Raw genomic sequence first — 57,671 nt, 5'->3', positions numbered from 1 at the left:
GGGATGCCATCGAAGACCGATTGACCACCCTCGCCCGGGTGTGCGGGCTCGACGTGACCGGCGCCTCGGATGCCGAGGCCGCGGATACGTTCCTCGCCTGGCTCGACGGGCTCCTCGCCGACATCGGCATCCCCACCACCTTGGCGGACATCGGCGTGGCACGCGCCGACCTCCCGCGCTTCGCGGAGATGGCCGGTGGCGTCACCCGCTTGATCCAGAATCATCCAGGCCCGACCGACACCGCCAGCCTGACCGCGATCCTCGAAGCGGCCTGGATCGGAGACCGGACCCGGCACGTCCTGACTCCGGAGCAGCGATAGCGACGGGAGACGCTGGAGCTCATCCAGTTCCTCAGAGACGAGACCCGCGCCATGAGGCGCCGCCGGCCCGAGCGCAAAGCGGCACCGCGCACACCGCCGGTGTGAGACATGGGCTCAGGTGCCGGCCGGGTCGCGCAGCGCGCGGACGACGGCCACAGAACGGGTGCTGTCGCCCAGCACCTGCACGCTGTCGCAGACCTGGTCCACCGACCCGTCGGCGCGCGAGGCCCGCAGCGCGGGGTCCACCGTGCCCAGCAGCGCGTCGGCGAAGCGGCCGGCGCCGATCACCCGGAACGGCCGGTCGTGGAACTCCCGCACCGACGCCTGCAACGGTTCGGTCAGCCCGAGACGGTTGTGCAGCGCGGCCACCCGTTCGTAGGCGCGGCACAGGTGCTCCTCGCGCTCCCGCCAACCGCGCGCCGCCAGCGCGGCGGCGAACATCTCCCCCAGCTCCGCCGACCCGCCCAGACGGGCGAACGCGCTGCCCAGCCACTTGGCGTAGGGCGGGTAGCGGCGGCGCATCAGCAGGCACAGCCGCATCAGCTCCTCGACCAGGCGGGCGGTGACCAGCAGCGACCCCAGGTCGTCGCCGACCTCGCCGCACCGCCCGGGGAAGCTCTCCAGCTCTGCGACCCGCCGCCACTGACAGGCCAGCACGTACCGCCACACCTGCTGGGGGTACCAGCGCAGGTTGGCCCGGGCGGCCTCCAGCTCACCCAGCCCGTCGTGGAACACCTCGCCGCTGGTCATCTCGGCCAGCCGCTGCCAGGACACCCCGAGCCAGTCGGCCGTGCCGATCGGGCCGCGCGGGTCGAACCCGAGCCGCGAGCGCGCCCATTGCTCGAACACGGTGACCACCACCCCGTGCCGGGGCGGGTTGCGGTCGGACCCGAAGACGGTCGGGTAGCCGCGGAACCGCTCGGGCAGCGCGGCGCCGAGCCGCTCCGCCAGTCCGGCCTCGAACCCGGGCCGGACGAACACCAGCACTCGCGGCCCCCAGTCGTGGTCGGCCGAGCGTTCGGTGTCGAAGGCCAGCACCTCCGAGCCCGGGCCGATCAGCGCGGCGCCGTGCGGCACCTGGCCGATCAGGGGGTGGACGACTTCTGTATAGAACGCGCGTGACAGGGGCAGACCCGGCACGAAACCAGCAGCGTAATCGGACATCACTCAACAACTGTGCCTCGCGGACCGCTCCGCTTCACCTGGTTTTCCTCGCACACCTCTGCCCCGGCTCTGTTGCCTGGTCGAGAGGTTTTGGGAGTCGATCTATGTGGATTTGTTCCATCCGTACCCCCTTACAAAGTAAGCCAAAACGGACATCAGGCCAGTGGCACTCACGCTGTCCACGGAACCACGACAGGCACCGCCCAGTGGTCCCGCATCGAGCCAGCCGGGCATGGCGCGACCGCTCCCGGGCACCCGCAACCCCGGCGGCCGAACCCGCCACTCCCCCGCCCCCGTCTCCGCGCCCCACTACAGCACTTTCCCAAACAATTTTTGCATAAATACTTTGGGAAAGATGGTCGGTGGATCTACTCTTCAGCCATGGCAGGCGAACAGCACAAGCGCGTTCTGGACCCTGAGCAGGATGCCGCAGCGCTGAAGGCGCTCACGCACCCCTTGCGCATCCGGCTGCTGGGGTTGCTGCGGCAAGACGGGCCCGCCACAGCGAGCGAACTCGCCATCAGGACCGGGCAGACCTCCGCCTCCACCAGCTACCACCTGCGGGTTCTGGCGAGATACGCGTTCGTCGCCGAAGCCGAGCACCGCGACAGGCGAGAGCGCCGCTGGCGGGCGGTGCACTCGGTGACGTCGTGGAGCAACACCGCGATGGACACCGCCCCGCAAAGCCGCGCCTTCGTCGGCTTCGCGCGCAGGCGGCAGATCGAACACCTGCAAGCGTCCCTCGCCCGGCATGAGGCCGACATCGCCGCCGGGCGACTCGGCCAGGAGTGGCTGGAACCATCGGACATGACAGACCTGCTGCTCCGGCTGACCCCCGAGTCTCTCACCGAGCTGCGGCAGGTGGTCGATCGGAAGGTGGCGGAACTGACCGGCCGCGACGCCGACGACCCACGCGCCGCGCAGATCGTCTTCCTCATCGCCGGACTGCCTCTCGCGCCCTACGATCCCGCCGCCGATCCCGGCACCCCCCTCCCGTCGTGCCCGCAGGACGACGCGTCATGACCGAGCCGCTGGACATGCGCGCCGCCCGCCGCCGCTACGTCACAGCCTGTGCGCTCTTCTGGCTCGCGGCCGGTCTGACCATCGCGCCTTTGATCCTGCTGTTCACCGAACGCGGTCTGTCCCTGGCGGCCATCGCGGGCCTGTTCGCCGCGCACTCCTTCACCGCCGCCGGGCTGGAGCTGCCCACAGGAGGGCTGTCCGACGTCCTTGGCCGCCGCACCGTCCTGGCCGCCGCCGGGCTGCTGAATCTGGCCGCTCTCATGGTCTTGGGCCTGGGCGTCGCACCCTGGGTCCTCACCTGTGGCATGGTGCTCATGGGCGCCGGCCGCGCCCTGTCCAGCGGGCCCGCCGAGGCCTGGTACGTGGACCTCGCGCAGGCGCATTCCGGCCCCGGCGCCGACCTGCACACCGGTCTGGCCCGGGGGAAGACCGCGACCTCGGCCGCGCTCGCCACCGGCACCCTGCTCGGCGGCGCCCTGCCCTGGCTGCTGACGGCCGGCCCGCAGGTGGGGAGGTGGCTCACAGAGGCGACCTCGGGCCTGGTCGTTCCTCTGTCCATCCCGCTGCTGCTGGCCGCCGCCATCGAGATCGTCTTTGTGCTGTACGTCCTGACGGCCCTGCGCGAGCAGCCTCGGCCGGCGGCCACGGTGCGCGGCGTACTGCGCGGCATCCCCGTCACCATCGCGGGTGGACTGCGCCTGGGCGCACGTGACGGGCTGGTGCGCCGCGTCCTACTCAGCGCGGGAGCCGCCGGCGGCACCCTGGCCGCCGTCGAGCTGCTCTCGCCGGGACGTGTCGCGGCCCTGACCGGCGCGTCGGAGTCGGGTGCGGTGGTCTTCGCCTCGCTCGCCTGCGCCGGGTTCCTGTGCTCGGGCCTCGGCAGCCACCTCGCACCGCTCGCCGCGCGCCTCACCGGCGGCGGCGAACGCGCCGTCCTGGCAGGTCTTGGGACCAGCGCCTGCGGCCTGCTCCTGCTCGGCGTCACCGCGGCATCCACCACCGCGCCCGCGACGATCCTCGCGGTCACCGGCTACGCCCTGGTGTACCTGGGGCGCGGCTGCGCCGGACCGAGCGAGAACGACCTGCTGCACCGCCGTGTCACCCGTGCGGGCCGCGCGACCGCCCTGTCGGTCCAGTCTCTGGCCTTGCAACTGGCCGGCGCCCTCACCGGCCTGCTCATCGGTGTCCTGCCGCCCGGCCCGGATCCCTGGCTGCTCGCAGGCACCATGTCGGCCACAGGAGCGCTGCTGTGGAGTCACCGCGGCACATCGTCTCCCGCGACCGCCACGGTCACATCCCCGCACACCACCACGGTGCCGCCCGGTCACAGCACGGACGCCCCCTCCCCCACCTGACCGACCGATCTCCAGGCACGCGCGTCCGCACCTCCACCGTCCTCTCCGCCGTCCTCTCCGCCGCCGACGACGCCGCGAGGCCTTCCGCGTCGTATGCCGGCGGCCCGGCCGAAGCGCCGTCCGGCTGGAGGCGGGCTCTCCGACCACCAGGTCATGAGCTGCGGAAACGCCGGGTGGCTGACGCGGCGCGCAAGAACAAGACTGGTCTTCGACGCCTCTCATCCCGCACCCTGGGCTGACCCCGGCGGCCCCTCACAGGCACGCCCCAGGGACAGCGGACGAACAGGGCGGACCCGGTGACCCACGACGACGACAGCATGCGCGCGCAGATCGACGGCGAACAACGCCACCTGCGCACACTGTACGAACGACTCGACGCGCTGCGCGGCCAGGCGGCGGCGCGCCTGGCCGCCGCGCTACGGGAGGGCGGCGGCACCCCCCAGGCCCACGCCGAACGCGACGCCGCCGTCCAGCGCCACGCCGCGCGGCTGGCCCGGCTGGAGGCCGCCGAGAACGGCCTGTGCTTCGGACGGCTGGACCTCGACGACGGCGAGCACCGCTACATCGGCCGCATCGGACTGCGCCAGGAGCACGACGACTCCGGCGACACCGACGACACCGGCCGGACCGGACCGCCGCTGATCGACTGGCGCGCCCCGGCCGCACGCCCTTTCTACACCGCCACCGCCGCCGCCCCCCACGGAGTGCGGCGACGCCGCCACATCGCCACCCGCGGCCGGCAGGTGGTCGGCCTGGACGACGAGATCCTCGGCCGGCCGCCCGCCGACGGCCACGACCTGCCCGTGGTGGGCCAGGCCGCGCTGCTGGCCGCCCTCGGCGCCGAACGGACCGGCCGCATGCACGACATCGTGGCCACCCTGCAAGCCGAACAGGACGCCGTCATCCGCGCCCCCCACCGCGGCGTGCTGGTCGTCCAGGGCGGCCCGGGCACCGGCAAGACCGCCGTCGCCCTGCACCGCGCCGCCTACCTGCTCTACACCCAGCCCCGCCTGGCCGCCGGCGGCGTGCTAGTCATCGGCCCCAGCGCCGCCTTCCTCACCTACATCGAACAGGTGCTCCCCGGCCTCGGCGAGACCGGCGCGGTACCGGCCACCGTGGCGGACCTGTTCCCCGGCGTGAGCGCCGACCGCATGGAGGACCCCGCCGTGGCCGCGCTGAAAGGCAGAGCCGAGATGGCCGCCGTGGTGGCCGCCGCCGTGCGCGAGCACCAGACCCCGCCCGCCGAAGGCCTGACCGTCGAGGCCGCAGGCGAACCGCTGCACCTGGACGGCGCGACCTGCGGGCGGGCCGCCGAACGCGCCCGCGCCACCGGCCTGCCGCACAACCAGGCCCGGCGGGTCCTGGCCCGCGAGATCACCGCCCACCTCGCCCGCGAATTGGCCGAGACCACCCGCCGCCTGGCCGACCGCCTGGAAGCCGACATCGCCGACGTACTGGCCGAGTCCGGCGTCGGCGCCGCCATCGACGCCGACCTCGCGGCCATGGACGGCGTCTTCGACCCCACCACCGGCCCCGCCGGCCCCGGAGACCTGCTCGGCCCCCGCGACGCGCCGGCCCTAGAACGGGAACTGCGCGAAGACCCCGGCGTCCAGGCCGCGGTGCAGGTCCTGTGGCCCGCGCTGACCCCCCAGCGGCTGCTGGCCCGGCTGTACGCCGACCCCGACCGGCTGCGCCGCGCCGCCCCCGGCCTCACCGCCGCCGAACGCTCCCTGCTCGCCCGGGCACCCGGCGGCGGCTGGAGCCCCGCCGATGTGCCGCTCCTGGACGAGGCGGCCGACCTGCTCGGCGAAGACGACCAGGCCACGCAGGCCCGGGCGGCCCGCGAACACGCCCGGCACATCGCCTACGCCCAAGGCGTGCTCGACATCACCGCCGGCGCCGACCAGCCCACCAGGAACAGCGGGGACGGCGGGGTCGGCGGCGATGACAGCGGGGACCACGGGCTGAGCGCCGCCGACCTGATCGACGCCGGCGCGCTGGCCGAGCGCCACCGCCACGCCACGACCTCCACGCTCGCCGAACGCGCACGCGCCGACCGCACCTGGGCCTTCGGCCACCTCATCGTGGACGAGGCGCAGGAACTGTCCCCGATGGCCTGGCGGACGGTGATGCGACGCTGCCCCGGACGATCGATGACCGTGGTCGGCGACCTGGCCCAGACCGGCGACCCGGCCGGCGCCTCAAGCTGGGAGCAGGTCCTCGCCCCGCACGTCGGCGACCGGTTCCGTCTGGCACGGCTGTCGGTCAACTACCGCACCCCCGCCGAGATCATGGCGGCCGCCGAAGATCTGCTGGCCGCCATCAGCCCCGCCACACCCCCGCCCCGGTCGGTGCGCAGCACCGGCATGCCGCCCTGGCGGATGGGCACCACCCCGGCCGAACTGCCCCGGGTGCTGGCCGAACTCGCCGCCGCCGAGACGGCCGCGGGCGGACGGCTGGCGGTGATCGTCCCCCCGCAGCGCATCGCCGAACTGGGCGCCGCGATCTCCCAGACGGTACCCGCCGTCTGCTACGGCCCCCGTCCCGACCTGACCCGCCCGGCGGTCGTGCTCAGCGCCCGGCAGGCCAAGGGGCTGGAGTTCGACGCCGTGCTCATCGCCGACCCGGCCGCCATCGCGACCGGATCGGCGCGGGGCCGCAACGACCTGTACGTGGCGCTGACCCGCGCCACCGCCCGCCTGGGCGTCGTCCACACCGGGCCCCCGCCCGCCGAACTCGCCCGCATCACCCCCCTGCGTCGCGGCCATCGGACGGCCGCGGCCCAGCCCGGCGGTGACGCGCACGTGAAACCGGCCGGACGGCCGGACACGGCTGATCGGCCGGCTCGCCCATGACGCGGCCCCACCCGGCCCCCGGCCCGTCCCCGTACTCCTCGGCCCGCCCCTCAGCCGTGTGATCGCGTGCGACCTGCCTCCCGCGCCTTCCCACAGCCGCTGGAGCACGCCGAGCGGCCGCCTACGGCTTGACCGCGACCCCGCAGAACGCGGTGACCTCCTCCGGCAACCCCCACGCGCTGGGCTCCGGCCGCCAGCGCGACACCGACACCACCCCCGGCTCCAGCAGCCGCAACCCCTCGAAGAACGCCGCGATCTGCCGCGGCGTGCGCAGCTTGTACGGATCCCCCGCCTCGGCGCGGGTCTTCTCCGCCTGGGCCGCCGCCTCGGGGTCCACCGCGTCGGTGCCGTCCTCCAGGACCAGATGACTGCCCGGCGGCAGCGCCGCCACCAGCCGGTCGCGGACGGCGGTCGCCTCCGCGTCGTCCCACACGTTGCCCAAGATGCCCAGCATCATCAACCCGATCGGCCGGGTGAAGTCCAGCGTGCGGGCCGCCTCGGCCAAGATCCGATCCGGATCGCGGACATCGGCGTTCACGTAGTCGCACACGCCCTCCGGCGTGCCGGCGAGCAGAGCCCGCGCGTGCACCAGCACCAGCGGGTCGTTGTCGACGTAGACGACGCGGCTGGCCGGGTTCACCCGCTGGGCCACCTCGTGGGTGTTGTCCACCGTCGGCAACCCCGTCCCGATGTCCAGGAACTGCGTGATGCCCGCCTCACCCGCCAGATGACGCACCGCCCGGCCCAGAAACGCCCGCGAATGCCGGGCGACCTCCACGATGCCCGGATACACCTGGCGAACCTGGTCACCCACCTGCCGGTCGATGGGGTAGTTGTCCTTGCCGCCCAGCCAGTAGTTCCACACCCTCGCCGAATGCGGCGTCGTGGTGTCGATCGGCCCTAACCTCTGCTCCTCGGTCATGGCAGCACCCTCGTCGTGAAGTCGGAACGCCACCGGCGGCGGGCGCCGGCGGCACGCGGTCGGCCACGATCATCGCAGCACCCGCCGCCCCCGGCACGCCCCTCAGCGCAACTCACCCTCCAGCAGACCCATCACGACCTTGTCGTGCCACACCCCGTCCCGCCGGAACGCCTCGCGCATCCGCCCCTCCTCCACGAACCCCACCTTCTCGTAGACCCGGCGCGCGGCGGTGTTCTCTGCGACCGCCGTCAGCGTGATCCGGTGCAGCCGCATCTGCCCGAACCCGTACCGGCAGATCAGCCGCATCGCCTCGGTCGCATACCCCTTACCCCAGGTGTCCTTCTCCCCCAGATAGATGTCCAGCCTGGCGTCACCGACCTCCGGCTCGGCCTCCCGCAGCGCCACGATGCCGATCGTCCGCCCCTCCAGGGTCTCGATGATCAGCGTGAGGTCCCCGAAGGTGTCGGCCGCGCGCTCGCTCAGCTCCTTGGTCAGGTGAGCCAGCGAGGGCGGGTAGCCGTCGCTCATCCATCGCATGACCTCGGGGTCGTTGTGCCAGCGCCACAGCGTCTCGGCGTCCGACGGTTCCAGGGCGCGCATCCGCACGCGTTCTCCAGTGATCACGCCTGCGTTCCTAGCAGACGCTCCGCCACCGCCGGTACCGGTTATCCCCCCTTACCGGCCGCCGCGCGGAGCCCACGGCGAGCGACACGCGGCGGGGCCTTCCGACCGGTGAGAAGGGTGTGATGGCGGTGGGGTGGTTTTTGTCCACGCCAGACGGCTTTACAAAGTAAGTCATCTGGTATGGCTAGTAGCGGCCAGAGCCGGGTTCGCCTGTTACAGGATGGCGCCGGGGCGGTAGGCGGCGGCCTCCGGGTGGCGGGCGGTGACCTCTCCGGCCCGCGCCACCACCTGCGCGACCTGGGCCGCCGCGGCGCCGGTGAACGGCGCCGGATCGGCCAGCAGGGCCTCCAGCGCGGCGCGGTCCAGCGGGAACCGCTCGTCGACGGCGAGCCGGTCGAGCAGCGGGTTGGCCGAGCCGGTCTCGCGCATCGCCAGCGCCGCGGCCACCGCGTGCTCCTTGATGACCTCGTGGGCGCTCTCGCGGCCCACCCCGGCCCGCACCGCGGCCATCAGCATCTTGGTCGTCGCCAGGAACGGCAGGTAGCGCTCCAGCTCGGCGCCGATCACCGCCGGGAACGCGCCGAACTCCGCCAGCACGGTCAGCATGGTCTCCACCAGCCCGTCGAAGGCGAAGAACGCGTCGGGCAGCGCCACCCGGCGCACCACCGAGCACGAGACGTCGCCCTCGTTCCACTGGTCGCCGGCCAGCTCCCCCGCCATCGAGGCGTACCCGCGCAGCACGACGGTCAGCCCGTTGACCCGCTCGCACGAGCGGGTGTTCATCTTGTGCGGCATGGCGCTGGACCCGACCTGGCCCTTCTTGAACCCCTCGGTGACCAGCTCGTGCCCGGCCATCAGCCGGATCGTCTTGGCCAGGCTGGAGGGCGCCGCCGCCAGCTGCACCAGCGCCGTCAGAACCTCGTAGTCCAGCGAGCGCGGATAGACCTGGCCGACGCTGGTGAACCCGGCGGTGAACCCCAGATGCCCGGCCACCCGCTCCTCGAGGGCCGTCAGCTTGGCCGCGTCCCCGCCCAGCAGGTCCAGCATGTCCTGCGCGGTGCCGACCGGGCCCTTGATGCCGCGCAGCGGGTAGCGGGCGATGAGCTCCTCCAGCCGGGTCAGGGACACCAGCAGCTCGTCGGCCGCCGTGGCGAACCGCTTGCCCAGCGTGGTGGCCTGCGCGGCCACATTGTGGGAGCGTCCGGCCATCACCAGGCCGGAGTGCTGGGCGGCCAGCTCGGCCAGGCGGGCCAGCAGCGCCACGCAGCGGTCGCGCACCAGCAGCAGGCTGTCGCGGATCTGCAGCTGCTCGACGTTCTCGGTCAGGTCGCGGGAGGTCATGCCCTTGTGCACGTGCTCGTGCCCGGCCAGGGCGTTGAACTCCTCGATGCGGGCCTTGACGTCGTGGCGGGTCAGCCGCTCGCGTTCGGCGATGGAGTCCAGGTCGACCTTCCCGGCCACCGCCTCGTAGTCCTCGGCCACCCCCGCCGGCACCGGGACGCCGAGCTCGGCCTGGGCGCGCAGCACGGCCAGCCACAGGCGGCGCTCGGCCACCACCTTGTGCTCGGGCGACCACAGGCGGGCCAGGTCGGGCGAGGCGTAGCGGGCGGCCAGGACATTGGGAATACGCGGCTTGGTCACGTCGCCCCAGTGTAGAGGGCCCGGGGACGGCCACCGGTGGGCGAGGCCCCGCTCGCCGCTGACCCCTCACCTCCCGGGGCGCCACCCGGCCGCCGCGGCGCCCGAAACGCCCCTTGAGCAGGCGACGATCGGGTACCGCGCCGGCACTCCGAACCCCGGAACATGCGACAACGGCGCGACCTGCCATGGCATGGCCCGGCCCATCCCGCACGCGGCGCCACGCTCCAGCCGCCCGCGCCACACCGGGACCCGGGGCCGACGCCGTAGGTGGCGCCGGGCGAGCAGAGGGGCCCTGGCCATGGAAGTTTCAGCACTCGGCCCGTCCCGCCGGACAGCGGCCGGTGGGTTCGCCCGCCGCGACGCCCGGACGCGGCGGGCGCCTTGACGCCCCCGCGCCGCTTGGGAGACTACCTCCAGCCGGTCCGTACGACCTCTGGAGGCGCCGTGCCGATCCTCCGCACGCTGACCGCGCTCGCCTCGGCCCTCGTGCTGCTCGCCGGCGCCACATCCGCGCACGCGGCCGAGGCGCGGGAGGGCGGCGGGGAGTGGCGGGGCACCCCGGTGCGGCTGGAGCCGCTGCCCGAGCCATCGCGGCTCGCCGGCGCCGGGCCGTCGTGGTCGCTGCGGTACCTGTCCACCTCCTGGAACGGCGGGCCCGCGGTCGTCGGCGGCACCCTGTCTCTGCCGTCGGGCCGCCCGCCGTCCGGCGGCTGGCCGGTGGTGTCCTTCGGGCACGGGTTCGACGGCCTGGGCGACGCGTGCGCGCCGTCCCGTACCGGGCCGAGCCCGTGGGAACGGGCGGTGCAGGAGGCGCTGGTCGCCGCCGGGTACGCGGTCGCGGTCACCGACGGCGAGGGCCTGGGCACCCCGGCGGAAAGCCCCGGAGTCGACGGCGCGTCCGAGGCGTACAACATGATCGACATCGTGCGGGCCGCCCGGAACATCGCCCCGGTCTCCCGGTCGTGGGTCGCGGCCGGGTACTCGCTGGGCGGGCACGCCGCGCTGTTCGCCGCGGCGCTGGCCCACCGGTACGCGCCCACGCTGCGGCACGCCGGCACCATCGCCCTGGCCCCGATCACCCAGTGGGGCGTCCAACTGGCGAGCCCGGCCTTCCGCGACCCCGCCGCGCAACTCCCCTTCACCGTGCCCTACACCGGGCACACCCTCGCGCTCACCGAGCCCGGTTTCCGGCCCTCCGACTGGTTCACCCCCGCCGGGCTGGAGCTGGTGCGCCTGGCCGGGCGGGCGTGCGTCCAGGAGATGCTCGGGGCCGCCGCCGGGCGCACCAACGGCGAGGTGGTCAAGGACCCCGCGGCGCTGGCGGAGGTGATGACCCGCGCCCTCGCCGACGACGAGGTCATCGCGGCCCGCTACCCGAAGCCGGTGTACATCGCGCACGGCACCGCCGACGCCGGGGTGCCGCTCGCCCTCACCGAGCTGACCGTGCGGCAGCTGTCCGCCGCCGGCACCGACGTCACCTTCCTGCCGGTGCCCGGCGCCGACCACATCACCCTGCTGCCCGCGATCGCCCGGCTGGTGACCGGGTGGACGGACTCACTCCTGCGGTAGGCCCCTCACCCCACGCCGCGGCGTCCCCGGTAGGAGTGTGAGGTCCACTCGTTCGACGCGCCCACCACGACCGCCCACCACGACCGCCCACAGTGGACGGCCGCCCGGGCCGGGACCGTCCGTCAGCGGCCGGCCAGCGCCTCGGCGTCGTAGACCTTGACCTCGGGCGCGCCGTGGGCGCCTCGGCCGCCGCGACGCGAGAAACGCTCCTTGGTGCGCTCGACGATCGTGTACAGCGTCGGCACCAGGACCAGGGTGAGCAGGGTGGAGGACACCAGGCCGCCGATCACGACGATGGCCAGGGGCTGGGAGATGAACCCTCCCGACCCGGTCAGGCCCACCGCCATCGGGGTCAGCGCGCAGATCGTGGCGATCGCGGTCATCAGGATCGGCCGCAGTCGCCGCCGGCCGCCCTCCACGACCGCCTCCACCACGCCCAGCCCCTGCTCGCGGTACTGGTTGATCAGGTCGATCAGCACGATCGCGTTGGTCACCACGATGCCGATCAGCATGAGCATGCCGATCAGCGCCGGCACGCCGAGCGGGGTGCCGGTGAGGCGCAGCAGGCCGATGGCGCCGGTCGCCGCGAACGGGATGGACACCAGCAGGATCAGCGGCTGGGCGAAGCTGCGGAAGGTCGCCACCATGATCATGAAGACGATGGCGATGGCGGCCAGCATCGCCAGGCCGAGCTGGGAGAACGCCTCGTTCTGGTCCGCGCTCACCCCGCCGATGCTGTAGGCGACCCCGGCGGGCAGGGTCAGCGACCGCATCCGCTCGGTGATCTTGGCGGTGACGGCGCCCAGGTCGCTGGCCTCGGCCGCGGCCGACACCGAAGCGGTGCGGTCGCCGTCCTTGCGCGTGATCTGCGTCGGCCCGGCGACCTGGCGCACCTGCGCCACGCTGGACAGCTTCACCATCCCCGCGGCCGTGGGCAGGCGGAGCCCCCGCACCGCGGCCAGATCGTCGGGCGCCCCGGTGCCGGCGCGCAGGATGACGTCGCTGGTGCGGCCGTCCAAGGTGAGCCGGCCGATGGTGGCGCCGCGGAACGCCTGCGCGACGCTCTGCCCGATGCCCGCCTCGGTGAGGCCCGCGGCCGCCGCCTTGCGCCGGTCGACCTTGACCTCCACCCGCGGCGCGCTGTCCTCCAGGTTGGAGGACACATCGCGCAGCCCGTCGATGCCGCGCATCGCCGAGGCCACCGCGTCGGCGCCCGACCGCAGCGCCGCCAGGTCGGGGCCCTGCAGGATCACCTCGGCGCGGTCGGAGGCGAACCCGCCGCCCTGCCCGCCGACGGTCACCTCCCCCGCGCCGCTCAGCCCCGCCAGCCGGTCGCGCAGCGTCTTCTCCAGCGCGGCGGCGTCGCCGCCCTCGGCGACGGTCACCGAGTAGGACGCCCGGTCGGCCGAGCCGCCCACCCCGCCGGCGAAGGTGCCGCCCGACCCCACGTTGACCTGGTAGGAGGCGACCTCGCCGAGGGAGGACAGCACCCGTTCGACCTTCTTGGCCGCCGCGTCGGTGGTGGCCAGGTCGGTGCCGGCCGGCATCTTCTGGGTCAGGTTGACGGTGTCGTTGCCCGAGGAGTCGATGAAGTTGGTCTTCAGCCCCGGCGCCAGCCCCAGCGTCCCGGCGAACACCAGCAGGCCGGCGACGAGCGTGACCAGGCGGTGGCGGGTGGCGAAGCGCAGCACCGGCAGGTACATGCGCTGCAGCGGGCTGCGCAGCTCCTTGGCCTCGGCCGCCGCCCGCACCCGCAGCGCCTCCTGCGGCGACAGGCGCGGCGTCTTGAGGAACCAGTACGCCAGGACGGGGATGACGGTCAGCGACACCAGCAGTGAGGCCAGCAGCGCCACCGTCACCGTGATCGCGAACGGGGCGAAAAGCTGGCCGATCATGCCGCCGACGAAGGCGATCGGCAGGAACACCGCCACCGTGGTCAGGGTGGAGGCCGTCACCGCGCCGCTCACCTCGCGCACCGCGGCCAGCACCGCCTCGTGTTTGGGCTCGCCGTAGCCCAGGTGCCGCTTGATGTTCTCCAGCACTACGATCGAGTCGTCCACCACCCGGCCGATCGCGATGGTCAGCGCGCCGAGGGTGAGCAGGTTCAGCGAGTAGTCCCCCGCCCACAGCGCGATCAGCGCGATGACCACCGACATCGGGATGGACACCGCGGTGACCAGCGTCGAGCGCAGCGACAGCAGGAACAGCAGGATGACCAGCACCGCGAAGACCAGGCCGAGCAGGCCCTCGGTGGACAGGTCCTCGATCGAGCGCTCCACGTAGGGGGCCTGGTCGAACACCACGGTGATCGCGGCGGCGTCGCCCAGCGCCCGGGTGAGCCCGGGGAGCTTGGCGCGCACGTCGTGGGAGATGCGCACGGCGTTGCCGTCGGGGGTCATGGTCAGCGACATGCCGAGGCTCGGCGTGCCGTTGGTGCGGGTGATGGTGGTGGCGTCGGCCGGCTTCTCCTCGACGGTGGCCACCTCGCCGAGCTTGACCGGCTTGGGCTTGGGCGCCGCCGCGGCGCCCGCCGTGCCCGCTGGTCCGCTCGTCCCGGCGCGCTGTCCTCCGGCGGGGCCCGCCTGTCCCCCGGCGCCGCCCGCGGCACCGGCGCCGCCGGGCCCGCCCTGCCCGGCGGCCGGGGTCTGAGCCTGCGCCGCCGGCGCCTGCGGGGTCAGGTACAGCTCGCGCAGATCCTCCACCGAGGAGATGCGCCGCCCGATCTGCACGGTGAGCGTCTTGCCGTCCTCGGTGAGGCTGCCGGCCGGGATGGGCGTGCCGTTGGCCCGCAGCACCTCGGGGATCGACAGCGGAGACACCCCGTGCAACGCCATGCTGAGCAGGTTGGGAGTGATGACGACCGTCCGCTCGCGCGTCCCCGTCACTGACACCTCCCGCACGCCGGTGAGGCCCCGCAGCTCGGGCACCGCGATGCGGTCCAGCTTGTCGGCCATGGCGCGCTGGTCGCCGCCGTCGCCCACCGCGAGCACCATCACCGGGATGTCGTCGGTGTTGCCCGCCACGACCGTCGGCTCCACCCCGGCCGGCAGGCGCCCGCTCAGCCGGCCGACCGCCTGCTGCAGCTTGGCCACCGCCGCCTCGATGTCGGTGCCGTACTCGAACGACACCTGGATCTGCGCCATCCCCTCACGGGAGGTGGAGGTCACCTCGGTGACGCCGGCGATGCCCTGGAAACCGCTCTCGATCGGCTTGGTGACCTGCTCCTCGACGATATCGGGAGCCGCGCCGGCGTACGGCGCCACCACGAACGCCCCGGGGAACGACAGCGAGGGCAGCAGCTGTTGCTTCAGTGAGGGGATCGCGAAGGCACCGAACGCGCTGATCACGACCGCCACCAGGATGACGAGGCTGCGGTTGGCGAGGCTGAGCCTGGCCAGAGCGGTCATGGGCGTGGACCTTCCGGTTGCGGGAGAAGAAGCCAAAAGTTTCCGGCAATGCTAACACTTCGCGTAGAACGAATATTTAGCACTGCCATGAACTCCTGGTAACCTGACCGGGCCCGCGCGGAAGGTGAAAGTGGACGACAGAGAAGAGCTGATCGCTCGGATCGGCGAGGCGCAGCACGCCCTGGGACGCGCCTTCTCCCACGACCGCTCGCTGCCGCTGCTGGCCCTCAACCTCACCATGCAGCAGCTCAAGGTCGCCCTGATCCTGTCCGGCAGCGGCTCGGCCTCCGGGCAGGAACTCGCCGCCGCCCTCGGCACCGGCCTTGGCACCGTCACCGGCATCGTCGACCGGCTCGTCGCCCAGGGCCTGGTCACCCGCCGCGAGGACCCCGCCGACCGCCGCATCCGCCGCGTCGAGCTCACCGACGCCGGACGGCGCATGACCGAGGAGCTCGTCGACGCCGGCCTGGCCGGCTACCGGCGCCTGCTCGACCGGCTGGACACCGCCACCCTGCGCAGCCTGGACGAGGTGATGACCAAGCTCCGGGCGGCCGCCGCCGAGTTGTACGGCCCCTGCTGAGCCGGCCCGCCCGCCGCTGGTAGCTTCGGGCCCCATGCACACTGGGGACGACACCACCCGCCCGGCGCCCGGCGGGCACCTCCAAGCCCTGTTCTCCCTGGCCGGCCGCACGGCCCTGGTCACCGGCGGCAGCTCCGGCATCGGGCTGGCCATGGCCGAGGCGATCGGCCGCGCGGGCGCCGCCGTCGTCATCGTCGCCCGCCGCAGGCCCGAGCTGGAGGCCGCCGCCGAACGCCTGCGCGGCCACGGCGTCCCGGTCGCCGTCCTTTCCGCCGACCTCGGCGACCCCGGCCAGGTGCGCCGGGTGTGCGACCAGGCCGCCGGCTTCTTCGGCGAGATCGACATTCTGGTCAACGTCGCCGCCAACAACATCCGCCGGCCCATGCACGAGCTCACCCCCGAGGACTACGAGGCGACGATGCGCCTCAACATCACCGCCCCGTACACCCTCGGCCAGCACTTCGGCCCCCGCATGGCCGCGCGCGGCTGGGGGCGCATCATCAACGTCGGCTCCCAGCAGTCGATCAGCGCCTTCGGCGACAGCGGCGCCTACGGGGTCAGCAAGGCCGCCGTCACCGGGCTCACCCGCTCGCAGGCCGAGGCGTGGTCACCCCACGGGGTGCGCTGCAACACCGTCGTGCCCGGGTTCGTGCTCACCCCTCTCACCGAGCCCGCCCAGGCGATCCCCGGCCGGGTGGAGGCCCTGGCCGCGCGTTCCATGGTGGGCCGCAACGGCGAGCCGTCCGACTTCGCCGGCATCGCGGTGCTGCTGGCGAGCGACGCCGCCGAGTACATCACCGGCCAGACGATCTGCGTCGACGGTGGTTTTTCGGTTCATTGACCCGACCACCCGGCTTTACAAAGTAAGACCCCGGGACGGGATTTGACCTGGAGCGTGGTCCAGGAACGACTATGGGAGGCGCCGGCAACCCCCGAGGCCGGCGCCACCGCTAGAGCATCGAGGAGGACCAGCCATGAAACAGCGCACCCTCGGCCGGGACCTGACCGTCTCCGCTCTCGGACTCGGCTGCATGGGAATGAGCGAGTTCTACGGGCAGGGCGACGACGGCGAGTCCACCGCGACCCTCCACCGGGCGCTGGACCTCGGCGTCACCTTCCTTGACACCGCCGACATCTACGGCCCGTTCACCAACGAGCGCCTGGTCGGCGCCGCGATCGCCGGGCACAGGGACCAGGTCGTCCTCGCCACCAAATTCGGCGTCGAGCGCCGGCCCGACGGCACGCGCGTCGGCGTCAACGGCCACCCCGACTACCTGCGCAAGGCCTGCGACGCCTCGCTCCAGCGGCTCGGCGTCGACCACATCGACCTGTACTACCAGCACCGCGTCGACCCCTCGGTGCCGATCGAGGACACCTGGGGGGCCATGGCCGAACTGGTCGCCGCCGGCAAGGTGGGCCACCTCGGCATCTCCGAGGCCGCCCCTGACGTGGTGCGCCGCGCCCACGCCGTCCACCCGATCACGGCCGGACAGTACGAGTACTCCCTGTTCACCCGGGACATCGAGGACGAACTGCTCCCGCTGTTCCGCGAGCTCGGCATCGGCCTGGTCGCCTACAGCCCGCTCGGCCGCGGCTTCCTCACCGGCGCGATCACCAGCACCGACCAGCTGGGCCCGGAGGACTTCCGCGCCTCCAACCCGCGTTTCCAGGGCGAGAACTTCACCGCCAACCGCGCGCTGGCCGAGGGAGTGGAGCAGATCGCCCGCGACAAGGGCGTCACCCCGGCCCAGCTGGCCCTGGCCTGGGTGCTGGTGCAGGGCGAGGACGTCGTGCCCATCCCCGGCACCAAGCGGCGCGCCTACCTGGAGCAGAACGTCGCCGCGCTCGACATCGCGCTGACGCGCGAGGAGCTGGCGCTGCTGGAGAAGGCCGCCCCCAAGGGCGCCGCCGCCGGAGCCCGCTACCCCGCGGCCACCCTCCCCCGCATCACCTCCTGAACCCGGCGCGGCCCCCGCCAACTCCGCCAACCCCGCTCATCCTGCCGGCCCGCGGAGCCCGGCCGGCGGGGTCTTCTAGCGGGTGGTGGCCGGAGGGTCGTACTCGACGCGGGTGAGAAAGAAGTGCCGGACGTCCTCGGCGAGCAGTTCCGGCACCTCCATCGCGGCGAAGTGACCGCCACGCCGGAACTCCGACCAGTGCCTGATGTCGTACAGCCGCTCGGCCAGCGGTCGCACGGGCTGGGTGATGTCGTGCGCGAACACCGCCACGCCGACCGGCACCGGGCACGGCGGCGTTCCCCGCGGAGTGTCGTGGTGCAGCCGCGCCGAGGAGGCCGCGGTGGCGGTCAGCCAGTACAGCGAGATGCCGGTGAGCATCCGCTCGTCGCTGACGGGAGAGTCGGGGCCGGTCCACTGGGCGAAGCGCTCGGCGATCCAGACCAGCTGGCCGACCGGCGAGTCGGTCAGCGCGTAGCCGATGGTCTGCGGAGTGAGGGCCTGCAGGGCCTGGTAGGGCGGACGGTTCGCCATCATCCGCCGGACCTTGTCCAGCCGGGCTTCGTCGGTCTGCGACAGCTCGATGTCGGCGTCCGGCACCGGCCGGGTGGGCAGGAAGTTGACATGCACCCCGACGACCCGCTCGGGTGCCACCGCACCGAGCGCCATGGAGATGCCCGAGCCGAAGTCGCCGCCCTGCGCGCCATAGCGTTCGTACCCGAGCCGGCGCATCAGCTCGGCCCAGGCCCGCGCGATCCGGACGATGTCCCAGCCGCGCTCGCGGGTCGGCCCGGAGAAGCCGTACCCCGGGATCGACGGGATCACCAGGTGGAAGTCGCGCGACAGCGGCTCGATCACGTCGAGGAACTCCAGGAACGAACCGGGCCAGCCGTGGGTGAGGACCAGCGCCAGCGCGTCCGGCTTGGAGCACCGGACGTGGACGAAGTGGATGTTCTGCCCCTCGATCTCGGTGGTGAAGTGCGGAAGCTCGTTGAGCTCGGCCTCGTGCCGGCGCCAGTCGTATCCGGTGCGCCAGTATTCGGCCAGTTCCTTGAGCCGCGCCAGCGGGAAGCCGTAGTCCCACCCGGCGCCGGCGACCTCGTTGGGCCAGCGGGTGCGGGAGAGCCGGTCGGCCAGATCGTCGAGGTCCGCCTGGGGGATGGCGATGCTGAACGGCTTGATCATGGTCTCTCCTCTGGAGGCGTTCATTCGGCACCCGAATGTTTGAGGCACTAACGTTTGTCCGTCGAACGATAGCACGGTCATTAGTGCACCGAACAATTCGTTAGACTCGGCCCCATGGAGAACCCCTCCGAGGAGACGCCCCCCCGCTGGGAGGGCCTGCCCAGCCGGCTGCTCGGCCGGACCGCCGACCACGCGCGCCGTCTGGTCGGCGAGGCGTTCTCCTCCGTCGGCGCCCGCGGCTACCACTACCGCCTGCTGGCCACACTGGAGGAGTTCGGCCCGGCCAGCCAGGCCGCTCTGGGCCGCCGTAGCGGCATCCACCTCAGCGACATGGTCGCGGCGATCAACGAACTCACCGAACGGGAACTGGTCGAGCGCGCCCCGGACCCCTCCGATCGGCGGCGCAACATCATCTCGCTGACCACCTCGGGCAGGCGGCAGCTGCGGCGGCTGGAGAAGCGGCTGGCCGAATGCCAGGACCGACTGCTGGCGCCGCTGTCACCCGAGGAGCGACAACGGCTGGTCGAGCTGCTGTCCAGACTGTCGAACCACCACGACCGCCGGACAGGCACCCTCATCGAGCCGTGAGCCGCGACGGCCTCGGGCATCGGCGCCAAACGTCCCTCCTCCTAGTGCGCCGTCCACGAACGTTCACCGGCTTGGGCGCCATAGCAGGCGCCGGCATCGCCGTACCACGACCCGCCGACCCGGCGCCGATCACCTGCAGCACATGGCCGGGGGCGGAGAGCCGCGCCCGGTGAACGTACGCGGTCACCGCCCCAGGCCGCACTCGCCTGGCCGGGGCCACGGCCGGCGCCTGGTGGCCGCGGCGCCCAACCGCGGCGCCGAAGCGGGCGCGCCGAAGCGGGGCGCCGTTCAGGGCCGGTGGCCGCCGAGGAGGCGGGCGGCGCGGGCCAGGGTCTCGCGGACGTTGGGCTCGCCGGTCAACTCCATCGCCTCCTGGACGCTCAGCCAGCGCAGCGGCGCCTCGGGGTTCTCCGGCCGGGCGGCGTCAGGGGTGCCGGTCGCCAGCAGGAACCGCAGGTCGGCGTGCTCGTGTGCCGGTTCGCGGGGGCTCGGCGTCACCGGCACGATCACCAGGTGGGCGATCTCGGCGGCGGAGCCGGGCGGCCAGGGCCGCAGGTCGGCCAGGCCGGTCTCCTCCGCGCCCTCGCGCAGCGCCACGGCGAGCGGGTCGCTCTCGCCGGGATCGGCGTGCCCGCCGACCTGCAGCCACGCCCCCTGGCGCGCGTGCCATCGCAGCAGCACCCTGCCGGTGGGCGGGTGCAGGATCAGCGCCGACACCGTCACATGCAGGGCGGTCGAACGGCCCCACGGATCACCGGTCGCGGCCAGCGCGCGCGTCCGCTCCAGGTCGGCGGCCTCCAGCGCGGTCGAGGGCCGATAACGGGCCAGCGCCCCGGCCGGCGGATCGGCCGGCGCCCCGCTCGGCGGATCGGAAAGCTCCACGTCCTCGCGCATGCCCTGCCCCCGTACCTCACCAGGGGTGGTGCGCGGCCCGCGCCACCGCCCCCGCGCCGATGCGTCCCGCCGAGGCTCGCACATCGCCGGCGGCCCCGGCAACCGGATCACCTTCGCGGCGGACGGCACGCCGCCGGCGCAGCCGATCGCCTCGGCCATGGCCCGCAGCCGCCGGTGACCAGAGCCGTGCGGCCGGCCAGCGGCCGACCATACGGCGTCACCCACCGTCACCCGCCGTCCGCCCAGTGTCACCCGGCGTCCGCCGGGGCGCAGGCGGCGGCGCGGGACAGCAGCAGGGTGCGCTCGCGGTCGTTGCGGGTGAGCGCGGCGGCGCGCTGGAACTCCTCGCGCGCCTCGGCGGTCCTGCCCAGCCGGAACAGCAGGTCGCCGCGCACGCTGGGCAGCAGGTGGTAGCCCTTCAACGCCGGATCGGCGGCCAGCTCCTCCACCAGCGCGAGCCCCGCCTCGGGTCCGAAGGCCATGGCCAGGGCGACCGCGCGGTTCAGCTCCACCACCGGGGAGGGCACCTGCCGCACCAGCGTCTCGTACAGCGCGGCGATGCGCCCCCAGTCGGTGTCATCGGCCCGGCCGGCGCGGGCGTGGCAGGCGGCGATCGCCGCCTGCAGCGTGTAGGGGCCCGGCGCCCCGCCGGTCGCCCCGCCGGTCGCCTCGGCGCGCTCCAGCGCCGCCAGCCCGCGTCCGATGGCCGCGCGGTCCCACCGGCCGCGGTCCTGCTCCAGCAGCAGCACCGGCTCCCCCGACGGGCCGACCCGCGCCGCCGAGCGCGAGGCCTGGATCTCCATGAGCGCGACCAGGCCGTGGACCTCCGGCTCGCGGGGCATCAGTCCGGCCAGGACGCGGCCCAGCCGCAACGCCTCATCGCACAGCGCCGGCCGCATCCAGTCGTCCCCGGCGGTGGCGGTGTACCCCTCGTTGAAGATCAGGTAGATGACCTCCAGCACCGACGACAGCCGACCGGCCAACTCGGCGCCGGCGGGCACCTCGAAGGGGACGCGGGCGTCGGACAGGGCGCGCTTGGCCCGCACGATGCGCTGTGCCACGGTCGCCTCGCCGGTCAGGAACGCGCGCGCGATCTCCTCGGTCCTCAGCCCGCCCAGAAGGCGCAGGGTGAGCGCCACGCGCGCCTCGGTGGACAGCACCGGATGGCAGGCGGTGAACACAAGGCGCAGTATGTCGTCCTCGATGCCGCCGTCGAGGGAGTCCTCCAGCGCGGCCAGGGCCGCGTCGTCGTCCCGCCCCTCGGTGAGCAGCTCGTGGCCGAGCTCCTCCACCTTGCGCGCGAGGCGCTCGCGCCGGCGGATCAGATCGATCGCCCGCCGCCTGCCGACGGCCATCAGCCAGGCGCCGGGGTTGTCCGGCACGCCCTCGCGCGGCCACTGCTCCAGCGCGGCCACCAGGGCGTCCTGGGCGAGCTCCTCGGCCACGCCGATGTCGCGCACGACGCGGGCCAGGCCGGCCGTCACCCGAGCCGACTCGGCCCTCCACACCTGGTCGATCGCCCGATGAGCCTGCGAAGCCGCCATGGCGACCAATCACAGCATCTTCCCCGCCACCCCCGCAAACCGGCTCCCCTTCGGCGTCCCGCGGGCCTTCTCCGACGGGCGTCAGGACCACGGCCCGCCGGGCTGCGGCCCGCCGGGCTGCGGCGTTGACATCATCTGCTCGACCAGGCAGGTGGTGTGCTTGGCGTAGCGGAACAGCGGGTGGGCCAGCACCTCCCGCAGGAACGGCAGGCCGGTGCGCAGGCCGGGCCCCTCCAGGAGGGTCTCCTCCAGCGCCCGGTCGGCGCGGGCCAGCGCCTGGACGCGCGTGGGCGCCCACACCGCCACCTTGGCGATCAGCGGGTCGTAGTCGGCGGTGATCCGCGTCCCGGCCGAGGCGTGGGTGTCCACCCGGGTGAACGGCCCGCCCGGCGGCACGAACCGCTCGATCAGCCCCGGCGTGGGCAGGAACCCCCGGGCCGGGTCCTCGGCGTTGACCCGGCACTCGATGGCCACCCCCGAGGGCGCGATGTCCTGCTGCCGCAGCGTCAGCCGGCGCCCGGCCGCGACGAGGATCTGCTCGCGCACCAGGTCCACGCCGGTCACCATCTCGGTGATGGGATGCTCGACCTGCAGCCGGCAGTTGACCTCGATGAAGTAGCAGGCCCCGTGCTCGTCCAGCACGTACTCGAAGGTGCCGGCGCCCACGTACCCGGCGGCGCGGGCCGCGCGCACGGTCAGCTCCCCCAGGTGCTCGACGGTCGCCGCGGGGAGGTTCGGCGGCGGGGTCTCCTCGATCAGCTTCTGGCGGCGCCGCTGCACCGAGCAGTCACGCGCGCCCAGGTGCACGACGTTGCCGTGGCCGTCGGCGAGGATCTGCACCTCCACGTGCCGCGCCGCGTCCAGGTACTTCTCCACGTACACCCGCGGGTCGCCGAACAGCGTCAGGGCGTCGCGGCGGGTCGCCGCGTACGCCCGGGCGAAGTCGCCGCGTTCGTGCACCACGGTCATCGCCCGGCCGCCGCCGCCCGCCGAGGCCTTGATCACGACGGGGTAGCCGACGGAGCCGGCGACACGGGCGGCCTCGGCGGCGCCCCCGGCCGGGTCAGCGCCGCCGGGCAGCACGGGCAGCCTGGCCTCCACGGCGAACCGCCTGGCCGACACCTTGTCGCCCAGGCGGGCGATGACCTGCGGCGCGGGGCCGATCAGGGTCAGGCCGTGCGCCTGGCAGATCTCGGCGAACTCGGCGCTCTCCGACAGGAACCCGTACCCGGGGTGGACGGCGTCCGCGCCGGTCTGGAGCGCGGCGGCGACGATCGCGGCCGAGTTGAGGTAACTGCGCCGCGGCGCGGCCGGCCCGATCTGGACGGCCTCGTCGGCCAGGCGCACCGCCGCGGAGTCGCGGTCCGCCGTGGAATGGGCGACCACCGTGCGTATCCCCATCTCGCGGCACGTCCGGAGCACGCACAGGGCGATCTCGCCCCGGTTGGCGATGAGAACTGTGGTGAACATGGCGCTCCAGCGTGCTCGGAGGTGTGGGGACCGGCCGTCAGGGGAGGTCAGGGGCCCTCGTGCGGGACCAGGGACAGCAAAGGCTCCTCGTATTGCACCGGGGCGCCGTCGGCGGCGACGATCGCGCGGACGCGGCCGCCGCGCTCGGCCTGGACGGCGTTCATGAGCTTCATGGCCTCGACGATCCCGACCTGCTGGCCGGGTTCCACGATGTCGCCGACCTCGACGAACGGCGGCCCCCCGGGCTCGTGGGCCCGGTAGAACGTGCCGACCATCGGCGAGGTGACCACGACCGCGCCGTCCACGGCGGCCGGGTCGCCAAGGCCCTCACCGGGCCTCTCCCCCCGCTCCGCCCCGTCCGGGGACCCGCCGCCGTGCAGGGCGTGCCCGCCGGTGCCGCCCTGACGCGCGTCCGGCGCGCCGGGAACGGGGACGTGCTCCCCCGCCCCGCGCGCCGCCGCCCACTCCACGGCGACGGCCAGCGTGGCGGTGGAGACGGTGATGCTGCGCAGCGGCGCGGAGCCCGCGCCGGCCAGCCGGGCGGCGTGGCGGACCACCCAGTCCAGCACGCGTTCCCCCTCGTCCTGCGGTGTGGGTTCGGCTGTCATGCGTGTCCTCCTTCGACGGGCACCGCGTCGCGGTACGGCGCGGACGGCGCCGGCGCGGACGTGCCGGCGCCCTGCCGGCGGGACCGCCGCCGCGTGGCGCCCGGACCGGCGTGGCCGGGTGTGGCCCGGTGCCGCCGGCAGGGGCCTGGCGCTAGAAGGCCACTGAAGATCTTGTCTCGGTGGCGGTGTTTGTGGTCGGCCGTGGCTCGCTCAGGCGGGTTTGGGAACCAGTGTCCAGCCGTTGCCGGTGCGGGTGAGTCCGAGGTTGATCAGGGTTCGCAGGTTGAGGGCGGCGGCGCGGGTGTGGAGCCAGGCGTTGTTCTTGATGGTGCCGATGTAGCGTAATCGCCGGCCGCCGTGATCGACGATCCAGGCGATGGCGCGTTCGACCGGGGGCCGCCAGCGCCGGTAGTCGTCCTGCCAAATCTGATCGGTGGCGGCCTGCCGGCGGGCGGCGGCCAGCTCGTCGTGGTGCGGGCGGATGGTCAGGATGCGTCCGGCTTTGGCCTTGGTGCAGCGTGAGCGCAGCGGGCAGCCGGTGCACTGACCGGTGAAGAACGCTTTGCGTTGCAGGTTGCGGCCTGATGGCGCCGATAACGGGACCTGGTGCCCGGCCGGGCACCTCACGGCGCTGTTGGCGGTGTCGATGGCGAAGTCGTCCAGGTCGAACCCGCCGGGGACGGCCGGGCGCAGCGGTGCGGGTTTGATCACGGCACGATGCCCCGCCGAGGTCAGCGCCGCTCGGCAGGGCCCGGTGGAGTAGGCGGCATCGCCGAAGACCTCCACAGGGCCGTCTTCCTCGGCGAGCAGTTCCAAAGCAAGGGCGGCCTCGTGATGGGCGGCGCCCGATCCGGGTCGTAATGCCACGGCCGTGAACAGGCTGGTCTCGGGTTCGACCGCCACATGGGCCTTAAAGCCGTCCTGGCGGTGGGTGCGGGTCTTGTGCACATGCCGGGATTCGGGATCGACGGTGGAGATCACCCGGTCGGGGACGGTGCGCTGGGCGATGCGCCAGCGCCCGTCCCGGCCGTCGGAGTCCTCGGCCGGTTCCACATCCTGGCCGGCGACCAAGGCCAGCAGGCCCACGGCGGTGGCGGCCTGCTCGTCCAAAGGCTGCTCGGGCAGGTGGGCCAGCAGCCGGATGGCGTCGGTGACCAGGGCGTCCACCAGCGCGGCCCGGGCCTGCTCGTCATCCCAGGCGATGCGCGGCTTGCCCGGATCGGCGTAGTCATGGGCGGTGCAGGATGCGGCGGCCTGGGCGGCACCGGGCACCTGGCGGATCGTGCGGCGGATCGCGGCGATCAACTGGGTGACGGTGTCCTGGGTGGCCACCGCGTCGTCCAGCACCGCCGAGTCCAGCGCCCGCCGCTGCCTGCCCTTGAGCACCCCGGTCGCCGCCACCACCTCAGCGACGGCCTCAAAGATTCGGTTCGGCCTGAGGGAGCGGGCCAGCCGCCGCCGGAAGTAGGTCAGCAACGACGGATCGAACGCGGTGTCATACAGCCCCAGCCCACAGGCCGCCTTCCAGCGCAGGTCACACCGCAACGCCTGCACGGTGTCGACGTCCGGCAACCCGTGCAGCGTCTGCAGCACCACCGCAGCCGCCAGGATCTGCGGCGGCATGCTCGGACGCCCGTTTCGCGAGGGATACATGTCGGCGAACATCTCCGGCGGAAACAGCACCTGACGATGCTCGGCCAAGAACGCGAACACACTCCCTGCCGGAATCAGTTCCCGGCAGGTCTGCCACACATCCGGCCCGACCAGCTCTCCAGCCCACTCACCCTGCACATAGCCACTGTGGCCTCATCTCGGAAAGGACGAGGGCAGAACGCAAGATGCCTTCTAGCGCGAGCCCGAATCCTAGCGCGAGCCCGAATCCGCCTGTGAGCCCGAGTCCTCCCACTAATCCGACCGCGAACCCGAATGTGAAGCCGGTCACGAACAAGGTCGCCAGAGCGCTGCGCCCGTCGCGGTTCCTCAGGCGGCGCAAGTCGATCCGTTTAGGTCCGCGCCAAATCGTGCTCCACTCGAGCCACGTTGTCCCCAGAGCCGCCAGGAGTAGTAAGCCGGTGTCGAGCAGCCGAATGACAGTGGGCTGGCTGAGGAGCCGCATGAACGTGACCACACCGGTGATCAGCCAAGTTATGGCGATGAAGGCGGTGGTGAGCAGGCGGGGGCGGTTGCCCGCCAGGGGCCAAAGTTCGTGGAGCACGATGTCGGTACCCGACAGGGCCCGTCCGCCCAGGGTGCGGCCGGTTGTGGCGTTGGTGTCCAGGTAGCCGGACAGCGTTGCCAGCCATCGGTGCACCCGCTCGGCGTCGGCGCGGCCCGGTGGTCGGTTGTGTGCGACGGCCGCCGGGATGAACAACCCCAGCAGGTGATCGCGCACCGCGGAGGGGGTATCCAGCCGCGCATCGGTCAACTCCGTTGGATCGCGCAGGAACGCCCCGGTGCCAGGGGCGCGCTCTTCGTAGACAATGGCGGCCAGGGTTAGCCGCCAGGGGGTGGACAGCCCGACGGCCAGCGGTCCGCGAGGCGCCCGCCGGATGGCCTGCAACACCGGCTCCCAGCGGGCCAAGTTGTCCACCCGGGCGGTCAGGAAGGCGCGGGCCTGGCGGCCGTCGACCGGGGCGATCTCCACCCGGGCGGCGTCCTTGGCCCACACCCGCTCCTGCAGTGCCTGGTACTGGGCGGTGCGGCAGGTCAGCACCACTGCCCCCTTGTCGCGCACGTCCTGGTAAGCGTTGATCGCGCGCAGCACCCGCCCGGCCCGCGAGTCGTACCCGGGCTCGGCTGGGGCGTCCATCTCGTCCAGGCCGTCGATCACCGGCACCACCAGCCGGGCCGTGACCAGATCTTTGGCCACCGCGCGTCTTACCCGGTAGACCAGTGTCAGGTGGCTCGACAACCAGCGCTCCATCACCTGGGGGCCGCTCAGCTCGGTGTCCAGCGAGGCGGCCGAGATCCGTACGGCACCGGGCCGCTGCTGGCCAGGCGGGCCGAGGCAGGCATCGACAGCAAGATCAAGATGCAGCCGGCCAACGCGCCGGGCGGCCGCTTCACCAAAGACTGCCTTGACCATCGATCTGGAGGCCTGGCAGGTGAGTTCCCGAAACAGGTGAGAGTCGCCATCTGGGCCGCAAAGCGACGGCGGCGGGGTGGCTCGCTTCGGCGCCGCCTGCGCGAGCTGCCCCCTGGCGGCCCCGGGCACCACGGCCAAGGACGGCCGCGAGATCAAGATCAGCCCGCACGAAAAGCACCTGGCCCAGGGCTGGACCGACAGCCGCGATCCCGGCTGGCTGACCACCTATCGAGCCACCCGCCCCGAGGTCGAACGCAAGATCGCCCCATCTGATGCGGCGACGTCACGGGGGACGCCGGGCTCGCATGCGCGGCCAAGCGAAAACGACGCCGACTTCTCCATCCTTGCCGCCGCCGTCGACCTCGCCCGCCTCGCCCGCCTCGGCGTGCTCGGAGTCGCCTCCACCAGGCACGACGGCCGCGATGTCGCCTCGTCCTGGTGCCCGGCTCAGGTCAGCAGACGCACCCCAGCAGTAAATGGATACCTGAAGTTATGTCGCCCCTGGTGACGCTCATCACTCAACGAAACTCATGGGCTGTTTCTCAGTACTTTGACGGCATGTGGTCCGGATCGAGGAAGACAGGGGTTTAGACGATGAGCTGGGAGGGGTAGGCACGTCGTCGGAGGCGCTATTTCCGGGAGTGGCGCTTTATGACTGATGCGGGGGTGCCATAGCGCGCTTTTACGGGTCTCGGGTGATTCAGCACCGATTGATGCTGCTTCTCATCGGCGCACCGATATGCGTCAGGAAATGATCATGAAGAACGAGTCGGGGGCGACATGAAGGCGTTCGTGCTGAAGAAGAACGGCCACGTCGGTTTCGTGGACAAACCCGTGCCGGAATCGGGGCCGCTCGACGCCGTTGTGCGCACGACCACCGCCCTGATCTGCACCTCCGACTCCCACATGGCAGAACGGCCAGGTCGCAGTCGGGCGGACCGCTTGGAGGGTTCAAGTTCGCCAATTCCAAGGACGGCGTCTTCGCCGAGTAATTCCACGTGAACGAGGCCAACACCGACCTGGTGAAGATCCTCGACGAGGTGCCTGACGAGATGGCGGTCTACTGCGCCGCCATGCTCTCGACCGGGTTCATGGGCGCCGAGCATGGCGACATTCCGATCGGCCGGACGGGCGAGTACGTGTGCATTCCTTGCGTCGAGTGGGGGTCGGCATGGCCGACAAGACGATCGCGACCGGCCTGTGCCCAGGAGGCCGGCTGCGCATGGAACGCCTGCTACGCATGCTCGTGACGGAGCGGCTCGATCCCACGCACATGACGACCCACATGTTCCGCTTCGACGACATGGAGCGGGCCTTCGAAGTGGCGGACAAGAAACTCGAGGACGTCGTCAAAGTGCTGATCAGTTTCTAGCGACGAGACCGGCGATGGCGCGAGCGCCCACTCCGCCTGTCCCGCGTACGACGAAGGACAAACCCGGCATGCTTGATTTTGATCCGCCGTTCCGCCCGATTCACCGCCGGGAGGGTTACCTGCCGCTGGAGGACCTTGGCCTCATCGGCGACGGCTCGACGGCGGCGCTGGTCGGCCTGGACGGTTCGATTCCGTGGCTGTGCCTGCCCCGTTTCGACAGCGAACCGCTGCTGTGCGGCCTGCTGGATCACGCGCGAGGCGGGCATTTCACGCTGACCGTGGAAGATTTGCTGGAGGGCCGCCATCGCTACGAGCCCGATACGGCGGTGCTGGTGACCGAGCTGCGCGCTCCGACCGGCGTGGTTAGGATCACCGACGCGCTCGCGCTGCGCGCCGGCGCCGACCTCACCGACGACGCGGGCGGCGGGCGGTGCGAGCTCGTCCGTTCCGCCGAGGTCCTGGCCGGGACCGTACGCCTGCGGGCGGAGCTGGAGCCCCGAGGCGGCGCGCAGTCCCGCGTCCTCGGCAGCGGCCTGGAGGTACGCGCCTTCCGGCGGCCGGACCTGCGCCTGCATCTGCGCTCCAACCGTCCGCTGACCGGGCTTCGCACCGGGCACCACCTGCAAGAGGGCGACCGCCTGGATCTGGTGTTGTCCTGGGGCCGCATCCACCGCCACCATCGGTTCGACGCCGAGACGGTCCTGCGGGAAACCGCCGACGCGTGGCGGCGCTGGATGCGGAAGTGCCGCTACGACGGCCCGCAGAAAGCGCTGGTCCGGCGCGCCGTGATCACACTGAAGCTGTGCGACGACTGGGTCAACGGCTCGCTGGTCGCGGCCCCCACGTCCTCGTTGCCCGCGCCGATCGGCGGCGTCCGCAACTGGGACTATCGCTACACCTGGATCCGCGATGCCGGCTACGCCGTGTTCGCGCTGCGCCGCGTCGGCTTCGACCAAGAGGCCGACGCCTTCCTCGGCTGGGTCCTGGACGCCTTCGAGCAGAGCCGCTACCCGCGGATCATGTACACCTTGGGCGGCGAGCCCGTACCGGAGGAGATTCAGGACGGGGAACTTGAGGGCTACCGGCGCTCCGCTCCCGTGCGGTGGGGCAACGGCGCGGCCGACCAGCGCCAGCACGACGTGTACGGCGAGGTGCTGGACTGCGCCGACCAATGGCTGCGTACCGGCCATGAGCTCCAGCCCGCGCTGTGGAACGGCCTGGCCGAGCTGGCCGAGTCCGCCGCGGTCACCTGGCGGCAGCCGGATCAGGGCATCTGGGAGGTACGCAGTGAAGGCCGGGTCTTCACATATTCGGCTGGGATGTGCCAGGTCGCCCTGGATCGGGCCGCGACGATCGGCGAGCGGCTCGGCCGGCCGGAGGAGATCGCAACATGGCGGGCCACCGCCGACGAGTTGCGCCGGCTCATCCTGGGCCAGGCCTGGGACGAAGAGGCGCAATGCATCAGCGAGCACCTCGACGGCGGTGGCGGTCTCGACGCCAGCCTGCTCGCATTGCCCCTGCGGCGGGTCGTCCCCGGCGACCATCCGCGGATGGCGGCCACCACCGCGGCCATCGCCGAACGCCTGTCCGCCGGTGACGGCCTGCTCTACCGGTACCTGCACGACCACTCACCCGACGGCCTGCCCGGCGACGAGGGCGCCTTCCTGCTGTGCAGCTTCTGGCTGGTCGACAACCTGATCTTACAAGGTCACCTCGAACGCGCCGAGGACCTGTACGCGTCGTTGTGCGCCCGCGCCAGCCCGCTCGGGCTCCTGCCGGAGCAGATCGACCCGACAACGGGCGCGTTCATGGGCAACTTCCCGCAGGCGTTCAGCCACATCGGGATCATCGCCAGCGGTGTCAATCTCGCACGAGCGAAGGCAGGCATCACGCCATGATCAACCGGCTTGTCATCATCGGCGCCACAGGCGACCTCAACGCCCGCTACCTGCTGCCGGCACTGGCCGCGCTGCGAGCGGCCGGGCACCTCGGCGACCGGTTCGAGTTGACGTGCGCCGACAGGGCGGACTGGACCGGCGGGCAGTTCCAGCGCTGGGCGGCCGCTCAGCTCGACCGGCATTGTCCCTCCGAGCCCGCCGACGCCAGGAAGGCGATCGCGCACGCCGCCCGTTACCGGCGGGCGGACGCCGCCGACACTGCCGACATCGTGTCGCTCGTCGCGGGTGACGGCCCCGTCGCCGTCTATCTCGCCCTCCCGCCAGCGATCTTCCCTAGTGCGGTTACCGCCCTGCACGGAGCCGAACTGCCACCGGGCAGCCGGCTCGTGCTGGAAAAGCCGTTCGGCGAGGATCTGGACAGCGCGGTGGAGCTGAATCGGCTGCTGTCCGGCGTGGTGCCGGAGCAGGCGGTGTTCCGCGTTGACCACTTCCTGGCCATGACGACCGTCCAGAACGTGCTCGGCAGCCGGTTGGCCAACCGCGTGCTGGAGCCTATCTGGAACAGCGCGCACATCTCCGAGGTGGAGATCGTCTGGAACGAGACCCTAGCCCTGGAAGGCAGGGCGGGTTACTACGACGGCGTCGGGGCGCTCAAGGACATGGTGCAGAATCACCTGCTGCAGGTGCTGTGCCTGGTGGCCATGGAACCGCCGCTCAGCCTCAGCGAGCGTGACCTGCGCGACCGGAAGGTCGACGTGCTGCGCTCGGTACGCCCTCTGACGGACGACGATGTCGTACGCCGCACCCGCCGCGCCCGATATCTGGCCGGCCGCATCAAAAATCGTGACGTTCCCGCCTACACCGAGGAGGAGGGCGTGGACCCGCGGCGCCGTACCGAGACCTTCGCCGAGGTAGAGCTGGAACTCGAAAGCTGGCGCTGGTCCGGCACGACCTTCCGGCTCGGCACCGGCAAGGCGCTCGGCCATGACCGCAAAGAGGTCGCAGTACGCTTTCGGCCCGTACCGCACCTGCCTTTCGGCCTCGACGAGGAAGCCGCGCCCAACGTGCTGCGCTTCGGGCTGGAGCCGGAGAGTATGACCCTGGCGCTGACCGGTATCGGTACCGGCGCCCACACCCTCGCCCCGCTCACCCTCGCCGCGCGGCCGGCGCCCTCCGACCTGCCTGCTTACGGCCGCCTGCTGCTGGACGTGCTACACGGGAACGCCGCCCTGTCCATCCGCGGCGACGAGGCCGAAGAGGCCTGGCAGGTCCTCGCAGCGGTCATGTCGGCCTGGTCCAGGGACCTGGTGCCGCTTGCTGAATACCCGGCCGGATCGGACGGGCCTGCCGCAGTGAGGAGTAGCTGATGCCGCCGACGGAGCGTGCCACAGGCAGCCTGCGTAGTCAGGCTTGGTGGGACAACGCGGGCAATCCGGAGATGACGGCTCTGTATCTCGAACGCTTTCTCAACTTCGGGCTGACCCCGACGGAGCTCCAGTCCGGCCGGCCGATCATCGGCATCGCTCAGACGGGTAGCGATCTCGTTCCCTGCAACCGCCACCACCTCGCCCTCGCCGACCGGGTCAAGGACGGGATCCGCGACGGCGGTGGCATCCCGCTCGAGTTCCCCGTTCATCCGCTGCAGGAGACCGGTAAACGCCCGACTGCCGCGCTGGATCGCAACCTCGCCTACCTCGGGCTGGTCGAGGTGCTCTACGGATACCCCCTCGATGGAGTCGTTCTGACGACAGGCTGTGACAAGACCACGCCCGCGTGCCTGGCCGCGGCGGCAACGGTGAACATCCCGGCGATAGTCCTGTCCGGAGGGCCTATGCTCAACGGTTATCACCAGGGCAAGCGGACGGCCGCATCGGGCTCAGGGCTGGTGATCTGGCAGTCGAAGCGGCTGCTGGCCACCGGGGAGATCGACTACAACGAGTTCATGGCGCGCGTGGCCGCCTCCGCGCCCAGCATCGGTCACTGCAACACGATGGGCACCGCGCTGTCGATGAACAGCCTGGCCGAGGCCCTGGGCATGTCCCTGCCGGGCTGCGCCGCGATCCCGGCCCCCTACCGCCGGCGAGCGCAGATGGCCTACGAAACAGGCCTTCGAGCGGTGGACCTCGTGCGCGAGGACCTCACCCCGCGCAAGATCATGACATTGCAGGCCTTCGAGAACGCGATCGTGGTCGCCTCGGCCATCGCCGCCTCCACCAACGTGCCCATCCACATCAATGCCATCGCGCGACACGTCGGGGTGCCGCTGTCCATCCAGGACTGGCAGCGGGTCGGAGCAGACATCCCGGTGCTGGCGAACGTCGCCCCCGCCGGTGAGTTCCTCGGCGAGGACTTCTACCGCGCCGGCGGTGTTCCCGCCATCATGCGGACGTTGCTGACAGCAGGGCGCCTGCACAGCGACGCCGTGACCGTCTCCGGCCGTACCTTGGCCGAGAACCTGGCCGATGCCCCGCCCGCCGACCCGACGGTCATCCGTCCCTTCGACGAGCCTCTCGCCGCGCGCGGCGGACTTCTCATCATGACGGGCAACCTGTTCGAGTCCGCGGTCATGAAGACCTCGGTCCTCACCGACGACCTCCGCGCGGTGTCCGACTATCGCGCCATCGTCTTCGACGGGCCCGAGGATTACCACGCCCGCATCGAAGATCCCGAACTGGGCCTGGACGAGGACTGCATCCTCGTCATCCGCTACACCGGGCCGATCGGCTATCCGGGATCGGCCGAGGTCGTGAACATGGAGGTCCCCGCCGCGCTGCTCCGGCGGGGCGTCACCACGTTGCCCACGCTCGGTGACGGCCGCCAGAGCGGCACCTCGGACGCACCGTCCATTCTCAACGCCAGCCCCGAAGCCGCGGCGGGCGGAAACCTCGCCATCCTACGCACCGGCGATCGCATCCGTATCGACATTGACAACGCGCGCGTCGACGTCCTCCTGTCGGATGAGGAGATCGCCGCGCGGTGGGTTCACTACACACCGCCGGTATTCGAAAACCAGACACCGTGGCAGGAGATCTACCGCTCCACGGTCGGGCAGCTGGACAGCGGAGGCTGCTTGGAGCTCGCCCTGTCCTACCAGGATCTCGTACATACCAAGGGGATTCCCCGTGACTCGCACTGACGCCAGAGGCACCATCATGATCGCCGACTCCGACTTCGGCGACGTGGACATCGAACGCGCGATCGTCGAGGCCGCCGGATTCGAGCTCATCGCCGCACAGTGCAAGAGCGAGGACGAGGTGATCGAAAAGGGCCGGGACGTCGATGGCGTCCTGACCCAGTACGCCCGGGTCGGTTCCCGCGCCATCGACGCCTTCACCCGGTGCCGGGTGATCGCCCGCTACGGCACCGGCGTGGACATCGTCGACGTCGACGCCGCGACCCGGCGGGGCATCCAGGTCACGAACGCGCCGAACGAGTGGTGCGCCGAGGAGGTCGCCGACCACGCCGTCGCGCTCTGGCTGGCCGCCGCCCGCAAGATCTGCGCATACGACCGGGCGACCCGGCAAGGTGTATGGCAGTGGCAGAGCGGGGAGCCGATCTGGCGGCTGCGGGGACGGGTGTTCGGGCTGCTGTCCTTCGGCTCCATCGCACAGCTCATCGCCGAACGCGCCAGAGCGTTCGGCGTCGAGGTCTGGGCGCACGACCCGTTCCTCGACGAGTCCGAGATCCGATCGCGCCAGGTGCGGCCGGTGTCCTTCGACCAACTCGTGGACGGCGCCGACTACCTCGTGATCCAGTCACCGCTCACCCCCGAGACACACCACACCTTCGACCGTACGACGCTCCGCAGAATGAAGCCGACCGCCATCCTCATCAACACCGCTCGTGGCCCGATCGTGGAGGATGCGGCGATCTGCCAGGCACTCACCGAGGGATGGATCGCCGGCGCAGCACTGGATGACCTGGAAGAGGAGCCCGCGAAACAGCGCGACTGGCGCCCGCGCAGCCCCCTCTTCACGTTGCCCAACGTGATCGTCACCCCCCACGCCGCCTACTACTCCGAGCAGGCCATCACAACAGTGCGGCGCATCGCCGCAGAAGAGGCCGTACGGGTCCTGACCGGGCAAGGCGCCCGTAGGCCAGTCAACGACGTGACGGCTGGCTCTCTCCCTGGGGAACCCGGGTAGGATCGCCGCCCGGCGCCCCTCTGCATGAGCGCGCACAGCACGAACGCGGCCTTGTCGATCTGCCCCTCGGGCGGGACCAGGTTGCGGTAGACCAAGCCCCGCCACGACCTAGCTTGATCTTTAAACCTGCTCGCTGTTGTCGTGCGGTCATGGCGAGGTCGCGTTTGACGGTCTTCCCGACGTCGTAGTGGGGCTGGTCTGCGGTACTTGACTATTCCTCGTCAAGACAGGGTGTCGGTAAGAAGTCTATCAGGGGCCCCAAACGGCGATGATCATGGATGTTATCGCAGATAGGGGCGCACTATCTGCGATAGTGCGCACCGTCCTGGGAGAACACCTCCGTGCGGCACTGGTGACTCCCACTGCTTATCTGCGATAGCAGGCAGGAGATCCCTCTCATGGCGACCGTGCACCGGCTCGATGTCAACGTCGGTGACAACGCGCCCCGCCTTGGGGCGGCCGCCGAGACCTTCCTGGCCACCATCGCCAACCCCAACACCGCCCGTGCCTACACGATCGCGACCCGCGCACTGGTGGCCGAACTCGGCGAGCACGCCGCCGTGACCGAGTTGGACGACGAGGCCGGCGCCGACCGCGTCGCGGCCTGGTTCGCCGGCCGCTGGGGCGACGCGGCCGCGGCCACCAGCAACGCCCGCCTGGACGCCCTCGGCTCCGCCTGCGCCTGGTGGCGCGACCAGAACTGGTTGAGCGGCGATCCGCTGCGCCGCATCCGCCGCCGAGCCCGCACTCCGGATCGGACCCGGGCGCTGGGCCGCGCCGATGTCGAGGCGCTGCTCGCCCGCCCCACTTTGGGCCTGCGCGAACGCACGCTGTACCGGCTGCTGTATGAGAGCGCGGCCAGAGCTCAGGAGGTCCTGGCTCTCGACGTCGCCGAACTCGGCTTGCGCAACCGGCGCGCGAAGGTACGGCGCAAGGGCGGCGCAGTCGACGTCATCGTCTGGCGCACCGCCACCGCCCGGCTGCTGCCCCGCCTGCTGGCCGGCCGCACCACCGGGCCGGTGTTCCTGGCCGACCGACGCGCCCCCGCTTCCGGATCTCGCGCACCCGCTCGCGGTGACATCTGCCCGATCACCGGGCGGGGGCGGCTGTCCTATCCGCGCGCCGAGTACCTGTTCAAGACCGCCTCCGCCACGCTGGACCCGCACCGCCAGGGATGGACGTTGCACCAACTCCGGCACAGCGCGTTGCAGCATCTCGCGCAGGCCGGAAGGACCGCCCCGGAGTTGCAGGCCAAGAGCCGCCACCAGCACCTGGCCAGCCTCGGCCGGTACGTCCGCCTGGGCGAGGAGACCTCCGCGCGCATCACCGCCGAAGCCGACCCCGCCCAGCGCCGCCGTCCCCGCTGACCTCCACCCCCACGCGCTGGAGCGAACCGCGATCAGGAGGACTCCCGCACCAGCAGCACCTGATCATCGCCAGCTTCAGCCACGACGCGGTACCCGGCCTTGCGCAGGTCGTCGGAGCACCGGGCGAGCTCCAGCGCGGACGCCTTGGCGTCGTCGGCGCATGGGACCTGGAACGGCTTTCCGTCGCCGCCGCCCTCAACAACGAACCCACCGTGGCGTTCGCTGAATTCCCGACACCCCGCCTTGCGCAGCACCGTCCGGATGACCTCAGCGTCCCGGTCCCGCGCCGTCCACAACGGGCGACCGCCCGCGCCATGCCCGAACGCCGGCTTGCCGTCGCTCATGGTCAACATCGTAAGCGAATCGAGACCTCAGCTATAGGGGCCCGTATCAACCCAGGTCAGGTGCTACTTCGGTGGAAATTTCTTCATTGCTACCGGGGGACCCCGACAGGTCAGGGCCGTTGCGCGAGAACGGAACCGACTCGGCTGTGACACTCCACCATGACTGCCAAACCTGTGTCGATGTAACCCAGGCATTCCAGGATCGCCTCATGGTCGGCGGTCAAGTGACGGTGGTGAATCGTGCAGTGATGCGCGATCTTGTTGCGCAGGACGCGTAGATAGTCGAATCGGCGGTGCAGGTCACGGCGGCGCCCGCGGAAGCCGGGGAAAGCCCGGTACAGCGCGGGGCGCCACAGCCGCTGGTCGTAGTTGTTGCCGGATCCTAGGTGTCGTGGCCCTTCTGGTGGCCGATCAGCATGACCGGCACGCCCTCCAGCCGTCCGACGCCGCCCACGATGGCCGGGCAGTCGCCCGACATCCGGTCGCCGTGCAGCTGCTGGAAGTCCTCCAGCAGATGGCAGGCGTAGTCCAGAGTGGTGGGGCGGCCGGGGTCGCGGGCCAGGGCGACGCTCTGCCAGCCGTCCCGCACGGGCAGGTCGGCCGCGTCACGCACCAGGTGGGGGGCGCTGTCGCGCCACGCCCCCGGAATGGGACGGCCGTCCTCGGCCCAGGCGGCGGCCGACAGCAGGTGGGTCAGCGCCGGACGCAGTCCGGCGCGCGGGCGCACGCCGTCGACCAGGCCGCCGGCCAGGAGCGTCTCGGCGGTCTGGAAGCCGTCGGGCAGGCGCTGTCCCATGGTGCCGGCGATGACGCGCGGCCCGGCGAAGCCCATGTGCGCTCCCGCCTCGGCGAGGATGACGTCGGCCAGCGTGGCGTAGGAGGCGGCGACGCCGCCGTAGGTGGGATCGGTCACGACCGTGATGGTGAGCAGGCCGGCCTGGTCCAGGTCGGCCAGCGCTTGGGCGGTCTTGGCCATCTGCATCAGGGCCAGCGCGCCCTCCTGCATCCGCGCGCCTCCCGAGGCGGTCACCACCACCAGGGGCCTGCGCGTGGACAGGGCGTGCTCGGCGGCGGCGGTGATGCGCTCACCGACGGCACATCCGAGGCTGCCGCCCATGAAGGCGAAGTCCATGACGGCGGCGACGACGGGGTGGCCGTGCAGGGACGCCGAGACGCACACCACCGCCTCCGGCAGGCCGGTGTCTCTGCGCGCCTGCGCGAGGCGGGCCGCGTAGGGGCGGGTGTCGGTGAACTCCAGCGGGTCGGACAGGGTGGTCGCGGCGGCCGGCGCGCTCGTGGAGCCGGGGTCGAACAGCTGGTCCAGCCGTTCGGGCGCGCCCAGCCGGTCGTGGTGGCCGCAGCCGGCGCACACCCGCAGGTTCCTGCGGTGGTGCACCCCGTAGACCGGGTCGTGGCAACCGGCGCAGCGGATCCACGGCGAGGACGGCGAAGACTGTGAGGGCGGCGAGGATGGCGAGGACGGGGCGTCCGGCTCGACGGCGGTCACGCGGCGCTCCCGAAGCTCCCGGCTCCCCCGGCTCCCGTCCCGCGCTCGCCGCCCACCATCGTGATCGCCACCCGCCTGAGCCCACCGCCGCCACCGGCCACGGGCGGACAAAACGGGACGATGGCGCGCGGCGACGGGGCACCGGGGGCCGCCGGGCCGGTGGCGCGGGGCGCGGGCGTCGCCGGGGCGGCGGCCGGGTGGGCGTGTGGTCGCATGTGCATTCCTCCCCTGACCTTCGGGGGGTGGGCCGGACGCGGTGCGCGGCGGACCTCTCTGACGGCAACGATGCGCCCGGCCGCTGGTCGGCCGCTGGGAAGGCGCTGGAGGCGCTCTGGTCCGCGGGCGAGACTCCCGCCACGCAAGGGGCCGGGCGACGGCTCGAGCGACCCCGGACCGAGGGCCTGCGCGGCGTCCGGCGATCACTCCTGCCTGCGCGCCGGAGCCCGCGCCCGGCACTTCCGCCCGACACCTTCGCGCGGTGCGTCCTGGAGGCGCGGACCAGGAGGGCCGCTATAGGGACATAAGCGGCTTTGTCATATTAAAGGCGGACCGAGTGTCGGACCTTTTCGCGGGCGCGCCAGACGGACATTATTCGGAAATACCGCCTAAGGTAAAGAATATAGGACTAGACCAGGACTTTTTCGGAGATTTTGTCCTCATGAGCCATCTTTCCGGCAGTTCCGATAAGCGAGTTCATCTAAATTCGAGAGGTCCACCAGGCGCCCGAGCACGCGCCGACGCCGCACGCCGGCCGGCTCGGACGGCGTCGCGATCAACTGCGGAGATCACATGGAGTTCCGGGTTCTGGGTTCGCTGCAAGTGGTCGACGGCGACGCCGATCTGACGCCGAGCGCGGCCAAGGTCCGCGCGGTGCTGGCCATGCTGGTCCTGCGGCACAACCAGATCGTGTCCACACGCGAGCTGATCGACGAACTGTGGGGCGAGCGTCCCCCGGCGACCGCCCTGCCCACCTTGCACACCTACGTCTACAAACTGCGCAAGATGCTCGGCACCGGCGGACCGGCCACGGTGGTCACCCAGACCTACGGCTACCTGCTGGCCACCGCCCCGGAGACCATCGACGTGTACCGCTTCGAGCGGCTGGTCGCCGACGGGTGGAACGCGCTGGAGCGCGAGGACGCCGCGCACGCCACCGAGGCGCTGTCGCAGGCACTGGCGTTGTGGCGGGGGCCGGCCCTGGCGAACCTGGCGGCGGGAGAGCTGCTGTCGGCACAGATCACCCGCCTGGAGGAGAGCAGGCTACGGGCCCTGCAGCTTCGCCTGGACGCCGATCTGCGCCTGGGCCGGCACCGCGAGCTGATCAGCGAGCTCAAGGAGCTCATCGCCATCCACCCGCTCAACGAGGACTTCTACGCCAAGCTGATGACCGCCCTGTATCAGGCGGGGCGGCGCGGCGAGGCGCTGGAGGTGTACCAGAACCTGCGCCAGGTGCTGGTCGGGCAGCTCGGCCTGGAGCCCTCCCCCGCCCTGTGCCGCCTGCAGCAGCGCCTGCTGTCGGCCAACCCCGGCCTGGAGCAGCCCGACCTGGACCCCGCGCCGCCGCCCGCCCCGCCCGCGGCCCCGGTGGCCGCCGTCAGGCCGGCGCAGCTCCCGCCCGACATCGCCGACTTCGTCGGCCGGGCCGAGGTCGTCGACCGGATCGCCGCCCTGCTGTCGCGCCCGGCCGAGTCCGGCACCGCCGTCCGGGTTATCTGCATCAGCGGGATGCCCGGTGTCGGCGAGACGGCCCTGGCCGTGCACGCCGCCCACCGGGCCCGCTCCGCCTTCCCCTCCGGGCAGCTGTTCACCGAGCTCGGCGGGTCCGGCGTGCCGGCCGACCCCGGCGAGGTGCTGGCCGGGTTCCTGCGGGCCACGGGCGTCCCGCCGGGCGAGGTCCCCGGCGACCGCGACGAGCGCAGCAAGCTGTTCCGCACCTGGTGCAGCGAACGACAGGTGCTCATCGTGCTCGACGACGCCGCCGGGTACGCCCAGATCCAGCCGCTGCTGCCCGGCTCGGCCGGCTGCGCCGTCATCGTGACCAGCCGGTTCGCGCTGCACGGGTTCGCCGGCGCCCACATGGTGGAGCTGGACCCGCTCACCGGGGAGGAGGGGCTGGATCTGCTGTCCCGGATCATCGGCCCGGCCCGGCTCTCGGCCGAGCGCGCGGCGGCCGAGCACATCGTGCGCCTGTGCGGGCGGCTGCCGCTGGCACTGCGGTGCGCCGGGTCGCGCCTGGCCGCCGGGCAGGGCCTGACGCTGGCCAAGTTCGCCGAACGCCTGGAGGACCCCCGCTCGCGCCTGTCGGACCTGCGGGTCGCCGACCTGGACGTGCGCACGACGTTCCGCGCCACCTACGAGCGGCTCGGCGAGCCCGAGCGCAGCCTGTTCCGGCTGCTCGGGCTGCTGCAGACCCCGCACATCACCATGCGGCAGGCCGGCGCGCTGCTGGGCTGCGAGCCCGGCCACGCCGAGCGGCTGCTCGCCCGCCTGGCCGACTGCTCGCTGCTGTCGGCGCGGCCCACCGCCCTGGGCGAGGTGCACTACGCCGTCCACGAGCTGGTCCGGTTGTACGCGCGCGAGTGCCTGGAACGGGAGCTGGACGGCTGCGCCGTCGCCGTGCCCGCCCCCCAGGCCGCGGAACCCGCCGCACCGGCCGGACCCGCCCAGCCCGTCGAGGCCGCCGTCCCCCGGGAGCGGGCGGCGCCCGCCGCGCAGGACGAGCACCGCGCCGTGCCGGTCGAGGAGGCCGGCGCGCGGCCGTTCTCGCTGACGGCGCCGGCCGACTGCGTCAACGGAACGGCGTCCCACATCCTCGGCCCCTGACCCGGAAATTCCGGCACTAGCCTCGCATCAGCATCAAACCAGGCGCTCCCCGCAGCATTGCTGCGTACGGAACGAAAGGAGACGCCTGGTGCACCGGACGCTAATCGTGGCGCGGATGGAGCCCTCCGAGACCGAGGCCGTGGCGAAGATCTTCGCCGACTCGGACGCGAGCGACCTGCCACATCTGATCGGAGTGTCACGCCGCACGCTGTTCCGCTTCCACGACCTGTACTTCCACCTGGTCGAGGCGGACCACGACATCACGCCGAACCTGTACAAGGCACGCAGCCACCCGCTGTACGGCGAGATCAACCAGCGGCTCAGCGAGCACATCCGCCCTTACGACCCCGGCTGGCGCGAGCCCAAGGACGCCATGGCCGAGCCCTTCTACACCTGGGAGGCCGACGGCCATGAGTGACATCCGCCTGTCCAAGTTCAGCGCCGACCAGGTGGAGCCCAACCACCGGCGCGGCGGCGACATCCGCGTCCTGCTCGGCCCGAAGACGGCCGGCGCGACCTCCGGCTTCATGGGCGTCGCCTTCCTCAAGCCCGGCGAGCACTTCGTCGAGCACTACCACCCCTACTCCGAGGAGTTCATGTACCTCGTGCGGGGCAGCGTCACCGCCCGCATCGACGGCGGCCAGGAGATCGTCCTGAACCCCGGCGACGCGCTCATGGTGCCCAAGACCGTGCGGCACCGCGTCGACAACACCGGCCAGGAGGAGGCGTGCATGGTCTTCCACGCCAGCCCCCTGGCCCCGCGTCCCGACCTCGGGCACGTCGACACCGAGAACGCCGCCGGCCAGGCCCCGGCAGGGAGCCCGCGGTGAACCTCACCGGCGCCCGCCCTGCGGCCCGGCGCCGTACCCGGACGCGTTCCGGCAGGGGCGCGGCGCGGCGCGCCCGCAGCGGCGACCGCCGGGTGGTCATCACCGGCATCGGCGTCACCGCGCCGGGCGGCATCGGCGTCAAGGCCTTCTGGGAGCTGGTCGCCGCCGGGCGCACCGCCACGCGGGCCATCAGCCTGTTCGACGCCTCCGGCTTCCGCTCCCGGATCGCCGCCGAGTGCGACTTCGACCCGGCCGCCCAGGGGCTGTCGCCGCAGGAGGCGCGCCGCATGGACCGCGCCGCCCAGCTCGGCGTGGTCAGCGCCCGCGAGGCGCTGGCCGACAGCGGCCTGACCGGCGTGCCGCCCGAGCGGCTCGGCGTCGCCGTCGGCAGCGCCGTCGGCTGCACCATGGGGCTGGAGGAGGAGTACGTCGTCCTCAGCGACGGCGGCAAGCGGTGGCTGGTCGACCCGGCCTACGGCGTGCCCCAGTTGTACGGGTACATGGTGCCCAGCACCATCGCCGCCGAGGTCGCCTGGGCCGGCGGCGCCGAGGGCCCGGTCGCGCTCATCTCCACCGGCTGCACCGCCGGCCTGGACTCGGTCGGGCACGGCTACCAGCTGGTCAAGGAGGGCAGCGCGGACGCCGTCGTGGCCGGCGCCACCGACGCGCCGATCTCGCCGATCACCGTCGCCTGCTTCGACGCCATCAAGGCCACCTCGCCCAGCAACGACGACCCCGAGCACGCCTCGCGCCCGTTCGACATGGAGCGCAACGGCTTCGTCCTCGGCGAGGGCAGCGCCATCATGATCCTTGAGGAGCGTGAGGCCGCGCTGCGGCGCGGCGCCCAGGTGTACGCCGAGATCGTCGGGTTCGCCAGCCGCAGCAACGCCTTCCACATGACCGGCCTCAAGCCCGACGGCCGCGAGATGGCCGAGGCCATCAGGGCCGCCATGGCACAGGCGCGGCTGGACCCCGCCGAGGTGGACTACATCAACGCCCACGGCTCGGGCACCCGGCAGAACGACCGGCACGAGACGGCCGCGTTCAAGGCCGCCCTCGGCGAGCGGGCCTACCAGGCGCCGGTCAGCTCCATCAAGTCCATGATCGGCCACTCGCTCGGCGCGATCGGCTCCATCGAACTGGCCGCCTGCGCCCTGGCTATCAAGCACAACGTCGTCCCGCCCACCGCCAACCTGCACACCGCCGACCCCGAATGCGACCTGGACTACGTGCCGCTCACCGCGCGCGAGCAGCCCGTGGACGTGGTCCTGAGCGTCGGCAGCGGCTTCGGCGGGTTCCAGACGGCCATGCTGCTGGCCCGCGACGACGCCGGCCCCGGAGGCGGCCATGACTGAACCGAACCGACGACCCGGCGCCCGGCCGGTCGTCACCGGGCTCGGCGTCGCCGCGCCCAACGGCCTGGGCACCCAGGCCTACTGGGCCGCGACGCTGGACGGCAAGAGCGGGCTCGGGCGGATCACCCGCTTCGACGCCGAGCGCTACCCGGTGCGCGTCGCCGGCGAGGTGTCGGAGTTCGACGACACCGAGCACGTGCCGAGCCGCCTGGCCGTGCAGACCGACCACTGGAGCCACCTGGGCCTCGCGGCCGCCGACATGGCCCTGCACGACGCGGGCGTCAAACCCGGTGACCTGCCCGAATATGAGATGGCGGTCGTCACCGCCAGCTCCTCGGGCGGCACCGAGTTCGGCCAGCGCGAGATCGAGAAACTGTGGAGCCAGGGGCCTTCGTACGTCGGCGTCTACCAGTCGATCGCCTGGTTCTACGCCGCCACCACCGGCCAGATTTCCATCCGCTACGGCATGCGCGGCCCGTGCGGGGTCATCTGCGCCGAACAGGCGGGCGGCCTGGAGGTCATGGCTCAGGCTCGGCGGCTGCTGCGCCAGAGCGCCGCCGTCGTCGTCACCGGCGGCACCGACGCCTCGCTGTGCCCCTACGGGCTGGTCGCCCAGATCTCCACCGGGATGCTCAGCCCTCGCGACGACCCCGAACGGGCCTACCTGCCCTTCGACGCCGACGCCTGCGGCTACGTCCCCGGCGAGGGCGGCGCCATGCTCGTCGTCGAGGACGAGGCCACCGCCCGCTCCCGCGGCGCCCGCCCCTACGGAGTGATCACCGGGTACGGCGCGACGTTCGACCCGCGCCCCGAACCCGGGCGCGAGCACCGCTCCAACCTCGGCCGCGCCATCGACCTGGCCCTGCGCGAGGCCCGCGTCACCCCCGAACAGGTGGACGTCGTCTTCGCCGACGCCCTCGGCGTGCCCGGCCACGACCTGGCCGAGGCCCGCGCCATCGCGGCGGTCTTCGGGCCGCACGGCGTGCCGGTCACCGCGCCCAAGACCATGACCGGCCGCCTGTACGCCGGCGGGGCGTCGCTGGACCTGGCCACCGCGCTGCTGTCGGTGCGCGACGGCGTCATCCCGCCCACCGTCGGCGTGCGCGCCGCCGCGCCCGCCTGCGAGCTGGACCTGGTGCGCAGCGCGGCGAGGGACGGGCCCGTGCGCAACGCCCTGGTGCTGGCCCGCGGCCACGGCGGTTTCAACGCCGCCGTGCTCGTCACGGCCCCCTGACAACCCACCTCGCGACAACGGAGAACGACATGACGACATTCACCCTCGACGACATGAGACGCATCATGGGCGGCTGCGCGGGAGTGCCCGAGACCGTCGACCTCGCCGACGACATCGGCGAGATGACCTTCGCCGACCTCGGCTACGACTCGCTGGCCGTGCTGGAGATGGCCGCGCGCATCCAGCAGGAGTACGGCGTGCGCATCCCCGACGACGCCGTCGACGAGATGAAGACGCCGCAGGCGGCCGTCGACTACGTCAACCGCCGGCTCGCGGCCTGAACCCGGAGGAACGCCATGGCAGGACACACCGACAACGAGATCATCATCGCCGGCCCCATGGACCTGGTGTGGGACATGACCAACGACGTCGAGTCGTGGCCCACCCTGTTCAGCGAGTACTCCTCGGCTCAGGTCCTCGAGCGGCGCGGCCCCACCATCCGCTTCCGGCTCACCATGCACCCCGACGCCGACGGCAACGAGTGGAGCTGGGTGTCCGAGCGCACCCTCGACCCGGCCACCCGCACCGTGCGCGCCCACCGGGTCGAGCCCGGCTGGTTCAAGTACATGAACCTGTTCTGGGAGTACACCCAGGTCCCCGAGGCGGTGCGCATGCGCTGGGTGCAGGACTTCGAGATGCGGCCCGACGCCCCGCTCAGCGACAAGCAGATGACCAAGCGCCTCAACGACAGCACCGTGATCCAGATGAACCGCATCCGGCAGCTCGTCGAGGAGGCCGCCGAGCAGTCCCCCGCCACGCGCCTGACCACCTCCTGAAGCGCCCGCGCCCCCGCGCCGGTCCCCGCACGCCTCCCCGCTCCCGCCAGAACGCACGCCAGACAGAACAGACAGGAAGAGAACAGTGGGCATGAACCACCACGACCAGAAGGACCACGACGGCACCGTCTACCGCGTCATGGTCAAGATGCGGATCCACCCCGGCATGGAGCGGGACTTCGAGAAGACCTGGCGGGAGGTCGCCTCCACCATCGCCCGCCAGCCCGCGAACGTCGGCCAGTCGCTCGCCAAGAGCCCCGACGAGGACGGCGTCTACTACATCGTCAGCGACTGGGAGAACGAGGAGAGGTTCCACCAGTTCGAGCACAGCGCCGAGCACGCCGCCAACCGCATGCGCCTCGACCCCTACCGCGACGCCGCCGGCACCTCGATGACCCCCATGCTCGTCTCCTCCCGCCTGGGCGAGCGGCCCGCTCCCCAGCCGGGCCGCGTGCGCGTCGCGCTGTACCTCAACGAGCCCGAGTCCGACAAGGGCTCGATCGAGAGCGCCTACCACCAGATCAGCACCACCCTGGCCGGCCGGGCCGGGCTGCGCGGCAACGAGTTGCTGCGCTCCCTGCGCGACCCGCGCCGCTACGCGGTGCTCAGCGAGTGGGACGACCTGCCCGCCTACCGCGAGTGGGAGCGCAGCCCCGAACACCTGCCCACCACCTCGCCGCTCGCGCGCTACCACGACAAGAACCTCGGGATCTTCGGCTCCTACGAGGTCGTGGCCGCCTACTGACCGGCCCGGCCGGCCCTGGACGCGCGCCGCCCGGGGCCGGCGCCCGCACGCGGCGCCGACCGGCGCCCCGCGGACGCGACGCCGGCGCACGACGACCTACATGGAGGTATCCGATGCCGTACGCGATGATCACCTTCCGGGTGAGACCCGGGCACGAGGAAGAGCTCACCGAGCTCTTCGGTAACTCCCCGCCCCTCGAGACGCCCGTCGTCACCGACGAGCACGGCGAGGAGACCGCCCGGCTGCTCGGCACGGGGGTCTTCGTCAAGGACGACGTGCTGGTGCGCCTCATCCACTACCAGGGCGACTTCGCGGGCATCGCCCGGCACCTGGCCTCGCAGCGGCACGTGCACACCATAGAGAAGGACATCGTGCCGTTCCTGGCCGACGCCCGCGACACCGGCACCCCCGACGGGTTCGCGGCGTTCTTCCGCGACGCGATGATGCGCTGCGTCACCCAGTCCGAGAGCCGGGCGCAGACCAGCCCGCTGTGAGCCCGCCGGGCGGGCCCCGCGCCCGCCCGGCCCGCGGTCCCGGGCGGCACGCACCCCGCCCGGGACCGCCTGGAAGCGACCGCCGCCGCGAACGGAGCACGAGCATGTCCAACGACGACGGCATCGACGTCATCGCGGCCGTGGAACGCGAGACCGCCGGCCTGTTCGCCCAGGCCGACCGGCTGGTGGAGGCCCTGGCCGCGCGGGCGGGCCTGGACGCGGCCCGCTTCCGCTGCCTGGCCGCGCTGCGCCGCCAGGGGGCGCTGCCCCTGCGGCGGCTGGCCACGCTGGCCGGGCTCACCGAGCGGGAGGCCGGCGAGGCCGTCGCCGGCATGGAACGCGACGGCCAGGCCATCCTGCGGGGCACGCCGGAGGGCCCTGGACAGGACGGCCCGGCCGCGGGAGTGATCGTGGAGCTGCACCCGGCCGCCGACCGCGCCTGGCTGGAGCCGGCGCTGCGCGAGCTGCGCGAGGCCTGGTTCCCGCTGACCCGGGGCAGGTGTGATGATCTGGCGCTGGTCGCCGGGTTGATGGCGCGCAGCCGCAGGCTGACCGACCTGGTGACCATGCTGCGGCACTCGCCGGACCCCTTTACATTGTAGATTCACGGCGGCCGGTTAAGATCGGCGCGTGGACGTCCCCGCCGTACCCGACGACGGCCCCGGCGCCGTCACGCCCGCGGGCGATCCCTACGTGGTCTACCTCGGCGCCCTCACCGGCGCCGAGTCCCGCCGCACGATGCGCGGCTGCCTCGACCGGCTCGCCCGCGTCATCACCGGCGACCCCGCCGCCACCGGCGCCGGGCAGCCCTGGCACCTGCTGCGCTACGAGCACACGGTGCGCATCCGCGCGATCCTCGCCGAGCGCGGATGGTCGCCGGCCTACGTCAACAAGCACCTGGTGGCGCTGCGCCGGGTCATGCGCGAGGCCTGGCGCCTCGGCCTGATGACCGCCGAGGACTACCACCGCGCCGCCGACCTGCCCACCCTGGCGCACGCCCGGCTTCCCGCCGGGCAGCACGTCCCGCCGGAGGTCGCCGGGGCGGCGCTCGCCGCCTGCGACCAGGACGCCTCCCCCGCCGGGGCCCGCGACGGGGCGCTGCTGGCCGTGCTGTACTCCACCGGCTGCCGCCGCGCCGAGGTCGCCGGGCTCGCCTTCGGCGACTACGACCCCGCGGCCCGCTCCCTTCGCGTGCGCGGCAAGGGCGACAAGGAGCGCCTGGTCTACCTGACCGCCGAGGCGGTGGCCCGCACCGAGGCGTGGCTGGCCGTGCGGGGACGCGAACCCGGCGCGCTGTTCTGCCCGGTCAACAAGGCCGGGCGGCTGCGCGCGCCCGCCGGGCGTCCGGCGCCGATGACCGGGCAGGCCGTCGCCGACATCGTCGCCCGCCGCCTGGCCGCCGCGGGCGCCGCCAAGCGCACCCCCCACGACTTCCGGCGCACGTTCATCGGCGAACTGCTGGACGCGGGGGTGGACCTGGCCACCACCCAGGCGCTGGTCGGGCACGCCTCGCCGGTCACCACGGCGCGCTACGACCGCCGGCCCGAGAGCCGCCGCCGCGAGGCCGTCGACCGGCTGCGCATGCCCGACGCCCGCCCCCTGCGCCCCGGCGCGCCCTGACAATCGCCCGTCCCGGCCGGGCGCCCCGTCCGCGCCTCATCGGCCCTGCACCCGGTCTCCGCGCGGGCGTCTACCGGCGCCTCTGGGGCCGGCGCCCTTGGAGCCGGCCCCAGAGGCGCCGGTGGGCGATCGGCGTGCTCAGGCGTGGCGGGCACGCCAGGTGGCGGCGTCCAGGCGGTAGAGCACATGGCGGCGCAGCGGGCTGCCCTCATCGATGCGCGGGTGGTCGAAGTCGTCGGCGGGATCGCACGTCATGCCCAGGCGCCGCATGACGGCCTGGGAGCGGAGGTTGGTGGTCGCCGTCATGGAGACCACCTGGTCCAGCCCGGCCTGGCCGAAGGCGTGCCCGAGGCTCGCCGTCGCCGCCTCGGTGGCGTAGCCGTGCCCCCAGGCCGAGCGGCGCAGCCGCCAGCCGACCTCGACCGCCGGGGTGAAGTGCGCCTGGAAGGTCTGCGGCGCCAGGCCGGTGAACCCGATGAACTCCCCGCTGCGGGCGACCTCCACCGCCCAGAGCCCGAAGCCGTGCTCCTCCATGAGGGTCACGATGCGCCCGGCCAGCGCGTCGCTCTCCTGCCGGGTCAGCGGGGCGGGGAAGTGCTCCATCACCTCGGGATCGGCGTTGAGTTCGGCGAAAGGCCGCAGATCGTCCTCGCGCCAGCGCCGCAGGATGAGCCGTCCGGTCGTCAGCATGATCTCCATTGTGGCGCACGCGCTCGGGGACTCCCGCGCCCCGCGGGACCCGGTCGCCCACCGGCCGCCCGCGGCGGGCGGCCCGCCACGAGCGGGGGTTCAGGGGTCCCCCTGGGAGCGCCCTGTGAGGGGGCGGGGTTCGGCCACGCTGACCTCGCGGGTGTCACGAGTGTGCTTAACTGTAAGCAGCCGATGTGGTTTGTGTCCCCCGGGCCGCAATTACCGCCTTCACGGAATACCGTTCGGCTGGAGCCGTGTTGTGCATCTCGCCGAGGAGGCGACCGCCACATCGGCCTAACAACGAAGCGCCCCGCAGGCACGCCTTGCGGGGCGCTTCGTTGTACCGCGATGTAACAGTTTGTGGGCGGGCGTAACACAAAGTTGCCCGTCTGAGTCGTATGGTGGGCCTTGGTCGTCCGCACACCGGGAGAGTCCGTGCTCTATCGCCTCACGAAGATCATCAGCAGTCCCGTCCTGCGCCTGCTGTGGCGCCCCAAGGTGATCGGGGCCGAGCACGTCCCCTCGGCGGGGGCCGCCATCCTGGCCTCCAACCACCTGTCCATCCTGGACTCGGTGTTCCTGCCGCTCATGCTGCCCCGGAAGGTCACCTTCGTCGCCAAGAACGAGTACTTCACCGGCAACCGCCTGATGGCCACCTACATGCGGGCCACCGGGCAGGTCGCCATCGACAGAGAGAGCGCCGCCGCGGCGCAGACCATGCTGGACGCGGCCGTGCAGGTGCTGAAGGCCGGCGAGCTGTTCGGCATCTACCCTGAGGGCACCCGCTCCCCCGACGGCAGGCTCTACCGGGGCAAGATCGGCGTCGCATGGCTCGCGCTCACCACGGGCGCCCCGGTCATCCCGGTCGCCATGGTCAACACCGAGCGCGTGCTGCCTCCGGGGGCCTCGGTGCCGCGCCTGGCCAAGATCGGCATGCGCATGGGCGAGCCGATGAGCTTCACCGGCGACCCCGCCCGCGCCAGGGACCGCCGGGCGGTCACCGACGAGGTGATGGCGGCGATCCAGCGCCTGTCGGGCCAGGAGTACGTGCCCGCCTACGCCGCGAGCCTCAAGGAGCAGGCCAGGCGGGCCGCCTGAGGGGGGCTTGAGGAGGCCGCCTGAGGGCACCGCTTTCCGGCCGCTTCCCGGCGAAGCGGCGGGCGCCGCCGACCGGTCGCGCTAGGCTCGTGGCGACGTCCAGACACCGGGGGGTAAGGCGTGCCGCGCGGCCGTACCATCGCGATCACCTCCGCCGTCACCGTGCTGGCGGTCGGAGCCGCCGCCGGCGGCGCCTACTACGTGCTGCACACCAGGGGCAGCGCCGAGCAGACCGCGGGCCACTTCGCCGCGGCCTGGTCACGGGGCGACCTGGCGGCCATGAAGGCCGACCTCGCCTCCCCGGCGCCCGGCTTCGAGGCGGCCTACGCCGAGCCCGCCGACCGGCTCGGTGCCGAGAAGGTCGCGGTGCGTCTCGGCACGGTCACCCCGGCGGGCGACGGCCGCGCCAAGGCCGCCTACACCGCCACCATGACGCTGAAGAACATCGGCGACTGGACCTACACCGGCTCACTGGACCTGATGGTGAAGGACCACCACTGGAAGGTCGCCTGGACCCCGGCGGCCGTCCACCCGGCGCTGACCGGCTCCACCCACCTGGCGCTGAAGACCACCTGGCCCGGGCGCGCCGCCGTCGAGGACGCCTCGGGCGGCCGCATCGACAACGGCGACGCCGGCGGGTCGGTGCAGCAGCTGGTCGGCTACCTGGACAAGGCCACCGCCAAGGACGTCGCCAAGCTCGGCTCCTCCTACAAGCCGGGCGACGCGATCGGCCGCGGCGGCCTGCAGGAGACCTTCCAGAAGCGGCTCGCCGGGGTGCCGACCACGATCATCACCACGGTCGACGGGTCCAAGAAGACCGTCCAGACGCTGAAGACCATCGACGGCTCGCCGGGTTCGCCCGTGCGCACCAGCCTCGACCCGGCCGCGCAGAAGGCCGCCGTCGCGGCCGTGCGCGACCTGGACAAGCCGGCCTCGCTGGTCGCGCTCAGGCCCGCGACCGGTGAGATCCTCGCCGTGGTCAACAACCGCGGCGGGTTCAACCGCGCCCTGGACGGGCGCTACCCGCCCGGGTCCACCTTCAAGACCATCACCGCCGCCGGGCTGCTGGCCGAGGGCCTCACCCCCGGCCAGAAGGTCACCTGCCCCGAGAAGGCCACCGTCGGCGGGCTGGCGATCCGCAACTCCGACCACGAGGCGTTCGGCTCGCTCACCTTCCTCGACTCCTACGCCCACTCCTGCAACACCACCTTCGCCCCGCTCGCCGCCCGGCACCTGGGCGGCGGCAAGCTGTACCAGGTGGCCTCCGAGATGGGCTTCAACCAGCCGCTGTCCATCGGCGTCCCGGCGGCCAAGGGCAGCATGCCGGCGCCGACCAGCGACGCCGACCTGGCCGCCGAGTCCTTCGGGCAGGGCCGCATCACCGCCAGCCCGCTGGTGATGGCGACGGTCGCCGCCGCGGTGGCCGACGGCACCTGGCGCCCGCCGACCCTGGTGCCCTCGATCAAGCAGAAGCTGCAGCCCCGTCCGCTGCCCGAGACGGTGACCGGGCCGCTGCGCACCATGATGGCGGCCGTGGTCGGCAAGGGCACCGCCAAGAGGGCCGGGCTGCCGAAGGGCACGGCGGGCAAGACCGGCACCGCCGAGTTCGGCACCGGGCCGAAGCTGGACTCCCACGCGTGGTTCATCGGCTTCCGCGGCGAGGTGGCGTTCGCCGTGGTGGTGGAGGCCGGCGGCATGGGCGGCGAGGTGGCCGCCCCGGTGGCCGCCCGCTTCCTGCGCGGCCTGCCGGGCTGAGGGTCTCCGGGACCGCGAAAAGCCATCCCCGGCCGCGGGGATGGCGGGGGTCACATCGGCAGGGCCGCCGCGTCGTGGCGGAACACCATGATCAGCAGAGTCGCGATCAACGTGGCGATCAGCAGCCAGCTCACGAGGATGATGATGGTCGAGCGGCTGGGACGGCGCCGGCCGCGGTGGGCGCGGGCGGCGCGCTTGGTCCGCTGGCTCTCCCTGCGCTCGACACGCTCGTTGAACGACTCGAGCCGGGCGGCGAGTCGCGGGTCCTCGTCGGTGAGGTAACTCTCGATCTGGGCAAGCATTCGCTCCTCGTCCTGCGACCAGGCCATGCCGCACCTCCCGGCGACGCAAGCGGTGTGCCGACGTTCTGCCCAACGACGAAGATCTTTAGCCGTTTCGAGGCCTCCTTTTTGCCGTCAGTTTGGCGCGGTTGCGATCACCTTCGAAATCCTGTTCTAATCAGGGTCATGCGCTGGGACAACCTGCGCCTGACCGACGCCGGCCAGGGCGCCTCCGAGGCGCCGCTGTTCGCCCGCGGCGCCGTCGCCAGAACCTTCGACACCCCCGAGTTCCGTGGCATGACCTTCTATGAGATCCATGCCCGCTCGATCGTCAACCGGGTGCCCGCGGCGTCCCAGGTTCCCTTCCAGTGGACGGTCAATCCCTACCGCGGCTGCTCGCACGCCTGCGTCTACTGCTTCGCGCGCAAGACCCACACCTACCTCGACCTCGATTCCGGCCGCGACTTCGACTCCAAGATCGTGGTGAAGGTCAACGCCGCCGAGTTGCTGCGCAAAGAGCTCGCGGCGCCGCGCTGGGGCGGGCAGCCCATCGCCATGGGCACCAACGTCGACTGCTACCAGCGGGCCGAGGGCCGCTATCGCCTGATGCCGGGCATCCTGGCCGCGCTGCGCGACGCCCGCAACCCCTTCTCCGTCCTGACCAAGGGCTCGCTGATCCTGCGCGACCTCGACCTGCTGGCCGAGGCCGCGCAGGTCACCGAGGTGTCCACCGCCCTGTCCATCGGCTCGGTGGACGACGAGCTGTGGCGCTCGGTCGAGCCGGGGACGCCCCGCCCGGCCGCCCGGCTGGAGGTCTGCGCCGCCCTCACCTCCCGCGGTCTGTCCTGCGGCGTGCTGATGGCGCCGATCCTGCCCTACCTGAGCGACTCGCCGCGGCGGCTCGCCCGCACGGTCGAGCTGATCGCGCAGGCGGGCGCCACCGACATCGTGCCGATCGTGCTGCACCTGCGGCCGGGCGCGCGCGAGTGGTTCCTCGGCTGGCTCGGCCGCGAGCATCCCCGCCTGGTCCCCCGCTACCTCGAGCTGTACGGCCGCGGCGCCTACGCGCCGCAGGCCTACCGGTCGCGGGTCGTCCAGCAGGTGCGCGAGCTGGCAGAGCGGGCCGGGGTGGGCCGCTCCCCACGGGCCGGCAACGGCGGCGTCCGGCTCCCGGTCCCGGCGACTCCGGCCGCGGCCGGCCCCGAACAGCTCTCCCTGCTCTGAGGCACGGGGCGATCCGTCCCTCTGGCGACCTATATGGGTGATTGTCTCCACTGTTGGGTATTTAACGCGCGGGATGCGTCGAATATGACGCATTCAACATAAAAGCCGTGAGACACAGGGGGAACCATGGCAGGAGCGGCGCGGAAGAAGTCCAACAAGGCCACCGGGAAGGCCAAGAAGGCGGCCATCAAGGCCACGCGCGAGATGAAACAGAACAAACGCGAGGAAGAGGACCGACGCGAGACCGGTCCCGACGAGGCCCGGTGACCCGCGCGGGGCCTCCCGCCAGGATGAAACTCACGCTCGGGGCATTCCGGGCGCCCAGGTGAGCGGCGTGGTCAGGCACCCGTTGCGCGTCGCCGCGCCGGTGGGGGCGCCCGCCCGTCACGCCCGGCGGGCGGTGCGCGGCCCGGCCCGGCGCCGGGGATCGGCATCGGACAGCATCGCCGGCGGTCTCGACGCGGCGGCCCCGGGTGCCTGATCATGGGAGGCCCACCCGAACGCGAGGATCCATGTCCGTGTACGTGCGCTTCCCCACCCTCTTCGGCGAGGTGGTCGTCTTCGCCGCCGAAGACGACCTGTGGATGGTGTCCGCCGGCGGAGGCAGGGCCTTCCGCCTGACCGCGGGCGTCGCCGAGGCCGGCTATCCCCGCTTCTCCCCCGACGGCTCCCGGCTCGCCTTCGTGGGCCGGGAGGAGGGCCCCGAAGAGGTGTACGTCATGCCGGCCGACGGCGGGACCGCCCGGCGGATGACCTACGACGGGGCGCTGTGCACGGTCACCGGGTGGGACCCCTCCGGCGCGATCATCTACGCCAGCGACGACGGCCAGCCCTTCGACCGTCGCAAGTGGCTGCACCGGGTCGACGCCGACGGGGTCTCCCAGCGCCTGCCCTACGGGCCGGCCAACTCCATCTCCTACGGCCCCGGCGGCGCCATCGTGCTCGGCCGCAACACCGCCGACCCGGCGCGATGGAAGCGCTACCGCGGCGGCACGGTCGGCGACCTGTGGATCGACCGCGAGGGCGAGGGCGTGTTCACCCGCCTGATCTCCCTGGCGGGCAACCTGGCCTCGCCGTGCTGGGCGGGCGAGCGGGTGTACTTCCTGTCCGACCACGAGGGCATCGGCAACGTCTACTCCTGCACGCCCGCCGGGCAGGACCTGCGGCGGCACACCGACCACGGCGACTACTACGCCCGGAACCTGTCCGGCGACGGCGACCGGCTGGTCTACCACGCGGGGGCCGAGCTCTATCTGCTGGACCCGGGCGAGGGCGAGTCGCGCCGCGTGGAGGTCCGGCTGGGCAGCTCGCGCACCCAGCGCAACCGCCGGTTCGTCTCGGCCGCCTCCTACCTCGACAGCGCCCGCCTGTCCCCCGACGGCGGCGGGCTGGCGGTCACCACGCGCGGCAAGGCGTACTCCTTCGGCGGCTGGGAGGGGCCGGTGCGCCAGCACGGCGAGCCGGACGGCGTGCGCTACCGCCTGCTGACCTGGCTTGAGGACGGCAGGCGCCTGGTGGCGGCGGCCAGCGACGACGGCGACCGCGAGGTGCTGGTCGTGCTGACCGCCGACGGCAGCGCCGCCCCGGTGCGGCTGACGGAGCTGGACACCGGCCGGGCCATCGGCCTTGAGGTGTCACCGGCCGCCGACAAGATCGCGGTGACCAATCACCGCAACGAGCTGCTGATCGTCGAGCTGCCCTCCGCCGGGAACGGCGCGGACGTCCCCCGCCCGGCGGCGGAGGAGCCCGCGCCGCCCGCGCCCGCCACGGCGGACGCCTCCGACGCGACCGGTGCTCAGGACGGCACGCCCGCACCCGGCACTCCGGCGCCCGGCGCCCCCGCGTCCGCGTCAGGCGCTGCGGTGTCCGGGGAGGGCCTGACCGTCGGCCTGGGCGCGGTGGCCGAGGACGCGGCCGGCGCCGCGGCCGGGCCCGGCGTCCCGGCGGCGCCCGGCCATGACGCCGCTCCCGGTGCGGCGGCCGGCGGGGAGGCGGGCGGGGAGGCGGCCACGCCGGGGCAGGCCGCGCAGGCCCCCGGGCACCCGGCCCCGACGTCCCCGCAACCGGCGCGGCAGGGTCAGGCGCCGCCCGCCTCCGCCGGATCCGGCGCGTCCGCACCGGCCGAGCCCGGCGGGGCGAGGATGACCGTCGTCGACAGCAGCCGGTTCGGGCGCATCGAGGACGCCGTCTGGTCCTCCGACGGCCACTGGCTCGCCTACACCTTCCCCGACACCGCGCAGACCACGGCCATCAAGCTGTGCCGGGTGGACACCGGCGAGACCTACCGCGCCACCCGGCCCGTGCTGCGCGACAGCAGGCCCGCCTTCGACCCCGAGGGCCGCTACCTGTACTTCATCGGCCAGCGCGTCTTCAACCCCGTCTACGACTCCCTGCAGTTCGACCTGGGGTTCCCGCAGGGCACCCGCCCGTACGCGGTCACGCTGCGCTCCGACGTCGGCTCCCCGTTCGTGCCCGAACCCCGTCCGCTGTCGGGCGACGCCTCCGCCGCCAAGGACACGGCCAAGGACGCCGCCACCCGCGAGGACGAGCCGGCCGCGCACCCGGGCTCCGGCGAGGCGGGCGGCCCGGCCACCGGCGACCGTGCCGCCTCCGCGCCCGACGGGAAAGACGACGACCGAGACGACCAGGACGACGACGAGGAGGAGGAGCCGCTGGAGATCGAGCTGGAGGGCATCGAGCGGCGGGTCATGGCCTTCCCGGTGCCCGAGGGCCGCTACGACCGTGTGGCCGGCACCAAGGACAAGGTGCTGTTCACCTGCTTCCCCGTGGAGGGCAGCCGCGGCGACGAGTTCGCCCCCGAGCCGGCCTCCGGCACGCTGCAGGCCTACGACCTCATCAAACACAAGTGCGACACCCTGGTCTCCGGCGTCGGCGACTTCCGCCTGGGCCAGGACGGCACGACGCTGCTCTACCGCTCGCGGGGACGACTGCGGGTGGTCAAGGCCGGCGAGGCGCCGCCGGACGACGACGCTCCGGGCCGGGCGTCGGGATGGATCGACCTGGACCGGGTCAAGGTGTCGGTCTGCCCGGAGGCCGAGTGGCGGCAGATGTTCCGCGAGGCGTGGCGGCTGCAGCGGGAGAACTTCTGGGTGCAGGACATGGCCGGCATCGACTGGGACGGCGTCTACGAGCGCTACCTGCCGCTGGTCGACCGGGTCGGCACCCGCGGGGAGTTCTCCGACCTGCTGTGGGAGCTGCTCGGCGAGCTCGGCACCTCCCACGCCTACGAGAGCGGCGGGGAGTACCGGCCCCGCCCGCACTACTGGCAGGGCAAACTCGGCGTCGACTGGTCCTACGCCGACGGGGTGCACACGATCGCGCGCATCGTCGCCGGCGACCCGTGGGACCCCGAGGCCACCTCGCCGCTCAACCGTCCCGGCCTGGACGTGCGCCCCGGCGACGCGGTGCTGGCGATCAACGGCCAGCCGGTGGGGGCGGCGGCGGGCCCGGCCCGGCTGCTGGTCAACCAGGCCGACCAGGAGGTCGAGCTGACGGTCAGGCGCGGCGACGGGCCGCCGAGGACGGTGACCGTCAAGGCGATCTCCGACGAGCAGCCGGCCCGCTACCGCGACTGGGTGGAGGCCAACCGCGCCCGCACCCACGAGCGCACCGGCGGTCGCGTCGGCTACCTGCACATCCCCGACATGGGCCCCGACGGCTACGCCGAGTTCCACCGCGGGTTCCTGGCCGAGTACGACCGCGAGGGGCTGGTGGTGGACGTCCGGTTCAACGGCGGCGGCCACGTCTCGGGGCTGCTGCTGCAGAAGCTGGCCCGGCGCCGTCTGGGGTACGACTTCCCGCGCTGGGGCGTGCCAGAACCCTATCCGGCCGAGTCGCCGCGCGGCCCGCTGGTCGCGGTCACCAACGAGTGGGCCGGGTCGGACGGCGACATCTTCAGCCACACCTTCAAGCTGCTCGGGCTCGGCCCGCTGATCGGCAAGCGCACCTGGGGCGGAGTGATCGGCATCTGGCCGCGCCACCGGCTGGCCGACGGCACGGTGACCACCCAGCCGGAGTTCTCCTTCGCCTTCGACGACGTCGGCTGGCGGGTGGAGAACTACGGCACCGATCCCGACATCGAGGTGGACATCACCCCGCAGGACTACGCGCGGGGCCTCGACACCCAGCTCGAGCGGGCGATCGACGTCGCGCTGGAGCGCCTGGCCCAGTACCCGCCGCACACCCCCAACCCCGCCGACCGCCCCCGCCTGGGCGCCCCCCTGCTCCCCCCGCGCGCGTAGACCCCGGCCTCCCCCCGCACGCATGGACCCGGCGGAGGCCGGGCCGCGCCCCATCGTGACCGGCGGGGCGCGGCCCGGCGTCCGCACCGCCCGCCCGTCCCTGCGAAAGTTTCATCACCGGGCGGATCGCGGACGGTGCGGCCGGCATGGTCAGGGCCGGTGAGGTCGCTGCGGCTGGAGGAATCGGCGGGGGTGCGCGGGCTCGCGCCCTTGACGGGGCCCCTGAGGTGCTGTGTGATGCGGGCCACACCCCCTCGGGTCACCTGAATAAGAGGCACCCCGGCTCGCCGATCGTTGTTAACGCTAACAATGACCTGGCGATGATGCGCACCGGACACCTCTCATTCGCGGTGAAAGTGGACGGATCAGCCTTCCACCTGGTGTTAGCGCTAACACGCAAGCGAGAGAGGTCCTCATGCTTCTGCGAAACCTGAGAAAGGCCGCCGTGACGGGCGCCGGCGTACTGCTCGCCGTCGCCGGCCTGGTGGGCTCCGGCACCGCCCAGGCCGCGACGTCGCAGCCGTGTGACATCTACGCCTCGGGCGGCACGCCGTGCGTGGCGGCGCACAGCACGACCCGCGCCCTGTACGGCGCCTACAGCGGCCCGCTGTACCAGGTGCGCCGATCCTCAGACAACACCACGCGGGACGTCGCCCCGCTCAGCGCGGGGGGTGTGGCCAACGCCGCCACGCAGGACGCGTTCTGCTCCGGCACGACCTGCCTGATCACCATCATCTACGACCAGACAGGACGGGGTAACCACCTCACCCAGGCGCCTCCCGGCGGGTTCTCCGGCCCGGCCGCCGGCGGGTACGACAACCTGGCCAACGCCACCGCCGCGCCGGTCACGGTGGGCGGGCAGAAGGCGTACGGCGTCTACGTCAACCCGGGCACCGGCTACCGCAACAACCGGACCTCGGGCATCGCGACCGGCGACCAGCCGGAGGGGATGTACGCGATCTTCGATGGGACGCACTACAACGGTGGTTGCTGTTTCGACTACGGCAACGCCGAGACCAACAGCCGCGACAACGGCAACGGCACGATGGAGGCCATCTACTT

The 57,671-nt window shown here is 72.5% G+C and carries 49 protein-coding genes (1 of these 49 running past the window's edge); 33 read left to right on the top strand and 16 right to left on the bottom strand.

What is annotated here, in order from left to right; all coding sequences use genetic code 11:
• Window positions 1–320 carry the 3' portion of an iron-containing alcohol dehydrogenase gene (locus tag ABZT47_RS29985; protein ID WP_354849345.1) on the top strand. Its footprint begins 916 nt before the window's first position, so 320 of the gene's 1,236 nt are visible here — the last part of the coding sequence; its start codon lies beyond the left edge, outside the window; the stop codon is at window positions 318–320.
• A 114-nt stretch (window positions 321–434) separates the two neighbouring features.
• Here the strand turns inward: ABZT47_RS29985 and ABZT47_RS29980 are convergent, their stop codons facing one another.
• Window positions 435–1,460 carry a DUF4037 domain-containing protein gene (locus tag ABZT47_RS29980; protein ID WP_354849342.1) on the bottom strand — a complete coding sequence of 342 codons (1,026 nt, stop codon included), beginning with the start codon at window positions 1,458–1,460 and terminating at the stop codon, window positions 435–437.
• A 405-nt stretch (window positions 1,461–1,865) separates the two neighbouring features.
• Between ABZT47_RS29980 and ABZT47_RS29975 the strand changes: the two genes are divergently transcribed.
• From ABZT47_RS29975 to ABZT47_RS29965, 3 genes are all read left to right on the top strand, one after another.
• On the top strand, window positions 1,866–2,507 hold the full coding sequence (locus ABZT47_RS29975; RefSeq protein WP_354849339.1) for a helix-turn-helix domain-containing protein: 642 nt from the start codon (window positions 1,866–1,868) through the stop codon (window positions 2,505–2,507).
• Window positions 2,504–3,862: a hypothetical protein gene (locus ABZT47_RS29970; protein WP_354849336.1), complete on the top strand. Its 1,359-nt coding sequence runs from the start codon at window positions 2,504–2,506 to the stop codon at window positions 3,860–3,862. The genes ABZT47_RS29975 and ABZT47_RS29970 overlap by 4 nt, the downstream gene beginning before the upstream one ends.
• 296 nt (window positions 3,863–4,158) lie before the next feature.
• Entirely contained in the window at window positions 4,159–6,717 is a 2,559-nt protein-coding gene (locus ABZT47_RS29965; RefSeq protein ID WP_354849334.1) for an ATP-binding domain-containing protein, read from the top strand.
• Between the two features lie 121 nt (window positions 6,718–6,838).
• On the opposite strand, the gene ABZT47_RS29960 is transcribed toward ABZT47_RS29965, so the two are convergent.
• The 3 genes from ABZT47_RS29960 to purB form a co-directional block, all read right to left on the bottom strand.
• Window positions 6,839–7,639, bottom strand: a complete 801-nt coding sequence (locus tag ABZT47_RS29960) for an SAM-dependent methyltransferase (RefSeq protein ID WP_354849331.1) — start codon at window positions 7,637–7,639, stop codon at window positions 6,839–6,841.
• A gap of 102 nt (window positions 7,640–7,741) precedes the next feature.
• Window positions 7,742–8,263 (bottom strand): GNAT family N-acetyltransferase, encoded by a 522-nt coding sequence (locus tag ABZT47_RS29955; RefSeq protein WP_354849328.1) that lies wholly within the window; start codon window positions 8,261–8,263, stop codon window positions 7,742–7,744.
• A gap of 213 nt (window positions 8,264–8,476) precedes the next feature.
• Window positions 8,477–9,904, bottom strand: a complete 1,428-nt coding sequence (purB, locus tag ABZT47_RS29950; protein WP_354849325.1) for an adenylosuccinate lyase — start codon at window positions 9,902–9,904, stop codon at window positions 8,477–8,479.
• A 444-nt stretch (window positions 9,905–10,348) separates the two neighbouring features.
• On the opposite strand from purB, the gene ABZT47_RS29945 reads away from it, so the two are divergent.
• On the top strand, window positions 10,349–11,473 hold the full coding sequence (locus ABZT47_RS29945; protein WP_354849322.1) for a lipase family protein: 1,125 nt from the start codon (window positions 10,349–10,351) through the stop codon (window positions 11,471–11,473).
• A gap of 122 nt (window positions 11,474–11,595) precedes the next feature.
• Here the strand turns inward: ABZT47_RS29945 and ABZT47_RS29940 are convergent, their stop codons facing one another.
• Complete coding sequence (locus tag ABZT47_RS29940; RefSeq protein ID WP_354849320.1) at window positions 11,596–14,880, bottom strand: efflux RND transporter permease subunit; 3,285 nt, start codon at window positions 14,878–14,880, stop codon at window positions 11,596–11,598.
• A gap of 130 nt (window positions 14,881–15,010) precedes the next feature.
• Here ABZT47_RS29940 and ABZT47_RS29935 point away from each other — a divergent pair, with 130 nt between their 5' ends.
• The 3 genes from ABZT47_RS29935 to ABZT47_RS29925 all read left to right on the top strand — a co-directional run bounded on the left by ABZT47_RS29935 (window position 15,011) and on the right by ABZT47_RS29925 (window position 17,418).
• Window positions 15,011–15,460, top strand: a complete 450-nt coding sequence (locus tag ABZT47_RS29935) for a MarR family transcriptional regulator (RefSeq protein WP_354849317.1) — start codon at window positions 15,011–15,013, stop codon at window positions 15,458–15,460.
• Window positions 15,461–15,494: 34 nt separating this feature from the next.
• Window positions 15,495–16,301: an SDR family oxidoreductase gene (locus ABZT47_RS29930; RefSeq protein ID WP_354849315.1), complete on the top strand. Its 807-nt coding sequence runs from the start codon at window positions 15,495–15,497 to the stop codon at window positions 16,299–16,301.
• Between the two features lie 133 nt (window positions 16,302–16,434).
• On the top strand, window positions 16,435–17,418 hold the full coding sequence (locus ABZT47_RS29925) for an aldo/keto reductase (RefSeq protein WP_354849312.1): 984 nt from the start codon (window positions 16,435–16,437) through the stop codon (window positions 17,416–17,418).
• Window positions 17,419–17,493: 75 nt separating this feature from the next.
• Here the strand turns inward: ABZT47_RS29925 and ABZT47_RS29920 are convergent, their stop codons facing one another.
• Window positions 17,494–18,600 carry an epoxide hydrolase family protein gene (locus tag ABZT47_RS29920; RefSeq protein WP_354849309.1) on the bottom strand — a complete coding sequence of 369 codons (1,107 nt, stop codon included), beginning with the start codon at window positions 18,598–18,600 and terminating at the stop codon, window positions 17,494–17,496.
• Between the two features lie 114 nt (window positions 18,601–18,714).
• On the opposite strand from ABZT47_RS29920, the gene ABZT47_RS29915 reads away from it, so the two are divergent.
• A complete protein-coding gene (locus ABZT47_RS29915; RefSeq protein WP_354849306.1) occupies window positions 18,715–19,188 on the top strand; it encodes a MarR family transcriptional regulator in 474 nt (157 codons plus the stop codon).
• A gap of 288 nt (window positions 19,189–19,476) precedes the next feature.
• On the opposite strand, the gene ABZT47_RS29910 is transcribed toward ABZT47_RS29915, so the two are convergent.
• From ABZT47_RS29910 to ABZT47_RS29885, 6 genes are all read right to left on the bottom strand, one after another.
• A complete protein-coding gene (locus tag ABZT47_RS29910; RefSeq protein ID WP_354849303.1) occupies window positions 19,477–20,082 on the bottom strand; it encodes an NUDIX domain-containing protein in 606 nt (201 codons plus the stop codon).
• A gap of 248 nt (window positions 20,083–20,330) precedes the next feature.
• Window positions 20,331–21,626: an RNA polymerase sigma factor gene (locus ABZT47_RS29905; protein ID WP_354849301.1), complete on the bottom strand. Its 1,296-nt coding sequence runs from the start codon at window positions 21,624–21,626 to the stop codon at window positions 20,331–20,333.
• 81 nt (window positions 21,627–21,707) lie between these two features.
• Complete coding sequence (locus ABZT47_RS29900) at window positions 21,708–23,096, bottom strand: biotin carboxylase N-terminal domain-containing protein (RefSeq protein ID WP_354849298.1); 1,389 nt, start codon at window positions 23,094–23,096, stop codon at window positions 21,708–21,710.
• A gap of 47 nt (window positions 23,097–23,143) precedes the next feature.
• Complete coding sequence (locus ABZT47_RS29895; RefSeq protein WP_354849295.1) at window positions 23,144–23,704, bottom strand: biotin/lipoyl-containing protein; 561 nt, start codon at window positions 23,702–23,704, stop codon at window positions 23,144–23,146.
• Between the two features lie 210 nt (window positions 23,705–23,914).
• Window positions 23,915–25,495 (bottom strand): IS1182 family transposase, encoded by a 1,581-nt coding sequence (locus ABZT47_RS29890; RefSeq protein WP_354849292.1) that lies wholly within the window; start codon window positions 25,493–25,495, stop codon window positions 23,915–23,917.
• Window positions 25,485–26,789, bottom strand: coding sequence for a hypothetical protein (locus tag ABZT47_RS29885; RefSeq protein ID WP_354849290.1), 1,305 nt, complete (start codon window positions 26,787–26,789; stop codon window positions 25,485–25,487). The genes ABZT47_RS29890 and ABZT47_RS29885 overlap by 11 nt, the downstream gene beginning before the upstream one ends.
• A gap of 76 nt (window positions 26,790–26,865) precedes the next feature.
• Here ABZT47_RS29885 and ABZT47_RS29880 point away from each other — a divergent pair, with 76 nt between their 5' ends.
• The 7 genes from ABZT47_RS29880 (at window position 26,866) to ABZT47_RS29850 (ending at window position 35,571) form a co-directional block, all read left to right on the top strand.
• Window positions 26,866–27,297, top strand: a complete 432-nt coding sequence (locus ABZT47_RS29880) for a transposase (RefSeq protein WP_354849287.1) — start codon at window positions 26,866–26,868, stop codon at window positions 27,295–27,297.
• A 663-nt stretch (window positions 27,298–27,960) separates the two neighbouring features.
• Window positions 27,961–28,161 carry a hypothetical protein gene (locus tag ABZT47_RS29875; RefSeq protein ID WP_354849284.1) on the top strand — a complete coding sequence of 67 codons (201 nt, stop codon included), beginning with the start codon at window positions 27,961–27,963 and terminating at the stop codon, window positions 28,159–28,161.
• A gap of 68 nt (window positions 28,162–28,229) precedes the next feature.
• Window positions 28,230–30,059 carry a glycoside hydrolase family 15 protein gene (locus ABZT47_RS29870; RefSeq protein WP_354849282.1) on the top strand — a complete coding sequence of 610 codons (1,830 nt, stop codon included), beginning with the start codon at window positions 28,230–28,232 and terminating at the stop codon, window positions 30,057–30,059.
• Window positions 30,056–31,426 (top strand): glucose-6-phosphate dehydrogenase, encoded by a 1,371-nt coding sequence (locus tag ABZT47_RS29865; RefSeq protein WP_354849275.1) that lies wholly within the window; start codon window positions 30,056–30,058, stop codon window positions 31,424–31,426. The genes ABZT47_RS29870 and ABZT47_RS29865 overlap by 4 nt, the downstream gene beginning before the upstream one ends.
• Window positions 31,426–33,195: an IlvD/Edd family dehydratase gene (locus ABZT47_RS29860; RefSeq protein ID WP_354849272.1), complete on the top strand. Its 1,770-nt coding sequence runs from the start codon at window positions 31,426–31,428 to the stop codon at window positions 33,193–33,195. The genes ABZT47_RS29865 and ABZT47_RS29860 overlap by 1 nt, the downstream gene beginning before the upstream one ends.
• Window positions 33,182–34,204, top strand: coding sequence for a C-terminal binding protein (locus ABZT47_RS29855; RefSeq protein ID WP_354849269.1), 1,023 nt, complete (start codon window positions 33,182–33,184; stop codon window positions 34,202–34,204). Before ABZT47_RS29860 ends, ABZT47_RS29855 begins: the two co-directional genes overlap by 14 nt.
• Before the next feature lie 398 nt (window positions 34,205–34,602).
• On the top strand, window positions 34,603–35,571 hold the full coding sequence (locus ABZT47_RS29850; protein ID WP_354849266.1) for a tyrosine-type recombinase/integrase: 969 nt from the start codon (window positions 34,603–34,605) through the stop codon (window positions 35,569–35,571).
• 32 nt (window positions 35,572–35,603) lie between these two features.
• On the opposite strand, the gene ABZT47_RS29845 is transcribed toward ABZT47_RS29850, so the two are convergent.
• Entirely contained in the window at window positions 35,604–35,915 is a 312-nt protein-coding gene (locus ABZT47_RS29845; RefSeq protein WP_354849263.1) for a hypothetical protein, read from the bottom strand.
• Between the two features lie 382 nt (window positions 35,916–36,297).
• Window positions 36,298–37,422, bottom strand: a complete 1,125-nt coding sequence (locus ABZT47_RS29840; RefSeq protein ID WP_354849260.1) for an acetyl-CoA carboxylase carboxyltransferase subunit alpha/beta — start codon at window positions 37,420–37,422, stop codon at window positions 36,298–36,300.
• Between the two features lie 789 nt (window positions 37,423–38,211).
• Here ABZT47_RS29840 and ABZT47_RS29835 point away from each other — a divergent pair.
• The 11 genes from ABZT47_RS29835 to ABZT47_RS29785 all read left to right on the top strand — a co-directional run bounded on the left by ABZT47_RS29835 (window position 38,212) and on the right by ABZT47_RS29785 (window position 47,299).
• Complete coding sequence (locus ABZT47_RS29835) at window positions 38,212–40,245, top strand: BTAD domain-containing putative transcriptional regulator (protein WP_354849257.1); 2,034 nt, start codon at window positions 38,212–38,214, stop codon at window positions 40,243–40,245.
• A gap of 88 nt (window positions 40,246–40,333) precedes the next feature.
• The gene (locus ABZT47_RS29830; RefSeq protein WP_248958504.1) at window positions 40,334–40,663 is read left to right on the top strand and encodes a TcmI family type II polyketide cyclase; all 330 of its coding nucleotides are present in this window, start codon (window positions 40,334–40,336) and stop codon (window positions 40,661–40,663) included.
• Window positions 40,656–41,075 (top strand): cupin domain-containing protein, encoded by a 420-nt coding sequence (locus ABZT47_RS29825; RefSeq protein ID WP_354849253.1) that lies wholly within the window; start codon window positions 40,656–40,658, stop codon window positions 41,073–41,075. Before ABZT47_RS29830 ends, ABZT47_RS29825 begins: the two co-directional genes overlap by 8 nt.
• A 92-nt stretch (window positions 41,076–41,167) precedes the next feature.
• Window positions 41,168–42,430 carry a beta-ketoacyl-[acyl-carrier-protein] synthase family protein gene (locus ABZT47_RS29820; protein WP_354849622.1) on the top strand — a complete coding sequence of 421 codons (1,263 nt, stop codon included), beginning with the start codon at window positions 41,168–41,170 and terminating at the stop codon, window positions 42,428–42,430.
• Window positions 42,423–43,664: a ketosynthase chain-length factor gene (locus ABZT47_RS29815; RefSeq protein ID WP_354849251.1), complete on the top strand. Its 1,242-nt coding sequence runs from the start codon at window positions 42,423–42,425 to the stop codon at window positions 43,662–43,664. The genes ABZT47_RS29820 and ABZT47_RS29815 overlap by 8 nt, the downstream gene beginning before the upstream one ends.
• 29 nt (window positions 43,665–43,693) lie before the next feature.
• Window positions 43,694–43,945, top strand: coding sequence for an acyl carrier protein (locus tag ABZT47_RS29810; RefSeq protein ID WP_354849248.1), 252 nt, complete (start codon window positions 43,694–43,696; stop codon window positions 43,943–43,945).
• Between the two features lie 15 nt (window positions 43,946–43,960).
• Entirely contained in the window at window positions 43,961–44,440 is a 480-nt protein-coding gene (locus tag ABZT47_RS29805) for an SRPBCC family protein (RefSeq protein WP_354849246.1), read from the top strand.
• Between the two features lie 91 nt (window positions 44,441–44,531).
• On the top strand, window positions 44,532–45,185 hold the full coding sequence (locus ABZT47_RS29800; protein ID WP_354849244.1) for an antibiotic biosynthesis monooxygenase: 654 nt from the start codon (window positions 44,532–44,534) through the stop codon (window positions 45,183–45,185).
• 113 nt (window positions 45,186–45,298) lie between these two features.
• On the top strand, window positions 45,299–45,679 hold the full coding sequence (locus ABZT47_RS29795) for a SchA/CurD-like domain-containing protein (protein ID WP_354849241.1): 381 nt from the start codon (window positions 45,299–45,301) through the stop codon (window positions 45,677–45,679).
• Window positions 45,680–45,783: 104 nt separating this feature from the next.
• Window positions 45,784–46,281 carry a hypothetical protein gene (locus tag ABZT47_RS29790; protein WP_354849238.1) on the top strand — a complete coding sequence of 166 codons (498 nt, stop codon included), beginning with the start codon at window positions 45,784–45,786 and terminating at the stop codon, window positions 46,279–46,281.
• 28 nt (window positions 46,282–46,309) lie between these two features.
• A complete protein-coding gene (locus tag ABZT47_RS29785) occupies window positions 46,310–47,299 on the top strand; it encodes a tyrosine-type recombinase/integrase (RefSeq protein ID WP_354849235.1) in 990 nt (329 codons plus the stop codon).
• 138 nt (window positions 47,300–47,437) lie between these two features.
• Here ABZT47_RS29785 and ABZT47_RS29780 read toward each other — a convergent pair whose 3' ends face one another.
• On the bottom strand, window positions 47,438–47,989 hold the full coding sequence (locus tag ABZT47_RS29780) for a GNAT family N-acetyltransferase (protein WP_354849232.1): 552 nt from the start codon (window positions 47,987–47,989) through the stop codon (window positions 47,438–47,440).
• A gap of 435 nt (window positions 47,990–48,424) precedes the next feature.
• Here ABZT47_RS29780 and ABZT47_RS29775 point away from each other — a divergent pair, with 435 nt between their 5' ends.
• Entirely contained in the window at window positions 48,425–49,087 is a 663-nt protein-coding gene (locus ABZT47_RS29775) for a lysophospholipid acyltransferase family protein (protein ID WP_354849230.1), read from the top strand.
• Between the two features lie 120 nt (window positions 49,088–49,207).
• Entirely contained in the window at window positions 49,208–50,842 is a 1,635-nt protein-coding gene (locus tag ABZT47_RS29770) for a penicillin-binding transpeptidase domain-containing protein (protein ID WP_354849227.1), read from the top strand.
• Window positions 50,843–50,892: 50 nt separating this feature from the next.
• Here the strand turns inward: ABZT47_RS29770 and ABZT47_RS29765 are convergent, their stop codons facing one another.
• A complete protein-coding gene (locus ABZT47_RS29765) occupies window positions 50,893–51,171 on the bottom strand; it encodes a DUF3040 domain-containing protein (RefSeq protein WP_354849224.1) in 279 nt (92 codons plus the stop codon).
• Between the two features lie 138 nt (window positions 51,172–51,309).
• Here ABZT47_RS29765 and ABZT47_RS29760 point away from each other — a divergent pair, with 138 nt between their 5' ends.
• From ABZT47_RS29760 to ABZT47_RS29745, 4 genes are all read left to right on the top strand, one after another.
• Window positions 51,310–52,347, top strand: coding sequence for an Rv2578c family radical SAM protein (locus ABZT47_RS29760; RefSeq protein WP_354849221.1), 1,038 nt, complete (start codon window positions 51,310–51,312; stop codon window positions 52,345–52,347).
• 126 nt (window positions 52,348–52,473) lie between these two features.
• Window positions 52,474–52,614 (top strand): hypothetical protein, encoded by a 141-nt coding sequence (locus tag ABZT47_RS29755; protein WP_354849219.1) that lies wholly within the window; start codon window positions 52,474–52,476, stop codon window positions 52,612–52,614.
• Between the two features lie 245 nt (window positions 52,615–52,859).
• The gene (locus ABZT47_RS29750) at window positions 52,860–56,609 is read left to right on the top strand and encodes a PDZ domain-containing protein (RefSeq protein WP_354849216.1); all 3,750 of its coding nucleotides are present in this window, start codon (window positions 52,860–52,862) and stop codon (window positions 56,607–56,609) included.
• A 415-nt stretch (window positions 56,610–57,024) separates the two neighbouring features.
• A partial coding sequence (locus tag ABZT47_RS29745; RefSeq protein WP_354849213.1) for an arabinofuranosidase catalytic domain-containing protein occupies window positions 57,025–57,671 on the top strand: 647 nt, incomplete at its 3' end.

The organism is Sphaerisporangium sp. NPDC005289 (assembly GCF_040607455.1).
GTDB classification, from domain to species: domain Bacteria; phylum Actinomycetota; class Actinomycetes; order Streptosporangiales; family Streptosporangiaceae; genus Sphaerisporangium; species Sphaerisporangium rhizosphaerae.
This window is presented reverse-complemented; position numbering and strand designations above follow the sequence as displayed.

What these genes read in the sequence shown, in the direction of transcription:
- ABZT47_RS29975 (WP_354849339.1), top strand. Translation starts at nt 1,866, where the DNA reads ATGGCAGGCGAACAGCACAAGCGCGTTCTGGACCCTGAGCAGGATGCC.
- ABZT47_RS29970 (WP_354849336.1), top strand. Translation starts at nt 2,504, where the DNA reads ATGACCGAGCCGCTGGACATGCGCGCCGCCCGCCGCCGCTACGTCACA.
- ABZT47_RS29960 (WP_354849331.1), bottom strand. Translation starts at nt 7,639, where the DNA reads ATGACCGAGGAGCAGAGGTTAGGGCCGATCGACACCACGACGCCGCAT.
- ABZT47_RS29940 (WP_354849320.1), bottom strand. Translation starts at nt 14,880, where the DNA reads ATGACCGCTCTGGCCAGGCTCAGCCTCGCCAACCGCAGCCTCGTCATC.
- ABZT47_RS29930 (WP_354849315.1), top strand. Translation starts at nt 15,495, where the DNA reads ATGCACACTGGGGACGACACCACCCGCCCGGCGCCCGGCGGGCACCTC.
- ABZT47_RS29925 (WP_354849312.1), top strand. Translation starts at nt 16,435, where the DNA reads ATGAAACAGCGCACCCTCGGCCGGGACCTGACCGTCTCCGCTCTCGGA.
- ABZT47_RS29920 (WP_354849309.1), bottom strand. Translation starts at nt 18,600, where the DNA reads ATGATCAAGCCGTTCAGCATCGCCATCCCCCAGGCGGACCTCGACGAT.
- ABZT47_RS29915 (WP_354849306.1), top strand. Translation starts at nt 18,715, where the DNA reads ATGGAGAACCCCTCCGAGGAGACGCCCCCCCGCTGGGAGGGCCTGCCC.
- ABZT47_RS29910 (WP_354849303.1), bottom strand. Translation starts at nt 20,082, where the DNA reads ATGCGCGAGGACGTGGAGCTTTCCGATCCGCCGAGCGGGGCGCCGGCC.
- ABZT47_RS29905 (WP_354849301.1), bottom strand. Translation starts at nt 21,626, where the DNA reads ATGGCGGCTTCGCAGGCTCATCGGGCGATCGACCAGGTGTGGAGGGCC.
- ABZT47_RS29900 (WP_354849298.1), bottom strand. Translation starts at nt 23,096, where the DNA reads ATGTTCACCACAGTTCTCATCGCCAACCGGGGCGAGATCGCCCTGTGC.
- ABZT47_RS29895 (WP_354849295.1), bottom strand. Translation starts at nt 23,704, where the DNA reads ATGACAGCCGAACCCACACCGCAGGACGAGGGGGAACGCGTGCTGGAC.
- ABZT47_RS29885 (WP_354849290.1), bottom strand. Translation starts at nt 26,789, where the DNA reads ATGGTCAAGGCAGTCTTTGGTGAAGCGGCCGCCCGGCGCGTTGGCCGG.
- ABZT47_RS29875 (WP_354849284.1), top strand. Translation starts at nt 27,961, where the DNA reads ATGGCCGACAAGACGATCGCGACCGGCCTGTGCCCAGGAGGCCGGCTG.
- ABZT47_RS29870 (WP_354849282.1), top strand. Translation starts at nt 28,230, where the DNA reads ATGCTTGATTTTGATCCGCCGTTCCGCCCGATTCACCGCCGGGAGGGT.
- ABZT47_RS29865 (WP_354849275.1), top strand. Translation starts at nt 30,056, where the DNA reads ATGATCAACCGGCTTGTCATCATCGGCGCCACAGGCGACCTCAACGCC.
- ABZT47_RS29860 (WP_354849272.1), top strand. Translation starts at nt 31,426, where the DNA reads ATGCCGCCGACGGAGCGTGCCACAGGCAGCCTGCGTAGTCAGGCTTGG.
- ABZT47_RS29850 (WP_354849266.1), top strand. Translation starts at nt 34,603, where the DNA reads ATGGCGACCGTGCACCGGCTCGATGTCAACGTCGGTGACAACGCGCCC.
- ABZT47_RS29845 (WP_354849263.1), bottom strand. Translation starts at nt 35,915, where the DNA reads ATGAGCGACGGCAAGCCGGCGTTCGGGCATGGCGCGGGCGGTCGCCCG.
- ABZT47_RS29835 (WP_354849257.1), top strand. Translation starts at nt 38,212, where the DNA reads ATGGAGTTCCGGGTTCTGGGTTCGCTGCAAGTGGTCGACGGCGACGCC.
- ABZT47_RS29825 (WP_354849253.1), top strand. Translation starts at nt 40,656, where the DNA reads ATGAGTGACATCCGCCTGTCCAAGTTCAGCGCCGACCAGGTGGAGCCC.
- ABZT47_RS29815 (WP_354849251.1), top strand. Translation starts at nt 42,423, where the DNA reads ATGACTGAACCGAACCGACGACCCGGCGCCCGGCCGGTCGTCACCGGG.
- ABZT47_RS29810 (WP_354849248.1), top strand. Translation starts at nt 43,694, where the DNA reads ATGACGACATTCACCCTCGACGACATGAGACGCATCATGGGCGGCTGC.
- ABZT47_RS29805 (WP_354849246.1), top strand. Translation starts at nt 43,961, where the DNA reads ATGGCAGGACACACCGACAACGAGATCATCATCGCCGGCCCCATGGAC.
- ABZT47_RS29800 (WP_354849244.1), top strand. Translation starts at nt 44,532, where the DNA reads ATGAACCACCACGACCAGAAGGACCACGACGGCACCGTCTACCGCGTC.
- ABZT47_RS29795 (WP_354849241.1), top strand. Translation starts at nt 45,299, where the DNA reads ATGCCGTACGCGATGATCACCTTCCGGGTGAGACCCGGGCACGAGGAA.
- ABZT47_RS29790 (WP_354849238.1), top strand. Translation starts at nt 45,784, where the DNA reads ATGTCCAACGACGACGGCATCGACGTCATCGCGGCCGTGGAACGCGAG.
- ABZT47_RS29780 (WP_354849232.1), bottom strand. Translation starts at nt 47,989, where the DNA reads ATGCTGACGACCGGACGGCTCATCCTGCGGCGCTGGCGCGAGGACGAT.
- ABZT47_RS29765 (WP_354849224.1), bottom strand. Translation starts at nt 51,171, where the DNA reads ATGGCCTGGTCGCAGGACGAGGAGCGAATGCTTGCCCAGATCGAGAGT.
- ABZT47_RS29760 (WP_354849221.1), top strand. Translation starts at nt 51,310, where the DNA reads ATGCGCTGGGACAACCTGCGCCTGACCGACGCCGGCCAGGGCGCCTCC.
- ABZT47_RS29755 (WP_354849219.1), top strand. Translation starts at nt 52,474, where the DNA reads ATGGCAGGAGCGGCGCGGAAGAAGTCCAACAAGGCCACCGGGAAGGCC.
- ABZT47_RS29750 (WP_354849216.1), top strand. Translation starts at nt 52,860, where the DNA reads ATGTCCGTGTACGTGCGCTTCCCCACCCTCTTCGGCGAGGTGGTCGTC.